This window comes from Neopararhizobium haloflavum, from assembly GCF_002750855.1.
Classification (GTDB): domain Bacteria; phylum Pseudomonadota; class Alphaproteobacteria; order Rhizobiales; family Rhizobiaceae; genus Georhizobium; species Georhizobium haloflavum.
Window position 1 is genome coordinate 778345 of sequence record NZ_NWUC01000001.1, and the last position, 54468, is coordinate 832812.

A 54468-nucleotide genomic window follows, 5' to 3' on the forward strand; every position below is an offset into this window, starting at 1 on the left:
AGAAGAATTCCGATGAAGATCGTGGTGGTGTCTCCGTATAGTGTCAGACGGGTGCGCCTCCACCACCACCATGGCGCGACTACAAGGTTAGCAGAAAGCCCGCCGTCTTGGGAGCGGAAACGCCCCGCGCCCGCCGCTTTGCGCGATTTTGTTAGGCTCTATGATGCAAAGGGGTCGATTTCGCTGACGATGTCGGCTTCGTCGCCGTCATATTCAGCCGCTGGTGTGACTGAGAGCGTGTCGTCGCCGGCGCGGAAGATGACGATGGCGGTCATCAGGGTGGTGGCGAGGCTGAAGGCAAAGGCGTGTGCGGTTTTGAAGGACATCGACCCGGCTCCTGCTTGAGCGGAGGTCCATCCCCCGCTGACAGGCGCCCGAAGGGTCCGGCCGTTGGCTGCAATCACCGCGTGAGGCGAAGCCGCAGCGGCGGCATGCGCATGCGTAGTCCGACCCTTTACGGGTTGATGGCGTCAGGCCATCGGCCGGACCAAGGATCAGCGTCTCGAGCGGAGGTGGTCGTCCGGTCAGGAGACTGTGATGTCAGTTCACCGCAAATGCTGTTTGCCGCGTATTGGCCCACGCTGTTGGCCGTTGCGGGATCGTCAGCGTTCCGTTCCCACGGATCGACGACCTCGACGCTGGCGATTGTGAACTCGACGGATTGCGCGTTTCATCGGCCCGTTCGAGCCGGGTCCCACGGCAACATCTGGCGCTGGCTCCATCGCCTGGGGCACGACGTCGGTGTCGAGAAGTGTCATTCAAAGCTCATCGGCCTGATCGGAACCTTGTTGCGGGGCCGGTTGAGGGCGTCGATGTCCTCATTGGTCGGCCGAGGCGGCGGCTGCGTCTGTAAGCGCGCTGCCAGGCCGGAGGCGTGTGTCAGGGCGGACGGCGACTTCGATGATGTCGCGCAGCTCAGCCTCGGCGCTACAACCGCGCCGCGCCGCGCGGCGCTTGATGGCGCGGAGGCTCGCGTCGGACAGGTTCCGGATTGTGACTACAGGCATGGCAGCTCCTCCATCGACGTTGCTGGCGGTGATAGCAGAATGGGAATTTGCCATCATCTTGAAGGTGGATAGTTTTGGCGCTTACGCGCCGCCCGAGCCGAACCGATAGACCGGGATGCCCAGCTTGCGGGCCTTGTCGGCCAAATTCTCCTGGATGCCGGTGCCGGGAAAGATCACCACGCCGATCGGCACGACGGTGAGCATCTGGTCGTTGCGTTTGAAGGGGGCGGCCTTGGCGTCTTTCGTCCAGTTGGGCTTGAAGGCGACCTGCGGCACCTTGCGGCTGTCGGCCCAGCGGGAGGCGATCTTTTCGGCGCCTTTCGGCGAGCCGCCGTGCAACAGCACCATGTCCGAGTGCTTGGCGTGGATCTGATCGAGCTTGGCCCATATCTGCTTGTGGTCGGCGGTGTCTCCGCCCGAGAAGGCGATCTTCGGGCCGGCGGGCACGAGCACCTCGGTCTCGGCGCGGCGCTTGGCCGCGAGGAAATCCCGGCTGTCGATCAGCGACGCGGTGAGGTGGCGATGGTTGACCCGTGATCCGGTCCGTTGCGACCAGGGCGAGCCTGCGGCGATGCGGTAGCGTTCGGCGGCGGCTTCGCGGAAGGTTTCCAGGCCATCGCGCCGGTCGATCAGGTTCATGCCGATGTCGAGCAGGCGCTCGAGCTGGAGAGACTTAACCTCCGAGCCATCCTGTTCGCGCTGAAGCTGCTTTTGCGCCTGTTCGTTGTCGTCGAGTTTCCGTTCGATCCGGTCCACGGCGCGGTGGAATATGTTGACGGTCGACCAGAGGAGATCGGGGAGGTCGAAATCGAGACTCGTGTCGGTGATCGTGGCGACGAGGGCGTCGAAGATATCGGCGACGGCGCCTTCGATGAAGCGATCTTCCGGAGGAGGACGTTGGTCCAGTTCGTCTTCGGAGGGACGATAGCCGTGGAGCTGCAATTCCTGGATCAGGTGGTCGGTCGGGGATGACTCGTGGTGCGGCTCGTAGTCGTCATGCGCGTTCATGGGATGCTCCGTCGGTTTGGACCGCGACCGTCGCGGCCTTCATGGCGACGAAGCCGTCAGGCGGGGCGGAGCTGCACCCGGAGCGAAGCGAGAGGGCCGCAGCGCCAGCGGAGGATGGCGAAGGCCGGCGATTTTGTTTCGCGATGGAAAGGCGCGGCTCCGGGGTTCCCACGCGGCCTGCCGCGTGGGGTGGAGATGCGCCGCCGGAAAATCGTCGGTCGCAGCGATTGCCGATCCGGCCTGGCTGATGGCCGATCGCCCTCTCGAAGGCCGAGGCGCGGTCCCCTTCCGATGGGGGGCGCATCCTCGCGGGCATGGCGGCTGCGCGCCGCCCTTCAGTCCGTTCCGCTACGCCCCAGGATCACGAAGCGACAGGCGCCTTTCAGCGAAGACAGGAAACGCATACCCCCGATGCAGGGCTTCATGGAAGGTGGCCGAAGCCCTCGCGCGGGATGAGTCTGCTGGGATTCCGCGCAAGGGTTGATTTCCGATGAGAGATACGAATACGCATCATCCACGCATTACGTGATATGAAAAGGGATCATCTGGCTTGACGCTGTAGGAGAAAATGATATGTTTTCGCGTCGTGCATGACTATGATGATATGTTAAGGTATCTCCATGCGATCTGAATCAGAAACGCTGCATGAGATTGGCAGGCTCTTTAGTCAGGCCCGGACGGCTGCCGGGCTGACGCAGGAGCAGGTCGCCGAACTGGCTGGCATATCCCGGCCGCGCTATCGCGACATCGAGAAGGGGACGGCGGCCGCGCGCGCCACGACGCTCATGAACATCGCGCGTGCGCTTGGGCTGGAGATGATGCTGGTGCCGCAGACCATGGTTCCGGCCATCGAGGCGTTGATGCATCCCCATGACGACGATGATCGCCCCGCCTTCGCCGTGCAGGACGAGGAAGATGACGGCCATGGCTGACAAAGTTTTCACACCCAGAGCCGTCCAGTCGCTGGACGTGTTTCTGAATGCGATAAAGGTCGGCACGATCGTCAGGACGCCGGGCGACTTCAATGCGTTCAGTTTCGACGAGGCGTATCGCGCAACGGGCGGTTCTCCGACCTTGAGCCTTTCGTTCCGGGCAGCCACGGGCGGTTTGCGCAAAGACCCCAAGCCTCTGGCGGGTGCGCTTCCAGCGTTCTTCGCGAATCTGCTGCCGGAGGACAAGCTGCGCGAGGCCATGGAAAAGCACCATGCCGGCGATGTTCATCCGGGAAATGATTTCGACCTGCTGGCGGCGCTCGGCGCGGATCTGCCGGGCGCGGTGCGGGTCGTGCCCGTCGACGGCATGAACAAGGCACCGCGGGCCGCCGCCCGTGAAAAGCCCAAAGCGCGCTTTTCTCTCGCCGGCGTGCAGATGAAGCTGTCGGTGATGAAGAACACCGGCAAGGGCGGTGGGCTAACGCTCCCGCTCGACGACGCTGAGGGGCAATATATTGCCAAGTTCCCGTCTACGGCGTTTCCCGGCGTTTCGGAAAACGAGTTCGCCGCCCTCGCGCTTGCGTCTGCGATTGGCATGGATGTCCCGGCAAGCGAATTGGTCGCCAAATCGGATTTTGAGGGAATCCCCGAAGAGTTCGACACGCTGGCCGAAGGCCGGGTGCTCCTCATCAGGCGTTTCGACCGCGGGGCCGACGGGACGCGCATCCACATCGAGGATTTCGCCCAGGTCTTCGGCGTCTATCCGGCCCGTAAATATGAAGGCGCTGCCTATCATGACATTGCCGCGGCATTGACCGCCGCGATCTCGCCTGCCGCCGCGCTGGAGTTTGTTTGCCGTCTCGCGCTGGCGGTCGTGACGGGCAATGGCGACATGCACCTGAAGAACTGGTCGCTGATCTATCCGGGCGACGGGGGAACGCCGGCGCTGGCGCCGGTCTATGATCTGCTGTCGACCGTTCCCTATATTCCTGCCGACAACCTGGCACTGTCGCTGGGCGGAGAGCGATCGTTCAAGGCGCTGTCGGCGCCGCGCTGGAAGGCCTTTGCCAATCGCGCCAGGTTGCCCGAGCCCGCGGTCATGAAGGCGGTGGTAGAAATCGTCGCCCGCGTCAATCACCATTGGTGGACACTTTCCGAGCGCGATGCCGTGCCCATGCCCGTGCTCGAGCGGATCGACGCGCATGTGAGGGCGATGACGCCGATCTTGAACAGTTGCGCCGAATAGGCGCAGACCAATTCAGCGCCTGCGGGGATTTCCGCCAACCGTCTCGTGGCATCGAAGGAACCTGGCAACGTCCTCGGGTGCGAGTTGCACCCGAACGCCCGCCCGAAGCGCATCGATGCCGAGCCGCCGAAGATCCTCGTTGAAGTCCCCGAGCGCCGGCGACAGCGGGATGGCCTCTATCCCTTCGGCGTTCGCCCTTTCGGTCAGCATGTTCTGCGCGCCGTCGCCTGCCTGATCGTTGTCGCGGACGATGTACAGCCGCCGCAGAGCCGGCGGGAACCGGATGGCGGCGAGATGCGCCGCGGAGAGAGCGGGCGCCATTGCCATATCGGGTAAGATCTGCCGGAGCGACAGCATGGTCTCGATGCCTTCGCCTGCGGCCATCACGCTGCCGGGCACGCCGATGCGGACGGCATGACCGAGCAGATCGCCCATCGCCTTGCGCTGCGTGTCGATCGGGGCCTTGTCCGCGCCGTCCGGCGCGAGCCAGGTGCGGTGCGCGCCCGTGATCCTGGCATCGAGATCGGTGACGGCGGCGATCATCGCGGGCCATGTTTCGGTCGGGCCATCGTCGGGCCTGTAATAGCAGCGTGGATGGAAACGCAGGCTGCCGGTTCCGTGCAGAAGCGTAATGCCGCGTCCACCAAGATACGTCTCCACGACGGTGCCGGCGATCGGCAGCGCCATCGCGAAGAGCCGTCGTGCGGCCTCGGCCGATCCCGATGGGGCTTGAGCAAAACCGCGCCGTGATGCTGCCTGTTCAGGCTCGGGATGCGGCAGGCTGAGAAAGGCGCGTGCCTCTTCGGCGACATCGGTGAAGTCGAGGAGACCGAGTGATTCACGGATGACGTCGAGAAGATCGCCATGTTCGCCGGTGGCGGCGTCGGTCCATTTGCCAGCGCGCCCTTTGGGACTGTCCTTGAGCCGGATGAACATCGAGCGGCCCTTGGTGTTGCGGACATCGCCGACCTGCCAGTAATTGCCTTGGCGCCGACCGTTCGAGAGATAGAGGCGGCAAACCGCCTCGGCCTGTCGGCCGAGACGATGCGCCAGATCGGATGCGCTGAGACGCGCCATCACGCGGCCTCGCGTTCGCTGATGCGCTCGACCGGATAGGCGTCGAGCAGCTTGCCGAGGATGGCCGGACCGGAGGCGTCGACCGGCACGAAGAAGCGCAGCTTCCACGAGATGATCTCACCGAACAGGCCATAGGCACGCAGCCGGTCGCGCATGGCTTCGGTGAAGCCCGACAGCTCGATACGGTTCGCCCCCATGACGCGCGCGCGACGAAGCTGGAGCCCTTCGGCAAGGTCGAGGATGGTGCGGCCGTCTACCAGAGCGGCATAGGCGTCCTCGCTGCCGAGGCTGGTCGTTCCAGTCGAAGTGGCGTTCGCGGCCCAGGCGGGCGAGACGCGGCGGCCAATGACGCGTTCTCCGTCATCGGTCTGAAGCCGATAGACCCGCGTCGACTCGTTCGGCAGCCGCTTCCATACTGGCAGGAGCAATCCGCTTACCATGTGGATCGTGCCCTCGGTGAAGGCGGGCACCTCGTCGACTTCGCGCCGCCAGGCGGCCGCGAACGTATCGTGATCCGCTTCCTGCCAATGGCTGTCCGCCATCATGGCGATGGTCGCGTGATGCTGCTCCATCGGCCGTACCAGTCGAATACGCCGTTCGATCTCGCCATCGTCAAGCATGATGGACGGCGCCGGAGCCTGAACGGCGGCGCGGCCCGAACGTGCGTTGACGAGCAACCGGGCCTGCGCGTCGTTGAGCCAGCCGAGCGCGGCATCGAGCAGCATCGGACGGTTGCGGCGGCGCTCGGTGATGGTGAGCAGGCGGGTCTGCGCGCCGGTTGCCGGGTGCGTGTAGATGGTCGCGCGCTCGGTGACGACGAAGCTCTCCGCCGTTAGCGTCTCCAGCCCGACGTCATAGACGCCGCTGGCAATGGCCCCGGCCACCTTGGCGTCGAGCAGTTGCTCGAAGGCGGTGAAGAGGATGCCTTGCAGCTCGATGGTGAGCGCCAGCAACCTGTTCAGGAAGGTGGTGATCGGCGGCAACTCGTCCTTGATGCCGCCTGCGTCCATCAGCTTCAGACCGGTCGCTGACTCGAAGCGTTGGAGAGAGCAACCCTCCACCTTGCCGCGCACGATCAGGAGATAGAGCTGGCGCAGCGCATCGCGGGCGTAGCTCGATTCCAGGTTGTCCTCGGGCCGGAACAGGCCTTGGCCGCCGGTCTGGCGCTGGCCGCGGGTGATCGCGCCGAGCGTATCGAGCCGGCGTGCGATCGTGGACAGGAAGCGCTTCTCGGCTTTGACGTTCGTGGCGATCGGGCGGAACAGCGGAGGCTGCGCCTGGTTGGTGCGGTTGGTGCGGCCGAGGCCCTGAATGGCGGCGTCGGCCTTCCATCCCGGTTCCAGCAGGTAATGCACTCGCAGGCGCCGGTTCTTCGCCGACAGCTCGGCGTGATAGCTGCGGCCGGTGCCGCCGGCGTCGCTGAACACGAGGATGCGCTTCAGGTCGTCCATGAAGGCGGCGGTTTCGGCGAGGTTGGCAGACGGCGTCCGGTTCTCGACGGCGAAGCGTTCGCCCTTGCGGACGATCCGCCGGGAGCGGCCCGTCACCTCGGCCACCATGTCGGTGCCGAAGCGCTGCACGACCTGGTCGAGCGCGCCCGGAACCGGCGGCAGGGACGCGAGACGTTCGATCAACTCGTCACGACGCGCGACGGCTTCGCGGCTCTCGACGGGCTGGCCATCACGATAGACGGGACTCGACGACAGATTGCCCTCGCCATCCGTGAACGGCTCGTAGAGCTGGACAGGGAAGGAATGGGCCAGATAGTCCAGAACATATTCGCGCGGCGTGATGTCGACACGAACGTCGTTCCAGTCCTCGGTGGGGATCTCGGCCAGACGACGTTCCATCAGAGCCTCGCCCGTCGAGACGATCTGCACGACGGCGGCGTGGCCATCCTCGAGATCGCGCTCGATCGAACGGATCAGCGTCGGGGTCTTCATCGAGGTGAGCAGATGGCCAAAGAAGCGCTGCTTGGCGCTCTCGAAGGCCGAACGGGCAGCGGACTTGGCCTGCCTGTTCAACGTGCCGTCGTTGCCGGTGATGTTGGCGGCTTGCATCGCCGCGTCGAGATGATTGTGGATGACGGCGAACGCGCCGGCATAGGCATCGTAGATATCTCGCTGATTATCGGTCAGCGCGTGCTCGATCAGTTCATATTCCACGCCATCGTAGGACAGCGAACGGGCGGTGTAGAGCCCGAGCGAACGCAGGTCGCGGGCGAGCACCTCCATGGCGGCGACGCCGCCTTCCTCGATCGCCTCCACGAATTCCGCACGAGTGGCGAAGGGGAAATCCTCGCCGCCCCACATGCCGAGCCGCTGGGCATAGGCGAGATTGTGGACGGTGGTCGCGCCGGTCGCGGAGACATAGATGACGCGCGCGCTCGGCAGGGCGTGCTGGAGCCGCAGGCCGGCGCGTCCCTGCTGCGAGGCGGCCGCGTCGCCGCGTTCTCCCTTGCCGCCTGCGGCGTTGGCCATGGCGTGGCTTTCGTCGAAAATGATCACTCCGTCGAAATCGGCGCCCAACCAATCGACGATCTGGCGGACGCGCGAAACCTTCTCACCACGATCGTCGGAGCGCAGCGTGGCGTAGGTTGCAAATAGCACGCCTTCGGACAGCGTGATCGGCTTGCCCTGCGGGAAGCGCGACAGCGGCGTGACCAGCAGGCGCTCCATGCCAAGCGCAGACCAATCGCGCTGCGCATCCTCGATCAGCTTGTCGGACTTGCTGATCCAGACCGCTTTGCGGCGCCCACGCAGCCAGTTGTCGAGGATAATGCCGGCGGACTGACGGCCTTTCCCGGCGCCGGTGCCGTCGCCGAGCATGAAGCCGCGCCGGAAGCGCACGGTGTTCTCGGCGTCGGCCGGGGCCGCCTGCACGAGATCGAAGGTGGCATCGACCGTCCACGATCCAGCGAGAAAGTCGCAATGGGCTTCGCCCGCGTAGATGACGGTTTCGAGCTGGGCGTCCGATAGCACGCCGACGATGTTTGTCGGCAGCATCGGCCGATAGGTGGGCCTGGGCGGCGCGATGCTCGCCATGGCCGCCGATTGTACAAGCTTGGTCGGGTGCGCTTGCGCGCCGGAAATGCGGATCGACTGCAATCCGTATTCTTCATAGATCGCGTCGGTCAGATGCGCGCCCTCGGGCGGCGTCCAGTCCATGGTGTCGTAGGCGAGTTCGACGCCCGCCGGGTCGATGGACGAAGGCGCGGCCGGACGCGCGGTTGCCGCCCGCGCGAGATAGCCGCGCACGGTGCGGGGCGCTGAGCGCGAAACAAGTGGCGTGATGTCGGGCAGAGATACCGGCAGGCGCGGTGGAACCTGAGCCTCGATCCATGCGAGCAGCGTGGCGACGTCGGGCGCGAGGCCGCCGGATGCCGGGAACATGGCCGGGTCTTCGGCCGGCAGCTTGTCGATAACGGTGAGCCGCGTCTCGATGGTCGTGCCGTGCCTGGCATAAACCGAGCCGTCGATCGTCGCTGTGAAGACGAGGCGACCGCGCTCCTGAAGCCGGACGAAGGCGTCGCGCCAGGCGGGTTGCTCGGGACCGAAATTCGCCCCGGTGATCGTGACCAGCCGCCCGCCATTGGCGAGCCGCGCCAGAGCCGAGGCGACATGGCGATGGGCGGCGTCGGCCATCCGGCCGGAGACGTGCGCCATTACCGAGAATGGCGGGTTCATCAGGACGACGGAGGGAACGGCGCTGGCGGCGAGGTGATCGTCGATCTGGGCAGCGTCGACGCGCGTGAGGTGACAAGCCGGAAAGAGAGCGGCGAGCAGATCGGCGCGGGTTTCGGCCAGCTCGTTGAGAAGGAGCGAACCGCCGGTGATCTCAGCGAGGATCGCAAGGAGGCCCGTGCCGGCTGAAGGCTCCAGTACGATGTCGCGCGGCGTGATCGAGGCGGCGGCGATGGCGGCAAGGCTGAGTGGGACCGGCGTCGAGAATTGCTGGAGCGCCTGGCTTTCTTCGGAGCGGCGGGAGTGCGTCGGCAGGAGGCCGGTGATTTTCGACAGAGCGGCAAGCCGTGCAGCCGGAGTGTCGGCTTTACGGAAAAGCGCACGTCCGTATTTGCGCAGGAACAGGACGGTCGCACATTCGCAGGCTTCATAAGCCGACTTCCAGTCCCAGACGCCGGTCGCGTCGGAGGTGCCGAAGGTGATCTCCATGGCGGCGCGGAGACTGGCGGCATCGACCCGCTGGCCGCGTTCGAGGAGGGCGAGAAGTCGATGCGCGGCGGCGATGATGGCGGACGCACGAGCGATGGGCGCGGCCGGAACGGCCACGGGAGACAGGATGTTCATGACCTGGAACCTCGGGAGAGCGTGAAGGGGAAGCTCGAACGGCGCTCTCTCTCGACCGCCCGGACACGCCCGTCCCGGCGACCCTCTCACTCTCGAGACGCCGCTTCCCGGTGGCATGAAAAAAGCGCCCCGACCGAGCGGCAGGGGCGCTTTGAGACGTCAGTTTCAGTGTCCGTCCGCGATCTCGCTGGCGATGAGCGCGCGGGCCTTGCGGATCAAGTCATTGCCGCTGGCGTCGATGTGGCCGAAGAACCGGACGCGTGCGCCGTTCGCGGTCCAATCGGCATAGGCGCAATATTCACGGGCCTCGGACCGGACGGCGCGCATGTCGCTCGCCCAATGGGGTTTGGGCTCGATGACGACGGTGATGCCGTCTCTGGTCTCGGGCCAGGGCAGCGACCGTTTGGTTGGCGGCTGGTCGCGATCCGCCGCGTAGATGGCGTCGATATCCATCATGGCGCTTCTCCCGGTGCGTCCGGATGCACGAAGCCGCCAGGATCGTCGGGATCGGGCGGCAGATAGGCGTCATAAGGGTTGCCGTCGGCGAGGTGGCCGAAGGGGGTGAAGACATAATCGCCGGCGTCCCGCCCCACCGCGCAGATGACGTAGCGCGGAATGCCGGTCGCGACGTCGAGGCACTCCATGAGCGCGAGGTTGCCGTCGCCTGCGGCGCGCAGCAGGGTCTGGAAATTGGTCCGGGCGAAAGAGGGGATGCTCATATCCGGTCTCCCTCGTCGGCGGTGGTCTCGGCGAGCCAGCCATCGGTGGAGATCCAATCTACGGTTTCACCGGTGGCGAGATCGACGACGTACGCGCCGCCGCCGAAGCTGTCGAGCCGGGGTTTCGAGCAGGTATTGGCGTATTGGAAACCCCACGGGCCGGTCAGTCCGAATTCGGCGGCGCAGCGCTTCACGAACTGGATCAGTCGTTCGGAGTCTCCAGTCTCATCATCTCGCATCCAGAGCTCGGCGCCGCCATGCTCGGGCTGGATCGAGAGGAGGAAGCCTTCGGAGGGCGATTCCTCCGATACGCCGTCCTCCGACAGGCGATTGTAGAGGTCGAGCGCGCGGGCGGCGTTCTCGGGCGTGCCGACGTTGAGCAGGCACGAGAAATGGGTGAAATAGTCGGCCATGACAGGCTCCTGAAAACGAAAAGCCCGGCGCGGGGCCGGGCTTGCGGTGGATAGAAGGAATCGGTCGGATCAATAGCCAAACCGCCACGATGGCCAGGGCTGACCATCGTCGGCTGCGGCAACGGCTGCGGCGAGATAATCCGCGTCGCCTTCGACGACGGTAGGATCGCGCACGGGCGTCTCGTCGATCACGGTGACACAGGTCACGCGATGATCCTCCACCTCGACGTGAATGGGGACGAGGTATTGGAACACGACGCGCCGACCGGCGGAATGTTGATGGATGGTCATGATGATCTCCGTGGAAAGGTGCGGAGAACAGCCGAAACCGCTCTCCGCCACGTTCGTCACTCGGCAGCGACAAGGGCGTGTTCGTCCCGGTCGGCATCGTCATCGTCTTCGGTGAGGAAGTCCGGCAGGGTGGCGTCTTCGCCAGCGTCGGTCTGGTCATTCGTGATGGGCTGATCCCCATCAAGCGACGCCAGACGCAGCGGTTCGGGGAGCCAGCCGGTTTCCGCCAGGAGGCGCTCGGCTTCCTTGGCCATGTCGCCCTTCTTCAGGTGATCGATGAGCTGGGCGGCACGCTCGCCAGCACCCTCACGGACGGCTTCGAGAATGCGGGGCTTGGTCACGCGGCCGAGATAGTTGCCGACCGTGGGCTTCCAGCCTGCCGATACCATGTCGAGCCCGGTCGCCCGCGCGAGACGATCGGCCTGCGCCAGGCGCACGTCGAGACCGTGATGGCTGACGCCCGAACCGGAATACGGATTCGGCCGCTCGAACAACGCGTTGACGCCGTAGCTGACGCAAAGGGCCAACAGGTCCATGCGCGTGCCGTCATCGAGATCTGTCAGCCAATCCCAGAGCGCCTGATCGTCAGCAGGGACATGATCGCCCCAGCGTTGGTGACGATCGTTGACCGCCTGCGCGGAGGGGCTGTCCTTCAACTCCTCGGACTGGGCCGAGAAGTAGGTGTGGCGGACATTGGCCTCGAGGCAGCCGGTCGGGGCGGTATGCCGGAAGGTGTCGCTGACGAGCTTGTGAAGTAGCATCGTCATGGCGACGTGTGGATTTTCCGCCAGCGCATTGCGCAGCGCCAGGGTGCGATGGGCGGTCAGCTCGATGACGAGACGTTCGGGCAGCGGCTTGATGCCGTCATCCTCGTCGTCCTCCGGCTCTGCGGGTTTGCCGCCGATGGTGATGACCGCACGCTGGACGACCGGCACATCGGCCTCATCGCCCTCGGACGCCTCGGCGTCCGTTTCGGCTGCGTTCTCGTCCTCTGCGCGAACATGGCCACGGTCGATCGATAGCGAGCCGTCTGCGTCGATGCTGACGAAGACGCCGGCGATGGCGATCTCGGCCGGGTTGTAGCTGACCGGGCGCGTATCGAAGGCTTCGAGGGCGTGCTCGATTTCGCCGAGGCGCTGGTCGATCTCGTCGGGCAACTCTTCGGCTTGCGCATATTCGGATTCGATCCGGTCGTATTCCTCGCGCAAAGCCTCGTGGCTCGCGCGTTCATCGTCGGTCATATCGACCGTCGTCCCGCTGAGTTCACGAAGGCCATGGTTGTGGCCATACGGGAAGCTCACGGCGACCTCGATCCACTTCCAGCCTTCCTCGGCGACCTGGTCGGCGACGGTCTTCAGCTTCTCAGCCAACATGCGGTCGAGCAGGGCGGGATCCTGTAACCAGCCGCCATCGTCGGACTGGAACAGGTCGCGCAGCACGATGCCGCCGGCTGCCTCGTAGGTCTCGATGCCGACGAAGACGGCCCGCTTGTCGGAAGCGCGGACTGTGGTCTCGGTCAGCATACGCCGGATCTGGTAGGGTTCCTTCTGCCAGCTATCCCTGATCGCTTCCCAGACCTGTTCCTGACGGGCATGGTCGGGGCCAACAGTGAAGGCCATGAGCTGTTCAAGCGTCATGCCGTCGTCGGCATAGATCTCTAGCAGCGCCGGCGAGACGGAAGCGAGACGCAGGCGCTGCTTTACCACGGTGGTGCTGACGAAGAAGGCGGCGGCGATGGCCTCCTCGGTCATGCCCTTGTCGTACATGGCCTGAAAAGCGCGGAACTGGTCGAGCGGATGGAGCGGCGCGCGTTCCACGTTCTCTGCCAGCGACACCTCATCAATCAGGATGTCGCTCGCAGCATCTCCCACGACGCAGGGAACCATAGCGGTCTTGCCCAAACGCTTCTGCTTCACGAGCAGTTCGAGCGCGCGATAGCGGCGACCGCCGGCGGGTACCTCGAACATGCCGGTCTCGGCGCCGTCGGCATCGAGGACCGGGCGGATATGCAGGCTCTGGATGAGGCCGCGCCGGGTGATGGATTCGGCCATCTCCTCGATTGACACGCCGGCCTTGACCCGCCGGACGTTGGACTGGCTCAGCACCAGCTTGTTGAAGGGGATGTCGCGCGCTGACGACAGGGTGATCTTTTGAACGGCAGTTGCCATGACCTTGACTCCGCGACGGGCGCCAAGAGACTCTCTCTCGACCCTGACCCGTCACGAAGCGAAGCGCCGCCCTCTCACTCTAAGAGGGCAGCGCCACGGAGGCGGAAAGGCGTGAAGCCAGAAACCCTACGTTTTCGGTTTTTGGGAGGATCATGCCGCCTGCCGTTCGTTGTCGGTCATGTCGATGCCACGACCGAGATCGGAGTCAGGCAGAAAACCGAGCAGCCAATCGGCCGCCTTGCTGGCCTGGGAGGCGGCGCGGACGATGGCGCGATTGTCCTCACGCAGCACCTCCAGCCAGGAGCCGATATAGTCCGCATGCCGCACCGTGGGCGCGATACCGAGCGAAGCGCAGCAGAAGGCCGCGTTGATCTCGGCCACGAGTTCCTCGAATGCGTATTTCTTTGTGCCAAAACCGCCGGTCAGGTCGCGGCCGAGCCGGGAGGCATGACCGGTGGCGTGCCCCAGCTCGTGCAGGGCGGTGCGGTGCCAGTCGATCGGCTCGAAATAGGCCTGGGGCGGTGGAACCTGCACATAGTCGTGCGCCGGGACATAGGAGGCGCGATCGCCGCCGATGCGGAAGTCGATGCCCGTCGCCTGGATCAGGGCCTCGACGCGCGGCTCGATCAGGCCGGGAGGAGGGGGCGGGACAATGGCGGTGATGTCCTCCGGCAGACCGTCGCATTGCGCCGTGTTGAAGACGGTGAAGCGCTTGAGGAACGGGATCGCGGCGGCGTCCTCTCCGGTCTCGCCCGCGCGGCGTTTTTCGTCTTCTGGCGTGAAGCGGTCGGCATAGACGACGGTGGTGCCGCGTTCGCTTTTGCGGACACTGCCGCCCAGCGACAGCGCCTGGCGAAAGGTGAGCCAGTTCTGGCCGGGGAAACCATGCTGGATCACCGAGCCCCAAAGGATTAGCACATTGATCCCTGAATAGTGCCGTCCGGTCGCGGCATTTTTTGGCATGGCGAGCGGTGCCTTGACCGAGGCCGATCCCCACGGCTGGACCCAAGGCGCGCAGCCGGCTTCCAGCTCGGCAATGATCTGGTCAGTGATCTCGGTGTACAAGTTCGTCCGGCCGGAGCTGGCGCGCGCATTGTGATTTTTCCTGGACATCGCAGTTCTCCGCGACGGGCGCCGGAGACCTCTTCTCCAGTCCTCAACCCGTCACGGAAGTCCCGCCCGCACTCTCACTCTATGAAAAACGTTGCGGGGATCTCCGCGCCGAATGGGTCTGATGAGTGCCTTCAGATGGCTTACTCAAAAAGAACGTCAAAAATCCGCATATACTTCTGAAAGAAAGAAAAGCCGATGACTCGGCTGACAGATTCTGAAGCCCTGCCGAGAACCCGAAGCGAGGAAACGCTGATCCGACGATGTCGGTCGACGGCTGCCGGAATGGGTCGGGAATATCGTGCAACCGTCGCAGATACACTGGCTGCCGAATGCTTGGCCGTGACGATCGACGGGAAGCGGCTCTTCATCGACTATGAGGCGACCGCCACCGAATCGGGTTATGTCTCGGCGAGCGTCATGCTGGATTTCGGCGCGCATTCGACGGGCGGACCGGCGGGTCTGCCCGATGTGGTCTGCTTTGCGCCCCCATTTCAGTTATTCAGGCGACCAATTTCGTTCGCCAAAACAGACGCTGTCGAGCGCATACTCAAGGCTCTACAGCTCTCTAAAGGACTGCTGTGCGACTTATCGATCGTCTTGGACGTGCAATAAGTCCGGCGGATCAGGCTGATAACAATATGTGGTGGCTTATGAAAGTGTCTTCGGCAGAGGTAGAGTGAGGGCCGCAGTATAGGACCGTCCACGCACCCCGTCGAAATCGAACTCGTAAAGCCGGACCGGCCCGAGCGCCGTATGGCGCTGACCGAGAAAGAAGGTGAAGGCATTAGGCGCCGCGATGAAAAGATGAGCCCGCCCACCGCCGCCAGCCTTCGCGCTTCGCAGCTCATTGCTAGCCGAGTCTGCCAGCTCGAACGCATGTCGCCCACACATCACCGATTGGGCGCCGGGTCCGGTACTCGGTTTGAGGACCAAAAGCCGGCCGACCGTTGGGAGAGCCGCCTCGCAATGGCGGCGGACATCGGCTGATACGTCATGCGTCAGGCCTATCGCCACGGCCAGATCCGGCTCGCCCGGCTGCAGTTCGATCGTCTCGGAAACGAGCGACGGCCAGGTTGGATCGGAGATCGTGTCGTCAGCCGACCATATCATCTGTCCGGTGCCACGCTGCTCGAGTTCCACCTGGCGGCCGGATTTAATGTTGATGACGGATCCCGCCGCGAAAGCGAGCGTCACATGCGCGTCGAGGGCGAGCAGGAGGCGCGGCTGATCTTTCGCCGCCGCGAGGAGAAATGCCTTGAGCTCAGGATAGAGCTTCGCCTCCCAATCCGCGTCGCTGCGGATATAGCGCTCGTCGAACGAAGGCACGAAGTCCAGGACGACGTGACATCGTTCCTCGAGCCGATCGAAAGCATGTTCGAAGGATCTGACTCCATAGACCTTCGGCCCGCCTCGGGCCGATCCGAGGAGGTCCTCGCGGGCGCAGACGGCACGAAAACTGGAGCGGTCGAATTGAAGTCGCCCCTGCGCCATCCATTGGAAAATGACATCGTCGTAGGGGAAGGCGCTCTGATTCGCCGAAATACGACGCAGGCCGACGAGGCCGAACAAGATGTCGAGCTGATCGCGCAGGGCATCCAGCGTATCGGTCGCTTCTCCGAATGCAAGTGTGCGCGCGAGAATGCGGAGCTCCTCTTCGTCGATTCCGAGATGCTCCCGCCACGCCTTGCGCACGGAACCCGCCTTGCTGTTGTCTGTGACCGAGCCATAGAGGCGCTCGAGCCGCATAGCGCCGGAACGCATACCCACCATTTGGCGTAACGGGTCAGCACGATCGAGACGCCAGTTGGTTACCAGCTTGAAGCGTACACCACTGCCGGCTGGAGCGTAGGCGAGCTGGGCCTCACGCGCCCGCTGCAGCAGGGAGCGAGCGTTGGCGTTGATGAATTCCGGATCTATAAGGTGCGAATAGCCGTAATTGTCGGGCGTCACATGCCACTTGCACTGCATGTGCTCGCGCAGCAACGGATCGCCATACTGGTCTGAAGCACCTCGCATGGGGTCGTATTCGACCCAGATGTCATCAAAGCTTTTCGGCCCGCATTCGAATCCGACCCGCACGACCGGGCTTTCCGGGTCCAGAAGGCGAGCGGCGTGCCACCAAAAGAGGCGCGCCTGGAACGTATCGCCGTCGCGCCGGACAGTCACAGCCTGCGTCATCGTTCCACCTCACGCCGTGATTGCGCCATCCCGGAAGGGCGGCGTCGGAACCATAGCCCTGGCGATATCGACAGCGCGGGCGCCATCGATGGGCTTTGACGGATAGGCATCGAGCACGATCGCGGGAAGCAGCCTCTGTGTGAGGTCCGAAAACGTGAAGCCGTAATCGCGGTGCCCGCGCTGCGGCCCAGTTGCCGCGACCACCGCCTCGATATGCTGGCGACTGACGCCGATCGGCTCCAGCCTGCTTGCAAGAACGAAGCGACGCTGCTCGTCGGCGGGACGCTCAAAGCTCAACACGTCAGCAGCGCGGCGGCGCACTGCCGGGTCGAGCGCGCTGATGCGGTTTGTGCACATCAATAATGCTGCTGGCAGCTTCGCATTTGCAAGACGGTCGATGCCGCGAATGAACGCGTTTACCCCTGCCTTGTCCTCATGATGCATTTGCGTTGCCTCGCGAGACTCGGCTAGCGCATCGGCCTCGTCAACAAGCAGGATGATCGCACCACGCGCTTTGCCGGAGGCGGATTTGAGTTTGGTTGCCTCCGCCACGGTGTAGTCAAAGGCAGCCGAAATGAGCTGCGTCATTTCACCGACCCGGCCCTGGCCACGGGTCGAAAGGCTGAGAGGCAAAAGTGTGATGTCTATCTGCTCCTGCCGGGCGACGGCGTCGCCAATGGTTTCGGCCAGTTCGGTCTTGCCGGAGCCGACGTCACCGGCAAGCACAACCAGCGGCGGCCGCCGCAGCACCGTGTCGAGAAGCAGGTTGGCGTCGGGATGATGCTGCCGCGCCCAGACAGCGAGGCCGGCCGGGTTGACGAGAAGAGCCAGTATCTTCGCCAGGCGGCTTTTCTGATCGTCGAGACCGACCAGGCGCGCAAGCCGCGTCTGCGGGTCGAAGTCTGGGTAGGTGATGCGTCGCTCGAAGAGCTCGTCGAGAGTGGGTTTGGTGCTCATCAGAAACTCCTCACAGTGGCGCGGTCGAGGGCCATTCCCCCGGACGAATAGGTCCGATCACTGGCGAGATAGCCGGTGATACCCGGCTCTGGAGCTCCGCCGCGGGAAAAAGGAAGCCTTCCTGCGAAGCCGGCATGCTCGGCCCCGGTCAGTTGGAACCAGGCAGACGTGTAGGTCATGTAGCTGTAGAACGAAGCGCCGGTAATGTTGGCGCCCGGTCGCACACGACCAGGATCGTCGTCATTGGCCGCTGCGCCGGCGAGATCTCGAGCGGTGTAACGCAACGTCGGCTCGATCCAATTGCCGTTTCGCTTGAAGCCGTAGGCGACGGTCTGTAGATAGCCAGCTTTCAGCATTTCTGTGGCCTCGGCTTCAAATTCCGCAATCTCGGTGTCAGAGGGACTGCCGTAAAAGCGCTGCATGCGCTTGAGGTCGGTGGCGACTTTAGCTGCCATCTGACGTGCATGGGTGATGGTGAAGGTCCCACTCTCCGTGTAGCTGTAGCTGGTGGACATGGGTCACCTCATACTTGGAAGGAGGAACCGAAGACCTTCTGCCAGTAGGCGACGGTCAACTGTTTGTTGGGAGCGGCCAGCGCCGCGTCGATGGCATCGCCCGCGTCGAGGGCTGCCTCGACGATCGCATCGGCATTTGACGCGGTGTAGAGCCGCGCCACATTGTTGACGGCGTTCACCGGATCGATGATCTGCACCGTGTCTGTGAATGTGCCTACCGACGACAAGGGGTAGTAGTCGCCGAACACGATGCGCTGTCGAAAGTCGGTCCGGGCGATGTAGGTGAAGAAGTACTGGAGAGCTTCCGGATAGTCGGAAAATTCGAGACCATCGTCGCAGAGCTTGGCGAGGATCATTTCGATCATGAAGGACTTGAAGCGGAAGCCGTCGCGTTCTTGCTTCATGCGACGCGCCCAGAATTTGGCGAGCCGGACGACCTGGGCAAAGTGTTTTTCCTGTGCGCGCTTGCGCTTGGCTGCGAAGTCGAGATGAAGGGGAATGCTCGTTTTCAGGAACGAACCGTCATCCTGGCTGACGAGGTTCCCGTACCACTGCACATCACCCTCATAGAGAATTGGCACCACATCGACGTCGAGTCCGCTCCCCCTGAATGAGACCGTCACGGAATAGGTCTGTGGCTGGACCTGGTCCGGGCTGAAATTCGGGAAAGCCTTGCGAAGCCGCTCCGCGAGATAGTCGAGCAGCGTTTTAATATCCTTCGGCGCATCGGCGCCGCTGATGTAGCATGCCACATCGATATCGTTGAGCGAACGTAGCGCAGTGCCTTTCGCCAAGCTGCCCGACAGCATCATCTTTCTCAGCGTGAAATCCGGGTGTTCGTCGAGGTAGCCTTCCAGCTTCTCGCGCAGGCGCCTCGCCTGGGCTCGGTATTCATCAGCTTTGTCCTTCGGCAGGTTCACCCTTTCCTGCGCGAAGGTGACGATGTCGTTATGTCCGACGTGCTGCCGTCCCATTGTCCTGCTCCTGGTGGTCGACCCAGAGAGCGCCGACTCGTGTTGTAGAGATATAATAGCTAAAATTTGGCTATTCAAGGGGTAATGAAATGGCTAATCGGCATTGACAGATTCAAGGGGATTCTCTATATGCGATCTCAACGACGGAGGATGAGATGATGGCTAAGCGAACCATGACGCTAAACCTCACCGACGCCGAGATGCGGGTTCTGGACGACTTGTCGCTCCGGAAGGACATCACCAAGACCGCCGTGCTCCGGCAGGCCCTGCGCCTTTATCAGACGATCGAGGCGCGTGTCGAAAAGGGCGAAAAGCTCCTGTTCGAAAATGAGGCCACAAAGGAAAAGGCGGAGCTGATGCTCCTATGACGGCCGACGTTTCGACGATCTACCTTCTCGATGTCGCGACCGGAAATAGCGTCGAGGCCGAATTGCGCGATGCGATCGAGCAGGCGCAGATCGATGATTGGCAAACGAAATGGCAGCCTGCCCTGCTTGGCATATTGCAGGACCTCGCGCGCAATGGCGTACCTATGTCGCAGTGGCCGCAAAGTTGGCACTGGAACTGGGCACAGAAGACAGCGCGCGTACAGGGCCTGCTGGCGTTTAGGGGCTTCAGCGTCGTCGCACAGGGTGAGACGCAGGGGCTCGTCCAGGTCGACCTCACGAAAGCGGGCCGAGAGCCTAATCAGGTCCGGAAGCCGCTTGTCTATATCGACTATCTCGAGGTCGCTCCATGGAATCGGCCGGAGTTCGGCGCGGCGCCTCGATTGCGTGGTGTCGGAACGGCGCTGCTTACCGCAGCCGTCGCCTTGAGTGATGACGAGGGCTTCAAGGGTCGCCTCGGGCTCCATTCGCTGCCACAGGCCGATGACTTCTACCGAAAGATCGGAATGACCGACCTAGGACCGGATTCTGCATATCAGAACCTCAGATATTTCGAGATGACTGCCGAGCAGGCTCGCGCGTTTCTCGAATAGGAGCCAAACAATGAAACTCGGACGGAGCAAGGAATGGTGGATGGCTCGGGCGCGCCGCGAAGGTGACGCCGTTATCGGCGCTGGTCTTCTCGCGCTTGATCCGAAGCCAGATGAACGGCCTGCCCCATCGCATTCAGCGGCCGGCGAGGACACGCGGATCGCCTTCGGCAAATTTGTGAAACTCATGCGCCGCAGACGGGGTTTCTCAATGGAGGAGCTCGCGCAAACCGCGGATCTGGACGCTAGCGAACTGTTGGTGATCGAGGATGATGTCCATTACGTTCCCGAGCCGCGGACAGTGTTCAAGCTTGCGCAGACTTTCGAGGTGTCACAACGACGTCTCATGCAGCTTGCGGGTTTGGTCGTGGCGAACGATGCTGACTTTCGACAGGAAGCGGTTCGATTCGCTGCGCGCTCCGAGGCTGTCCATAAGCTGACGCCCGAGGAGAATTCTGCACTTGAAGCGTTTGTTGCCATCCTGAGCGAACAGGAGCCCAAGCGAGTGAAGTGAAGAACGTCAACCTCGGACATCGCACGATCGTCGATATCGACGGCCAGGTTGCTAAGGTCCTGAAGGGTCTCGGCAATCTGGAGCCGCCGCTTGATCTGCGCGTGGTCCGTGAACTCCTCAAGCTCGACCGAGGCTACTACAGCACGACTGACGACCGCCTGTTGCGAGAGACGTTCTCGCGGATGAAGGTTGCGGGCAAGCAGGTTCTGCTGCGACCAACACTTCTCCGAGATGCCGTTCGATCACTCAGCCTTAAGGCCCTTTACCTGCCGGATCAGAAGCGGATTTTGCTCGATAAGAACCTGCCTCCGATCAAACATCGTTGGAACGAAGCGCACGAGATCGGGCACGATCTGATCCCTTGGCACGCTGATATGATGCTCGGCGACACTGAGCATACGTTGACGCCAGTATGCCACGAGTTGATCGAAGCGGAGGCCAACTACGCTGCCGGACGTATCCTGTTCCTCGGCGATCGCTTTGCCGCCGAGGCAACGTCATCCTCGCCGAATTTCGATCTTGTCCGGGGCCTGAGTAAGAGGTTCGGCAACACCATGACGTCAACGCTTTGGCGCTTCGTTGAGCAGGCGCATGCCGGCCGGCCTATGGTGGCTCTGGTCACCGGTCATCCGCATCCAACGCGCAGAAAGCCTGGCTTCGATCCCTCCAATCCCTGTCGTTACTGTGTGGAATCCCCACCATTCCGTGAGCGGTTCGGGATGACCCGAGAGGTCGATCTGTTCTCGGCCATTGCCGGCTATTGCGGGGCTCAGGGTGGAGGTGTGTTGGGTCAATGCGAGTTGGTTCTGTCAGATCTGAACGGCGACCCACACCTGTTCGACTTCGAGACTTTCTTTAACAGCCACGAGGCCTTGACGCTGGGCGTGTGGCTGAAGCCGCACGTAAGAACGGCACCTGTCTCGATTTTCCGGTGACGAAACGATATCGCTCTCTTTCGATTCATTGTTGAGCAGGAGTGGCCATGCCGAAGAACATCGTCATACTGCTCGATGGAACATCGAATGAAATCTCGGCTGACCGAAGCAATATTCTGCGGCTGTACGGAACCCTTGAGAAGAGCGGTCGTCAACTCGTCTATTATGATCCTGGAGTGGGGACCTTTGGAGCCGAGAACGCATGGCTGCGATTTTGGAGAAAGGCCGTCGAGATCCTGGGTCTGGCCACCGGATGGGGCCTCGATCACAACGTCAAGGAGGCTTACCGGTTTCTGGTAGAGAATTACGATGATGGGCGAAGCGGAGACGGGGAGACAGGATCCCGCGACAACGTCTACCTGTTTGGCTTCAGCAGGGGCGCCTATACCGCACGCGTGCTGGCAGGGTTCATCCACGCGGTCGGTCTGATCGAGAAGCGAAATCTGAATCTGCTCGACTACGCCTATCGCGCCTACAAGGGCATCGGAGAGAATGGCGAAGACAAATTTGGTGAAGTCAGGCTTTACGAACGCATCCTCGCCCCTGATCGTCCGCCCATACGCCTTCTAGGCCTTTTCGACACTGTCGCTTCCGTCATCGAGCACGGCCGCTATGGACCCCGTTTGCGATCCCACGCCTATACCAAGCGCAACTGGAGCGTCGAAAGTGTGCGCCACGCCGTTGCGATCGACGAGCGACGTACGATGTTTCGGCCGCAGCTGTGGCCGGAAGATCAGGAGTATTGGGGCAACCCCTTCAATAAAACCGCCGCCAAACCGCAGGACGCCCGCGAAGCGTGGTTTGCCGGTGTCCACGGTGATGTCGGTGGCGGTTATCCCGAGGCGGAAAGCGGTCTGGCCAAAGTGGCGCTGGAATGGATGGTCGAGCAGACTCGCCCCCTGGGACTGTTCTACCGAACCCAAGCCGTCAACGAGCTCGTTTTGGGCCAAAACCCCGACAAGCCGTACATAGCTCCCGATCCACACGCCAAACCGCATGATTCGATGAGTTGGGGTTGGAGTGTATTGGAGTTCCTTCCGCAATGGCGACGTAGGCTCGAGGACGGTTCCAAAGGTAGCAGACTGACTATTCCCCTGTTTGCCCGTCGCAAGATTCCGGCCGGCGCGCGTATTCATCAATCGGTGGCTGATCGCGTCAACGGCGGTGATCATTCACCAAACATGCCAGCGGATTATCTGATAGAGTAGCGACGAACAGCAGGTTGGACCTGCAGGTAACCGCGGCCCATCTTTTCCGGCGATTTTGCCATCCCTGGACGCTACGAAGATCCAGCAATGTTTTTACGCAGATTGACACTGACCAACATCCGCTCAATCGGTTCGCTCTCGATTCATTTTGAAGAGCAATCTGGTAAGTCACGTCCATGGACGTTCTTGCTCGGCGAGAATGGCTCGGGCAAGAGCACTGTCCTGCGTACCATCGCATTGGCGTTGGCAGGAAGCGAGGCCTTACCAGAAATCTTGGGCGATCTTGATTGGTGGATCCGGGAAGGACACGATAGCGCTAGCATCGAGTTGGTACTTGCCACTGCGAACGATGATCTGCGGCGGGTCGAGTTGAAATTCGTGCGTGGGAGCGGCACGTTGCGGTTTCTCACCGACAATCAGAATACCTTGCGCGAGTTGGATGACGCACTTCGGCACGCAGCGAGAAACTACTTTGTCGTCGGCTACGGCGTGAATCGCCGCGTGACGCTTGACAGTCAAAGCATCGCACCAACCAGTTCCGCGTACAGAACTAGTCGGTCTCAAAACGTCGCGACCCTGTTCTCCTCGAACTCGGCGCTTGTTTCGCTTGAGCAATGGGCGATCGACCTCGACTACCGACGCGGCGACAAGGGATTAGACCTTGTTCGCAGTGCCCTGAACAAGCTGCTTCCTGACGTCAAATTTGCCGGCGTTGACAAGGAGCATAGGCGGTTGAGGTTCAAGACACCGGATGGCACCTTGCCACTCGAACTCCTGAGTGATGGATACCAAGCCATGGCCGCTTGGTGCGGAGATTTGCTATTCCGCGTCACCGAGACATTCAAGAATTACAAGGACCCACTCAACACCCGAGGGCTACTGCTGATCGATGAACTGGATCTGCATCTCCATCCAGTCTGGCAAAGGCAGCTTGTGTCCTTTTTGCGAGCTACGTTGCCACGGTTCCAGATTATCGCGACAACACATTCACCTCTGACCGTTCACCAGGCCGGCACCGAGGAACTGTTTGTATTGAAGCGGGGAGCATCGCCGGACGCCGGAGTGATTGTCGAGAAATTCGCTGGCGCACCTAATAAGCTCACACTCAGTCAACTGATCCAAAGCCCAATATTCGGTCTCGACACGCTCGACTCGCCCCAAGTAGCCGAAGTTCGCCGAAATCTAAGGGCGCTGAAAGGCCTTCCCGTAAGTGACCAGAAGGGGAGGGCTGCGACCGTCAAGCCCGCTTCCACCACAGCTGGCCGTGCCCGGCAGATTCGAGCGCTGGAGGCGAAGCTGGAAGGCGTCCCTGACCGGGATCGTGTCCCTGCCTACCTGAGGCCTACCAATCTCTTGCTCGAACGGATCGCCCAGGAACTGCAGGGAAAGCAAAGTAGTGGTGCGGGGGCCTCGGTCCAAAAAGCTGTAAAGGCTGTGGCCCGAACGAAGGCTCAGCCCTCGACCGGCAAGCTGAAATGATACGGCTGATCCGGAAGCGCCAGGCCTCCGCATTCCCAAATGATTTCCGAGGCGAGAGGCTGAAGGAAAAGCATCTCGATTTGGTAGCGCGCTACTACACGAGCATAGAAAGCGGCAAGCCGATCGCATTTGCCTCTGGCAAATGGAAATCAGCCAAAACCAAGGTCCGTGCCGACAGTGCGAAGAAATGCGCGTACTGTGAAGCCTCGACTTCCGTTGTTGCGCATGGTGACGTCGAGCATTTTAGACCAAAGTCGCTCTATTGGTGGCTAGCTTATGACTTCGACAACTATCTTTTCTCGTGCCAAATTTGCAATCAGATCTACAAAAAGGACTTCTTTCCCGTAACGCCTGAAAACCAGCGCTTGCCGGCCCCAGTGATGCCCGCGGCCAGACCCGTGAATCTCGCTGATCTTGCAGCTTTGTCTGAGGCGCTCGCGATCGACGGCTCTCTGTCCGATGACGGCGTAGTCAGACAAAGATGGGCAGCGGAGGACGCCAATCTGGTACATCCCTACCTTGAAGATCCGACAACAATTTTTGACTATGAGGCAGACGATAGCAACGCAGAGGTGTGGGTCCGCCCTGGGGGGCATCCCAAATCGGCTCGCGCCTATGCCGCTGCCGAGAGTTATCTCGGGCTTAATCGTGAAGAGCTACGAAGGGATCGATATCATCACTACAGTCTTCTCGCGATTATGAAGCTTGCAATGCTGGAGACGGAAATCTCGCAGAACACCCATATCCGCATCCTCAAGGAATTCGAACGATTGGCAGACGTGCGGGCACCGTATGCCGGAATGAACCGGTTCTTTCTAAGGATGTGGGATATTATGGGCTAGCTCACGATTAAATGAGAAGCCTTCGAGGTTTTTCGAGGATGCTGCAGGGAATTAGTGCAGTTGATCTGAAAGCCAGAGGGATTTTACATTGTTTTTCCATGTTTTGTGCTTCGTCTTTGCCTAGAAAGCAATATGAATTTGAATGACTGCTTGGTCACAGGGTATCCCAAAATCGGACAGTCCGCTTCTGATGCGGTGGACGGCTCTCCTCCCATCCTGCGGTATGGTCGCAGGATCAGAGCTGGAGAAGTGCTACGATGGGAATCATTGCGACGATCGGTTTGGATATTGCGAAGTCCGTGTTTCAGGTTCACGCAGTGGATGCGGCCGGCGAGGTTGTGGTTCGTCGGAAGCTGACGCGAGGGCGTGTCCTCGCCTTCTTCGCGGGCCTGCCACGATGCCTGGTCGGGATCGAGGCCTGCAGCTCCTCGCACTTTTGGGCTCGGGAGCTTACCGCACTTGGACATGATGTGCGGCTGCTGCCAGCTCAGTATGTGAAGCCCTACCTGAAGCGACAGAAGAACGATGCGGCTGACGCAGAAGCGATCTGCGAGGCCGTGACCCGACCGGCCATGCGCTTCGTGCCGGTGAAGTCGCCCGAACAGCAGAGCGTGATGATGCTGCACCGGGTCCGGTTGATGCTCAACCGCCAGCGCACTCAGATATCGAATGCTTTGCGATCCCACTTGTCTGAGTTCGGAGTCGTGGCGCCGATCGGGCGGAATGGAATTGAGCAACTGCTCGTGGTCATCAACGACGAGAACGATACCCGGATACCGGCTGACGCACGGCTTTGCCTGCGCATGCCGGAGGCCCAGCTCAAGGTCGTGAAGGAACAGATTCTCGAGAACGATCGCCGGGTCCGGGCGAGTGCGCGAGAGACCGAGTTGGGTCGCAGGTTGATGGAAATCCCGGGCGTCGGCCCGCTGTTGGCGAGTGCGTTCGTTGCGACCGTTGCCGATCCGCACGCATTCAAGTCGGGGCGATGCCTCTCGGCTTGGATCGGACTTGTTCCCAAGCAGAACTCGAGCGGCGGCAAGGAGAGGCTCGGCAGTATCTCCAAGGCCGGCAATCGCTACCTGCGACAGCTGCTCGTGGTCGGAGCGATGGCGGTCATCCGCTATGCCGAGCGACATGGAACCAGGCGGCCATGGCTCGTGCAACTCATAGCACGACGAACGACCAAGGTGGCAGCCGTGGCACTCGCCAATAAGACCGCCCGGATGGTCTGGGCATTGATGACAGGTGGCGAGCGCTACAGGGAGCCGACCATCACATAGAACGAGATAAGGCGAGCGATCGCCGACGAGGTTGGAAAGGGCGGACAGGAGCTAATGCACAAAGCCGGTTGATACCGCCGGATCAGGAGAACCCACTGGGGCCGTGCACCTCGAGTGCGAGCTTACGATCGGGACCTGAGACGCGCGAATGGCATTATGGCCAGCGGCACATGAAAGGCCGCACCTACAGGTCGGATACATGGTCGCACCAACCAGCACCTGCAAAAGCGAAAGAAACCCCTTGCCAACGGAGAGCCGTCCATACACGGCCCCAAGCTGACGCGTTGGAGCGCGCGGTAGCACAGCCGCTCTCATCCAGTTTTGAAAGCGCAACAGTGGGCCGACTTTTTCACTCGGCCATTGCTGCCCTCACAGCGAATTTGCAGAACTCCCTGTACACTACCTCTCGATAGCCTGCTTGCGACGATCTGGTTCTCGACTTCATTGAGTGGCGGGACTACGATTTCTTGATGGCCAAGCTCGTCCGCCTACTGGCAGTCGTGTTTCTCGCGGTTTTCGTCGCGAGCACGGCGGCGCATGCGGCCGCTGCCACCGACATGTCCATGAAGATGTCGATGGCCGCCGCGAATGACGGCGGCTTGGCCGATTGCCAGGACTGTCCCGGCGACGAAGCTCAGGCATCGATGTGCGACCAGTTCTGCGCGACCACACTGGTCGCGATCTGCCCGCCTAGTGCGGCCGAGCTTCGACATGTTGCGGGCATTGTTTCTTCACCGCCCGCGGAACCGTCGGATGGCCATACGGGACCACCTGAGCCTGATCCTCCCCGAACTGCCTTCATGAGCTGAAGCGGTCGCGACGGCATCCGCCCGTGGCCGCTCGCCATTGATGCGCCCTCTATGGTCGCGCGTCACACAAGGCTATTTCAGGATAGTTGCTCCCATGTCCAATTTACGCATCCCGACGCTGACGCGTCGTGCCTTCATCGCATCCGCAACCGCAGTTTCCGCGGGCGCGATGTTTACTTTGGAATCCAATGCTCGCGCTGCAAGCGTTCGGGAATTCCGACTGCGGGCAGGATTCGGCCGTGCTCAGATCACGCCAGAGCCGCATGGCGACACGGCGGTCTGGTGCTACGATGGAAGCCTTCCCGGTCCAGAAATCCGCGTCCGCCAAAAAGAACGCCTGCGGATCGTGGTCGAGAACGCGCTCGACGAGGAAACCACGGCGCACTGGCACGGCGTGCGCGTGCCAAACGCCATGGACGGCGTGCCGCATCTAACGCAGGCGCCGATCCCGCCTGGCGAGACCTTCACCTACGCTTTCGAGGCCGTCGATGCGGGCACCTTCTGGTACCATCCGCATCAACGCAGCTTCGAGCAGGTCGGGCGCGGCCTCTACGGACCCTTGGTCGTCGAGGAAGCCGAACCGATCCGGGTGGACCGCGACGTCACCTGGATGCTTTCTGATTGGCGGCTGACCGAAACGGCCGAGATGCGGGAAGACTTCGGCAATCTCCACGACGCGATGCACAATGGCCGCGTCGGCAATACGGTGACAATCAACGGCCGCGTGCCGGATTACTTCCCGGTGCGGAAGGGCGAACGTATCCGCCTGAGACTTATCAACGCCGCCAACGCCCGCATCTTCGGTCTCGATTTCGCGGACCTTGACCCCGTCGTGATCGCGTTTGACGGACAGCCCGTTGAGCCGCATGTACCGGAGGGCGGGCTGGTGGTGCTCGGACCCGCCATGCGCGCCGACATTATCCTGGACATGACGGCCGATGCTGGAAACCGCACATCTGTGGTCGACCGTTTCTACGAAGGGCTGGCGTACCGCTTGGTCGATTTCGTCTATGACGACCAGCCGCTTCGGAAAACTGTCCCGGACTGGCCACTCGTCCTGGCAGCGAATCCGCTGCCCGAGCCGGACGTCGCATCGGCCATCCGCCACGAGGTCACTTTCAACGGCGGCATGATGGGCGCGATGGTCATGCAGGAGATGGGCGACATGGACGAGGGGTCATCCGGCGCCATGGGCAACATGACAGGCGGCATGGGCTCAATGACGGACATGATGCATTCGGGCAAGATCTGGTTCATCAACGGCGTCGCCGCCGAAGGCCATATCATGGATCCGATGCTGACGCTGACGCGGGGCAAGAGCCATGTGGTCGCGATGACGAATGCCACCGCCTGGCACCATCCGATGCACCTGCACGGCCATTCCTTCCGGGTGATCTCACGGAACGGCCAGCCGACGCGCTATCGCGAATGGCAGGACACGGTGCTGATGGCGCCGCGTGAACGCGTGGAGATCGCCTTCGTCGCTGACAATCCCGGCAACTGGATGTTCCACTGTCACATCCTCGAACACCAGGCCGCCGGAATGATGGGCGTCTTCCGCGTCGCCCGACCTCATCCGCTGAAAGGAGAACCGAAATGCGAACGATCCTGAACATTCTCGCCGTCGTTTCCTTCGTCTGGGCCGCCGGTCCGGCGCTTGCGGGCGACAAGGACGTCACCCTTTACAAGAACCCGCAATGCGACTGCTGCGAAGGCTATGCCGACTACCTGCGGGAGAACGGCTTCGAGGTCGCGGTGAAGCCCACCCACGACCTCGCGCAGATGGGCCGCGAGGCAGGCATTCCCGACAAATTCCAGGGCTGTCACCTCTCCATGATCGACGGATATGTCGTCAGCGGCCATGTCCCGATCGCCACGGTCGAGAAGATGCTGACCGAACGTCCCGATATCGCCGGCGTGACCCTACCCGGCATGCCGATGGGTTCGCCAGGCATGGGCGGGACGAAGGAGGGGCCGTTCGAGATGCTCGAAATCACCAAATCGGGCACGATCGGCGGCGTCTATGCGCGCGAATAGCACGCCTGATATTCCCGAACTCGGGAGGATCCGTCCATGATGGATGGCGTAGTGATGGAAGGGATGGGCGCGATGATGCTCGGCATGGGGCTGGCATGGCTCCTGTTCATCGTCGTGCTGGTCCTCGTGGCCGCGGCCCTGGTGAAGTATCTCTTCTTCAGCGGCCGCAAATGAGAGGCGTCGTGATCGCCGCCGTGGCCGCCGCGCTCGGGGGAGCCGCTGTTCTCGCCTGGGCGTGGCCTTTCGGAGCGAACTCAGGCGAGGCCGCACTCATTGCCGAGGGGCGGCAGATCTACGCCGGGAACTGCGCCTCCTGCCATGGCGCCGAACTCCAAGGCCAGCCGGACTGGAAGATGCCGCTCCCCTCGGGACGCCTGCCGGCCCCGCCGCATGGCGCTTCCGGGCATACTTGGCATCATCCCGACGGCGTCCTTTTTCGGATCATCAAGGAAGGCCCCGCTGCCGTGGTCGGCGGCGGCTACGAGAGCGACATGCCTGGATTCGCAGAGGTGCTGAGCGACGGCGAGATCCGCGCCGTCCTCACCTTCATCAAGAGTACATGGCCGGAGCGGGAGCGTGCCTACCATGAAGATATGAGCCGACGCGAGAGGGACAAGAAGGAGTGAGGACGTGCCGCGAGCGCCGGCGGTTGCTCGTTTCGGACGCGAGCGCCTCGCAACGCGGCGGATACGATCAACCCAACCGTTCCGTTGGAAGCCCAGAGGGGTGGAGAGATCATGTGATCATGTTTGCAAAGGACGCGTCGTCACGTAGTCACCACAAACGAGATGGAACAGACAGGTTCAAAAACCCCAGATTGCATACGACATCAGCGCGACGCCGGCCACGCCCAGCACCACATATAGATGTACATCGACGTCCTCCTTCGTGAAGAGATGGAGCCATCTAGATTTTCACCGCCGCGGCCGTGGCCAGCATGAACGCCAGGCCCGCGAAGAACCCGCCAAGAGCCGCGGGCGAGAGCAGCGCCGATCGCCGGCCCTCGTTCGACCTGACCAGATAGGCTGAAACTTCGACGATCACTTGCATTATCGCACCCGCGCCGATGCCCAGGAACAGCGCGCCCCATTGCGGCGAGAAGGCGAGGCTGCCGATCCACATGCCGAGCACGGCCGGACCGCCGGCCAGAAGCGCGAGGGCCACGAAGGTTGAAAGCGGCGGCCGAACCTTGAGGATCGGCGCGGCGATGCCGATGCCCTCGGTGATGTTGTGGACCGCGAAACCGACCACAAGGAACGTGCCGAGCCCTGCAAGGCCGGCCGCGAATGCGGCTCCGATCGCCAGGCCCTCACCGAGATTGTGAAGACCGATGCCGAGGGCGATGTAGAACGCCAGCGCTGTGCCCTTCGGCGTTCCGGAGCGGCGACCGACTGCGGTCAGACAGAGAAAACCGACTGCGGCGGCCGACAGGACGAGAACCGGCCCCTGGAATATTGCCGCTGCGGCTCCGGCGAGTTCGAAGGCGTCTTCCAGTGTGTCGACGAAGAGGAACGCCAACAGACCGACGGTCAGCGCGAGCAGGAAATTCATGCCCTCGCGGCCGACATTGCGCAGAACGGGATAGAACATGAGGCCGATGGTGACGGGCAAGATGCCGACGACGGCTCCGATCAGTGCCTGCGAACGGAGCTGGGACGCCGTCGCCTTCGGCGTCGGCACCGCGACGGCGATGACCTCCTCGAAGGTCGCTCCGGTGTCGGTAACGAAATTGACGGTATGGCTTTCGCCGAGTACCCAGGGATACGGGATGCTGATCCACGCCGACGCTCCGCGTTCGAGAGACCCGGCGGGATCCTGGGCGAACTGCCAATAGGCGGCGTCGACCTGCACCTGCGCGATCGTCATCGCTTCGGAGCCGCCGGCCCGGACGAGGAAGCGAATCCCCTGGTCGTCGAGAATGGTGCGCTCGACGGTGAGGTTCTCCACCGGCGGCGCGCCGCGGGAGAGGTTGGCGAACTGGTCGGTCGCGAACAACCATCCTACGACGGCGGCGAGAAGCAGGAAGGGAGGCAGCAACCATATCAAATTGCCGCGTTTGCCGCGGCTCCAGGCGATCTTCGCGGTGTTTTCGATTCCGGTCATGCCACGTCCTCCACGACGTCGAACATTCCCATCCAACCGAGTTCGGCGAGTTCGGACTGGTGGGCATGAAACATGTAAAGGCCCGGCTCGTGCTCCCGGAAATGGAACTCAAGGATGCCGCGTTGGGCTTGGCACTGCATGATCAGATCGACCGTTTTCAGCGTCGGCGTAAGGGTCGTTCCCTGATCGAAATAGTCGAAGAAGTTCGCGTGCAGATGGAACGAGTTAATCGGGTCGAACTCGGTCACGTTGACGAGGTAGAGCCGGACCGGCCTGTTGCGAGCGACACGAATAGGCCTCTTGGCGTAGCAATGGGCGATGGTGTTTGCCGCGTAGAACTCGTTCTCCCCGTCGAAATTGGTGTCGAAGCCGTTCATCACCATCATCATTTCCTGCCATTCGGCATTCTCCGGCGTACCGAGCAGCCTGGATCGTGCGACGTCCGCGTGCTCCGGATGAAGGTCTGGATCGGGGTCGATGACGAAGGCTCCGTACATGCCTTTGTGCATGTGGCGGGTCAGAGGAAAGGCGTGGCAGTGGTAGAGGTGGCAGCCGAAGGGCTTCGCGTCGAACTCGTAGATGAACTCGCCGCCCGGTTCCACCATGCCCGCTCCGGGAACGCCGTCCATTCGGGCGGCATGGATGCCATGGAAATGCATCGAGTGCTGGTGCGAACCGAAGTTGCGGAACACGATGCGGAGGCGCTCGCCTTCCTTTGCCCGCAGTGACGGTCCGGGGACGCGACCGTTATATGTCCAGGCCGGAAAGAACACGCCGGGCGCGATCTCGATTTCCTTGTCTTCGACCTCCACTTCAAACGTCCGGAGCATTCGGCCGTCCGCCATGCGCTCGACCGAACCGGTTTCCCAATCGGTGAGCAGGGCCGTTGGATCGAAGCCGTTTCGATCATTATCGACCTCTCCGACCGTGATCATCCCGCCATGGGCGACCTCATGGTCCGCCTTCGGCGTCGCCGCATCTTTCGCAGTCGGAACAGCCGGCTGGCCGTGTTGCCCGTGTGAGGGTTGGCCGGGTGCCTGACCGGCTGTACGCCCGGCTGCCCATGCCAAGCCACCGGCTGCCGCTGCCGCGACACCGAAGAACTGGCGTCGTCCGGGATCGAACCTAAACCACGAGCGCAACATACGGGACCTTTCCTTAGCTTAGGCGACATATATGAGCACAGGCGCATTAATATAGCAATTGCTATGTTAGGACTATCTGGTTCTCGTTCCCGGAATGATTTATAGCTGCGGCTAAACCTGGTGTCGGAGGATGATATGGCGCGGAAGGCGAAGTTGCCGAAACCGTTGGTGGATCCCGAGATTCATGTCGAAAGTTTTCGCCAAACGCGCAACAATCGACGGGCCGAGATTGTCGAGGACTACGTCGAATTAGTCGACGACCTGCTCACCGACGCTGGTGAGGCCCGCCAGATCGATATTGCTAAGCGGTTGGGCGTGGCACAGCCGACCGTTGCCAAGATGCTCAAGCGACTTGCATCGGATGGCCTGGTCGTTCAGCGTCCGTACAGGGGAATTTTCCTGACGGAGGAAGGCAAGGCCTTGGCGTCACGCGTCCGGGAGAGGCACCGCATCGTGGAAAGCTTCCTCCGGGCACTCGGCATCGGGGAAGAGAGCGCGAGGATCGACTCCGAAGGCATCGAGCACCACGTTTCCGACGAGACGCTGGAGGCATTCAGGAAGTTCGTGGAAGCACGCAATCAGTGATCTGTGTCACATAGGCGATGGTCGCTCAGCGAGTGAAGGACATAGCAGTCCCTGATGCATTTCGCCTCGCATTGGGTAGACATGCGATGGAGTTCGCGTTCGAGCTGATTGAGACGGGCGATCTTGTTGCGCACGGCCTCCAACTGCTCAGCGACGATCCGGTCGGCGTCGCGACAGGGCTTCTCGGGATGGCCGCCCAAGTCAATCAGTTCGCGAATCGCCTCGATGTTGAAACCGAGGTCCCGCGCGTGGCGGATGAACGACAGCCGCTGCAGGCCGTCGCGGCTGTAGCGTCGCTGGTTTCCTTCCGACCGGTCCGGCGGGTCGAGCAACCCCATCTGCTCGTAATAGCGGATGGTGGGGATTTTCACGCCAGTCCGCCGTGACAAATCGCCGATTGAAAACATGTCGCAAGCCTTCGCATTGAAGAATGCCGCAAATATGGGGCAGCCAGCGCAGGGACGCAATTGATCGTGAAGCCGCAGGCCTTGAACCTCAACCGACTAGAGGTGTTACTGCGATCGAAACTTGGATGGAAAGCATGACAATAATCCGTTCCGACAGAGCGCAGCTTTGGCTCTATGTCGTCTGCGCCTTGGCGGCGCCGCTGCAGGCTTCAGCCCAGGAAGAGACGACCCATAGCGCTGAAGGACGCGGCGCTGTGACGGTCGAGCATGCGGAGATCGTGTTGTCACCTTCGCCGTCCGGAATGGCCGCAGGCTACCTAACGGTGTCGAACAATACCGAGCAGCAAGTCGCGCTGACGTCAGTGGCGACGCCCTCATTCGGACAAGTCTCGCTGCATCGCAGCGAAATGAAAGAAGGCATCGCCCGGATGAGGCCGGTGCTGGGGCCGCTTCGTATCCCACAAAACACGGAATTGGTCATGCGACCCGGCGGAATCCACTTGATGCTCATGCAACCGGCCCCAGATACGAAGCCGGGCGCGAGGGTTGCACTGGAAGTCGCCTTCGCCGACGGATCGACAAAAACGGTGAGCGCCACGGTCCTTGGCTTCGGCGAAAAGCCGACCGATCATCATCACGGTGAGAAAGACGATGTCCCGCGATGACACTTTCCGGCGTTCGAAAGATACTTTGGGCCATGGTCGCAGCCACCTCCGTGCTCCTTGCGGCAGGATACGCGGCTCAATGGGAACTGGAGAGGCGAAGCGGTGGGGTTGAGGCCGTGGCCGAAAAGGAAATTGCGATCGGTGGTCCGTTTGCGATGAAGGACGTTTCGGGTCGCGAGGTGACCGAGGAAACCTATGCCGGCAAAGGCTGGATGATGTTCATGGGGTTCACCAACTGTCCCGACATCTGTCCGACAACCCTTGCCGAGATGTCCGGCTGGCTGCAGGAGCTCGGGTCCGGCGAAGACGACGTCCGCGGTTTCCTGGTGACGGTTGATCCGGAGCGAGACACACCTGAAATCCTCGGTCAGTACATGTCGAGTTTTGACGACCGGATCGTCGCGCTTGTCCCAACGCCGGCACAACTCGCGGCTTTCGCCGACAGCTACAAGGTTTATTACAACAAAGTGCCTTTGGAAGGCGGCGGATACACTATGGACCATACCGCAGGCGTTCTCCTCTTCGACCGAGCGGGACGATTCAGCGGAACGATCGACCTGCACGAGGACCGTGAGACCGCGCTCGCAAAGATCAGGAACCTCTTGAATAAGGAAACAGATATATGAGACGCGAAATCGTTCTGCTCGTTTTCCTGGCGGCCGCGACTTCGGCCAGCGCCGACGATGGCGAGGATCGCAAGATCGAGGTCTTCAAGACCCAAACTTGTGCCTGCTGCGTCGCCTGGGTTGCACGTCTGGAGGAGGCAGGCTTCGTCGTCGAATCAAGCGATCTGCCGATGTCGGACCTTATGGCGATGAAATTGGAACTCGGCGTGCCTTCAGACCGCGTGAGCTGTCATACAGCCGTTGTTGCGGACTATGTGATTGAGGGCCATGTCCCGGCAAAGGACATTGAACGGCTCGTCGATTCCGGCAAAGAAGCCGTAGGGCTCGTTGTGGCCGGGATGCCGGTCGGCTCGCCAGGGATGGAGTACGGCACGCGCCGAGACGCCTTTGACGTTGAACTCATCGGGCGGCATGGCGAAATCTCCGTTTTTGCTTCCTACGACGATAAGGAGTAGCCCGCCTAGTGATGAGTTGCGCCGACGGCGTGCTCTTCATCCTCATTGCTGCCAGTCTGATCAGGCGCATGGTGGTCTTGCTGTTCGACGGCCTCTTGCCGCGCTTTCGTTATCTCGTCCGTCTGCTGCTTCAAGTATGACACGAGGTCGGCGGCGTCGTTGTCCGAAAGGCCCAATGTCGGCATTTGGACACGTCCATAACGCAGTCCCAGTTCAATCGCCGCGAGGTCGTTGGATCTGCGTACCTCGGCAGGATCGCGAATATACCGCTTGATCCATTCCTCGTCCCTGCGCTCCGTGACGCCGAGAAGATCGGGACCAACGCGGTCTCCCACCCCGACAGTGTGGCAACCGGAGCAGAGCTTGCGAAAGAGCACCTGGCCGGGCTCGGCCTGCAGTTGATAACGCCTGAGATCATCGAGCGTCAGAAACTGGTCGGCGGGGATTGCTTCGGACAAGCGCCATTCGGGATCCATTTCGCGGATGATCGTCGCCAGCCTATCCGGTTCGTTGAACGGCGTGTTGCGCGCCCATTCACCCGTCCGATCATTGCCGAGTATGATTTCGTTGATATGTTTTGAGCGTTCTTCAGTCCGGTTTCCAAGACGAGCGCCAATCGTCCTTAAGTTCTCTGGACTTCCCGTGATGAACGTCCATCCAGGACCGTCATAGAAAGCCTCGCCAAAGTTTTTCATATCCTCGGGGGTGTCGTTTTCCGGATCGACCGATATGGACACGAAGAAGACGTCGCGTCCGAGCGCGTCGCCGAGGACGTCGGCGACCTGAGTCATGCGCGCCGTGTTGATCGGGCAGAAATCTTTGCAGGCGGTGAAGACAAAACTAATGACAACGAGCTTGTCCTTGATCAGGTCGTCGTAAAACCGGACGGTCCTGCCGTCCTGCGTGACCACTTCCAGATTTGTGAAGTAGTCGGCGCCTCGGTTGGGCGCGGCCGCAACGGCTCCCTGTTGCCAGGCTATCAACGCCATCGCAAGAACCGCAATTCGGAAGAGATGGCACGGATTCATGGAGGCGCTCCCGCTACGCGCGATATCGGCATGGAGATCGTACGACGCAGCCCGTCGCTCCGGAATTGACGAACGTCGGACCTTTGGCGGGGACCTAGGTCGCAACACTTGCCGAGCAGCGACAACAAGGTTTCCCAACCCTTGCGGAGACCGTTCGAATCCAACGACCTGTTTTCGCGTGGGATTCAGCCGGTGTTGGTAGCGTTCCGGAAAATAAAAACCGGGAGCTGTCATGCTGAAAATTCTCGCCTTAGCGGCCGTGGCGCTGATGCCGTTGACGGCGGCGGCATTCGCCGACGCCCTTCATCTCAATCCCTCGCAACAGTCGAGCAGTCGAAACATGCAGGAGTTTGGCGAGACTTCGATGCCGATCGGCTATTATGAGTATTGCCAGCGATATCGCTCGCAGTGCGAACGGCCCGCGGGCGGCAACAAGGTCAAACTGACCGAACAGCGCTGGCAGGCGATGCTGAAGGCCAACTGGCTCGCCAACAGCTCGATCGCGCCGATGACCGATGCGGAGATTTTCGGCGTCGAGGAGCGCTGGGAATATCCGGAGTTGGTGGGGGATTGCGAAGATTACGTTCTTCTCAAACGGAAGCTCCTGGCGGACCAGGGTTTTCCGCTTGGCGCCCTGCGTATCACGGTCGGGCTCGATGCAGACGGCGGCGGACATGCCGTGTTGACAGTTGTCACTGATCTGGGCGACTTCGTACTGGACAATGTCGAGCAAGAGATCAAATCCTGGGACCAGGCCGAGATACAGTACCTCAAGTGGCAATCCGGGGACGATTCCAACGTCTGGATTAGTCTCGTCGATCCGGTCGTCGCCTCACGCATGGAAGGAAGCGGTCGCAACACCGCGCGGCCGCAATAGCAAACCGCGTCTTTCAGCCTTCGTGTTGCGATTCGATGGGGACTGGGTCCGCCTCTTCGCCGATATGCGTGAAGCTTGTGTAGTAAACGGCCGCGACGAAGACCATGAGTAAGATGAGCAAGAGCAGATTGCGTCTTCGGCGGGGCTTCTCCAGCGAGGAGGCACTGATGCTCTGTTCTTTTTCATCGTCTAGTGGCGTCATGTTAAATCTTTGTCCCGTCTGACTGGTTTCGGCCTTGGAAGCTGGGCAAGACCGCGGCGAAAACGAAGAGGGCCGCGCCTGTCACGATCGCAATGTCAGCGGTGTTGAATGCAGGCCAATGATAGCCTGCCGCATGGAAATCGAGGAAATCCACCACCGCGCCGCGGTGCAGCCTATCCATGACGTTGCCTGCGGCTCCACCCGCTATTAGAGCGAGGGCGGTGGCTTCGGAGCGCTGCCGGACAAGTATGGCGGCCCCCAAAATCAAGACGGTGAGAACAGCCTGGACGATGCCGAGCGCCGTTGCGCTATCCCCCAAGGCGTCCGCGAACATTCCGAAACTCACGCCAGTGTTGAAACTCAGGACGAGATTGAGGAACCCGGCGAGAGCGATTTCGCGAGGCGGTTGCATGATGAATTCGGTGATCACCGTTTTAAAAATCTGGTCGGTAGCTAAGACTGCAAGCGCGATGACAATTACGGGGATGGCGCGATGGTGTTTGGCGGAACGCATGAGAAAACTCCTCGTGGCCAGCCGGGTATTGCACCTCTAGCTACTAGAGGTGCAATACCGTCATCGTTAAATTTGCCTTAAGCCCTCTGGCGGATAGTGTGGTGTCGCCGCGACGGCGATTTTTGTCCTCGATTTGGATCCGATTTCATGACGCTTCGTCTTTCCGCCGTCATAGCGGCCCTTGCGATGTTCCTTTCCGGCTGTGTCTCGGTGATGGACGAATTCGCCGAGCGCGGGAACGATCCGATCCCTGCGGCGCTGGTTGCGGACATGAACGATAAGGGAATGTCGGTCTCCAGTCCCGTCCTGGTCCGCATCTTCAAGGAAGAGAGCGAACTTGAGGTGTGGAAACGCGACCGGTCAGGCAAGTTTGCGCTCCTGAAGACATACCCGATGTGCCGTTGGTCGGGGAAGCTGGGGCCGAAGACCGCCGCCGGTGATCGCCAGGCCCCGGAAGGCTTCTATCATGTGACAGCGGCGATGCTTAACCCGCAGTCCCAATACCACCTCTCCTTCAATCTCGGCTACCCGAACCGGCTCGAAGCGGCGTTGGGCTACACCGGCGACTCGCTGATGGTGCACGGAGCTTGCTCGTCGTCCGGATGCTTCGCGATGACGGACGCAGGCGTCGCCGAAATCTACGCCGTTGTCAGGGACGCGCTCCACGCCGGGCAACCGAGCGTCCAAGTCCAGTCCTTGCCGTTCCGCATGACCGCGCGGAACATGGCCAGGCACCGCGGCGATCCCAACACGGCGTTTTGGGCCAACCTGAAGGAAGGCTACGATATCTTCGAAGCCAAGCGCACGCCGCCACAGGTTTCCGCGTGCGGAAGACGGTACGTGTTCGATACGATTTTCCCGGACGGCGCGCCGCTCGACCCTCTGGCCGCCTGTCCCGCAGGACAACAGCTAGCTGATCCTCTTGTCGCATCGCGGCGGGCCGCCGAGGACAACGCCTATCAGACGGCGATCAGCGTAGGAAACCTCGCTCCCGTGCACGCCTACGCCGATGGCGGCATGCACGAGACTTTCCGCACGCTCTTGGAGAAGCGCGGACCCGAACGCCTTTCGAAACTCTCGTCAAACACGGAAGTACCGGTAAGCCGGCCGGAAGCGGCGCTTGCCGATCCGCACAGCAGCGCCCGCGAGCGGCGCTGACGAACTTACGGTTCAGGTGAGCGAATATAGGATCGCGAGAAGCGCCGGCTGGTGGAGGAGGTAGATCGCCAGACTATGGCGACCCAGCCACGCCAAGCCGCCGATGACCGGGTTTCCCGAAGACGCGCCGAACCTGCGCGAAAGCCAATGCCGGTCTGCCGCCTGCGCCGTCGCCATGCCGATCAAAAAGACGCCGAGCCAAGGAAACACGGGCACAAAGTCATTGGACGGCGGCGTGTTCGCGGAGAAGCCGATCCACGCGATCCACCTTGGATCGAACAAGGCGGAACTGAAGAAGCGGGGAACGACAAGGAAAACGATCCCGATCAGCGCGGTCAGTCGAGCCGGCGCGCGCAACAGAAGGACGCCCGCCGCGCTTGCGACGGCGATGGCATGCAGGATGCCGAAATAAACGAACGAACGTGGAAACGCGAGCCACGTTGCGGTAGTTACGGCGAACGCGGCCGCGACGATCTTCGACAACCTTCTGAAATATTTATCGCGGCGAAAGCCGCCTCCATTGGCCAGCACGAGGCTGAATCCCGCAAGGAAAAGGAACGATCCGGCCAGCGTCCTGCCGAACGCGATCCACAGCGGATGCGATGCCAGTTCCGGTCCCGTCAGGCGGAGAAAAGCGAGATCCCATACGACATGGTAGACGACCACGCCTGCGATCGCCGCGCCCCGCATGGCATCAACCGCAGCCAGCCTGGGCAGCAAGCGCCTCGTGCCTGCGTCGATGGTCGTGTCCATGATCTTTCGCTCCTTGTCCGGCCCGGGACTTTAGAACCTCGAGCGACTGGAGGGACAAGAGCGCCTATGACCGGCAAGCTTTCGCCCTTGTGGAGATTCGCAAGTCGCTGGGCCTGTCGCAGCAAGAGGTCGCAAATTTGCTGCGGATGAACAGGCGACAGATTGCCTAAATCGAGCAGGGCAGCGCCGATCCCACCGTAGAAACCATGGAGCGGATCGGCAAGGTCTTCAACTTCACCATCGGCTTCGTCCCGAGAAGGCTGCAAGAAGAGGAGCCGGAATCCCCTCCAAACCTAAAAGCATTCGTAACTGCCGATCCCCGATATAGCCGGAAGGACGGCTTGAACCTCTAGCTGCTTGAGGTCGTAGAACTTCCGACAGCAGCCAATCGGAGAGATCATGTTACGCAGACACCTCATGCTGGGCGTACCGGCCCTGTTCTTTGCAACCACCTTTCACACCGTCGCTCAGGATGTCGGCGACCGGCTTTTCGAGGCTGGACCTCTGCCGGAACAGGCTTTCGGCGAGGAAGACGCGCCGATAACCGTGATCGAGTACGCGTCTCTGACATGCGGTCATTGCCGCAACTTCCATCTGACCACCTGGCCCGAGTTGAAGGAAAAATACGTGGACACGGGGAAGGTTCGCTTCGTCATCCGCGAATTCCCGCTCGATCCACGTGCTTCCGCCGGCTTCATGCTGGCGCGGTGCGCCGGGGAGGACAAATGGTACCCGACCGTCGACCTTCTCTATCGGTCGGCCGAGAGCTGGACACAGGTCGCCGATGCCGCCACGGGTCTGAAGCAGGTGATGGGAATGGCGGGAATGTCCGGCGAAGACGTCGAAGCGTGTCTCGTGGACCAGGAACTTCTCGACAACGTCAATGCCGTCGCAGCAAAGGGGTCGGCGATGGGGGTTACCTCTACCCCGACCTTCTTCGTGAACGGCGAGAAACATGAAGGCGCGCTCACGATCCAGCAATTCAGCGAAATCCTCGATCCGCTTCTGGCCGATGCGCAAGCGAAGGGAGATTCCGATGAGGAGTAAGCGGGTCATTCCGGGATTGGCCGTACTCGCCATCGCTGCCGTTCTCGGCCTTCCAGTTCCGGTCGCCTCGGCGCAAAACGAGGGCGTCGTCGCCCGGGTCGGCGATACGGAGATAACCGAAAGCGACCTTGCTATCGCCGAAACGATGTTCGCGAGCCAGACAGCCGACATGTCGCCGGAAGCGCGCCGTTCGCTTCTCGTCGACAATTTGATCGACCTCGAACTTATCGTTCAGGCGGCTTCGGCCGAGGGACTCCGTGACGATACCGCTTATCGGCAGCGCGTCGAATTCCTTGCCGACCAGACCCTGAGATCGATGTACCTCGAACGCCGGCTAGCGGATGCGGTGTCGGACGATGCCGTGCAGCGAGAATACGACCGTTTCGTTTCCCAAATGCCCGCGCTGGAGGAGATCCGGCCGCGGCACATCCTCCTGGCTGATCGTCCTGGAGCGCAAGAAGTCATCGCACGGCTCGACGCCGGAGAAGCGTTCGAGGATGTCGCGGCGGAACTTTCGCTGGACGAGGCGACGAAGGAGAACGGAGGCGATTTGGGGTTCGTCGATCCCGAAACGATCCTTAAGGAGATCAGTGAGGCCGCGGCTTCCCTCGACGAAGGCGAATACCTCGCAGAGCCGGTGGAAAGTGCGTTCGGATTTCACGTCGTGCTTCTCGAAGAAAAGCGGCAAAGACCTGCTCCGGACCTACAATCGGTGGCTCCGCAGATCCGGCAAGGACTTCAAGCCGCAGCCATGCAGCGTATCGGTCTTGACCTGCGTCAGGGAGTGGGGGTGGAAAAGCTGGTTCCGGACGTCGAAGACGAGGTCGGAGAGGACGGCCACCAACACTGAGACTAGGCCAACGCAAACAGTGCTGACCGCCTTTCTTCTTGCCGCCTTCGTCCGCGACGGCGGGAGCATAAATTGCCCGGTGAGAGACCTGACGATCGGCTTTGGTTCGCAACACGAAAAAGGAGACTTCTGTGCGCTACGTGACAACTGCCGCTGCACTTGCTCTTTGCGCTGCCTTCACCGCGTCCGCTGTCTCTGCTCACACGACACTTGTCACATCAATTCCCAAGGAAGGAGAGACGCTCAACGCCTCTCCTTTAGAAATTCGCCTCACTTTCAGCGAACCGATCGAACCGCTGCTTTCGGCAATGGAGGTCGTCGGTGCGAAAGGCGAGGGGTTGGATATCGGCAAGCCCATGGTTCAAGGCGCCGAGATGGCCATACCGCTCGAAGGTTTGCTTGATGCTGGCATCTACAAGGTCAACTGGCATCTCGTCTCCATGGACGGCCATCGGGTCGAAGGTGCTTTTGCGTTCGAGGTCGCCCGATAGGAATGGACATCGATCCGGTCATTGTGCTTGCGCGCTTCTTTTACTACGGAGCCACGTCAGTCCTATTTGGATCGTCCCTTTTCTCTTTGTACGCCGCAGGTATCGGACAAGCGGACACACGCTTCTGGCTGCCTAGAGATGCGGCGGCTACACTGGCAACTATGGCGCTTCTATCCGCGTTGATATGGCTGGCCGCGTTCACCATCTCGATCGGGAACCTGGACGGGTTCATAGCGACCCTGCAAACGATCCTGTTCGGCAGCAGTCTCGGGACAGCTTGGATCCTGAGGCTCTTTTTTCTGGCGCTCCTTTTCCTAGCGGTCCTCTCGCAACACCCTCTGCTCGTCGCGACCGCCGCTTTCGCGGTTCTTTTCAGTGAAGGATGGAGCGGCCACGGCGCGTCCGCCGGTTGGCTCGGGCCGACGTTGCACGCCGTGCATGCGGTCTGCGCCGCCGCTTGGGTCGGCGGGCTCGTCGCCTTGGCGCGGGTGATCGCGGCCGCACGGACAGGTACGATGGAGCGGCGCGTCGCCGAAGCGATCCTCGGACGATTTTCCCGCATCGGTCTCGTCGTCGTTCTCCTTCTCGCCACAACGGGGAGCGCGATGGCCTGGTTGATTATCGGCGGCATGCCGCAGCTTTCGACCGGCTATGGCCGGTTGCTCCTGCTCAAGGTTGCGTTGTTCGCTGCGATGGCCGGTCTCGCCGCGATAAACCGGCTTTTTCTCGTGCCGAAGGTAGCTTCGCACCACAGCGGCGGCGCGCTGAACGCGATGTCCGCGACGATCCTACTCGAACAACTGGCGGGAGCAGCCGTTTTGTTCGACGTCGCGGTCCTGGGTTTGATAGATCCGCACGCCCGGTAGAGACGGCATAGATCAGTGAGTTGCTACTTCTTGGAGCTGTTGCTTCCTTGCAATTAACCCCGCCCGGGGAGCTCGATTAACGTTCGATTAAGATCGGACATAGTCGGTGATGGGGCGGGGAATGAAGAGACGGTTCAGACGTTGCGTGATCGCCGGCCTTTGCGGAGCGGCGCTAGCCGCGGCGGCCACGGGGAACGCGAATGCTGGCGCGACCGTCATCAAAACGTTCGGTCAGACATCCCAGCCGATTGGGCATTTCAATTTTTGCAGGCTGAACGTCGCCGAGTGTTCGGTGAAGTCATTGGCCACGCCACCGGAGGCATTTTCCGAGGCGCTGCTCTCAAGTCTTAAGGAAGTCAACGCCGTCGTGAACGAGGCCATCAAGCCAATGGAAGACATCGACCTGTTCGGCAGAGAAGAGGTCTGGTCCTATCCAAGCGGCGCGGGCGACTGCGAGGATTACGTGCTTGAGAAACGACGGACGCTGGCAAAGGGCGGGATCGCGATCGCCAACCTGCTCATAACCGTGGTCCGCCAGAAAAACGGAGCGGGCCATGCCGTCCTGACGGTGCGAACCGATGCGGGCGACTACGTCCTAGACAACCTCAGCCAGGAGGTCTTGCCTTGGGACCATACGGGCTACCATTACGTCAAAAGGCAGTCGGTCGCCGATACCGGAAAGTGGGTTTCGATCCGGCACGGCGAAACCCCGCTCGTCGGCTCGGTGCATTAGCCGGATTTCGTCATCACGATGTCTCTGGCCGGCGCTCGCTGTGCCCAATCGTTGGCGCGTTTTCGCACGCAGCATCGGCGGTCTCGAACTGCAGGTTGGCATGAACGACGTCGAAGCGTTCCGTCAGCACCGCGCGGATACCGTTCAGGATTTCGCCATCGGGACCGCCGCCCGTGACTACATGCGCTTCGAACGCATTTGTCGTCTCCGTCACAGCCCACAAATGAACGTGGTGTAGATTTTCCACGCCTTCGACGGATCTGACGGCTGCAAGAAGCGCATCCATGTCAATGTTTTCGGGCGTGCCCATCATCAAAAGTCGTATGGAGCCGCCGATCTCGACGAACGACTGCCACAGGATGTAGGCCGCGATCAGAAGCGTCACGATCGGATCGACGATTCGCCAGTCGTAGAGGATGATCAGCGTTCCCGCGACGATGACGCCGATCGATCCGAGGGCGTCGGCGACGTTGTGCAGGAATGCCGCCCGGATGTTCATGCTCTTCTTGGAAAGCGCATAGGTGAGAAGCGCGGTGGCCGTATCCACCGCCAAGGCGATCCCGGCGACGACGACGACGATCCAGCCGCCAACCGGCTGCGGCTCGATGAGCCGCATCACGCCCTCATAGACCAGGTACGCCCCGATCACGATCAGCGTGGTGTAGTTGATCAAGGCGGCCACGGCCTCGGCTCGACCGTAACCCCAGGTCATCGTCCGGTCGGCCGGCCGCCTGGCGATGCGTCTCGCTCCGAAGGCAATCACCAGCGCCATTGCGTCGCTCAGATTGTGGATCGCGTCGGCGAGGAGGGAGAGGCTGCCGGAAACGAGACCTCCGATAATCTGAGCGGTGGTCAATACCAGATTGACGACGATCGCCCAGAAGACCCGACGGTCTCCTGCCTCGGCAGCGCCATGATCGTGATGGTGTCCCGCCATCTTGGCTCTCCTTGATCGGGTTGCATCCGATCGGCTGAGAATTTGCGTTTCGTAGCCTCGGTCAGCCGATCCCAGCAGGCTACACCCAGCGCCGGACTGCAGCCCGATAGCTGTCGTATTCGTCGCCGAAGGCTGCGGCGAGAAAGCGCTCCTCGTCGGTCACCTGCATGTTGCAGGCGAACACGAACGCTGCAGCCGCAAGCAGCGCTGACGGGGAGGGCACCGCCGTAGCGAGGCCCAAAGCGACGGCGATCATGCCAACGAAAACAGGATTGCGCGAATAGGCGAACAGGCCTTGCGTAACGAGGCCGTCCGGCGCTTCACCAGGAACGCCGATCCGCCACCGTCGCCCCATCTCCGAGCGAGCGAACAGCGTCAGCGCTGCTCCCGCCGAAGCGAACATCAAGAGGAGTATCCTGATCGTTGGATCGATTTCGATCATCGGCACGACGGCCGCTATGGCGGGGTCAAGGGCATGAAGAAAGAGAGCGACGACCACCACGACGGTCGAAACCCGAAAAAGGATTTGCGTTGCTCGTTGCCGCAAATTTCCGCCGAACCCGTACGCGTTCCGGCCGATTTCAGAAGATGTACGGCGCGTCGCCACGAACAGCCAGATGGCAAGGCTCGACAGCAACACAACTCCGCAGGCTGCGGCCGCTTGGCTGCTCATCGCGGCCTCCAGCGGAGCAGACGCATTGCGTTTGCCGTCACCAGCACTGTTGCCCCGGTATCTGCCAGGATTGCGGGCCAAAGCCCGGTAACGCCGATAACAGTGGTGACCAAGAAAATCGCCTTCAACCCGAGCGCAATCGTGATGTTCTGACGGATATTGAACATTGTCGTCCGCGAAAGATCGATCATGTCCGGAACGTCAACGACGCGTCCGTGAAGAGCCGCGGCGTCGCCCGTTTCGAGGGCAACGTCGGTGCCGCCGCCCATCGCAATGCCAATGTCGGCGGCGGCGAGCGCTGGGGCGTCGTTGATGCCGTCGCCGACCTTGGCGACGACGAGCCCGGCGGCTTGCAATTCTCGTATCACCTTCTGCTTGTCCTCGGGCATCATCTCGGCCCGCACCTCTATGCCGAGCCCGGCTGCAACGGCTGCCGCCGTCGTGCGGTTGTCACCCGTCAGCATGATGGTCCTGATCCCCTCATCACGCAGACGGGCCAGAGCCTCCTTAGCGTCCGTGCGGGGTTCGTCGCGGAGCGCGACATAACCGGCGACCTCGCCGTCGACGAGCGCTACGGAAACAGTCTTACCTTGCGCGTTGAGCTCTGCGATTTGGGACACGATACTGTCGGACAAATTCGCCCGGCGGCTTGCGGCTTTCGGCGCGCCGACGAAGATTTCGTTGCCACCGACATTGCCTCCCACACCTTCTCCCGGGAACGCGCTGGCGGCGAACGCCGGGGGAACCGGCGCCTGGACGGCGCGTGCATGGTCGACAAGCGCCACGGCGAGCGGATGGCTGGAACCCTGTTCGAGTGCGGCCACCATGGAGACAAGGCGATGCTCGCGGCCGTCGGCGGCGAACACGTCGGTCACGCGAGGACGTCCTTCCGTCAGGGTACCGGTCTTGTCGAATGCCACGGCAGTGACCCTACCCATGCTTTCGAGTACGGCCCCGCCCTTGATCAGGAGGCCGCGCCGTGCTCCGGCCGACAGCCCTGCGGCGATTGCAGCGGGCGTGGAAATGACGAGCGCGCACGGGCAGCCGATCAGGAGGACCGCAAGTCCCTTGTATATCCATTCCTGCCATGGCTCGCCGGCCGTAAGAGGCGGCACGACGGCGACCAGCGCCGCGAAGAGGACGACAGCAGGCGTGTAGTAGCTTGAAAAGCGGTCGATGAAGCGTTGCGTCGGAGCTTTGCTTTCCTGCGCCTCCTCAACAAGCTTCACGACGCGCGCGATCGTGTTGTCCTCTGCCGCCGCGGTGACCCGCACTCGCAAGACGCCGATCGCGTTGATCGTGCCGGCGAAGACGTCGTCGCCGACCGTTTTCGCCTTGGCGACGCTTTCGCCCGTGACCGGCGCTTCGTCGATCTCGCTCGTACCCTCGACGACGACGCCATCCGCCGGCACCCGGTCCCCGGGGCGGACGATGACGACGTTCCCGACCTTCAAGCTGGCCGCATCGACACTCCAGGAGGAACCGTCCACCTCCAGAATTGCCGACTTAGGGACGAGCGAGGCGAGGCCGCGAATGCTGCGACGTGCGCGTGCGGCTGCGATTCCTTCCAGCGCTTCCCCCACGAGAAACAGGAAGACGACCGCCGCGGCTTCCTCCTCCGCTCCGATTACAACAGCTCCAACGGCGGCGATGGTCATCAGCATCTCGATAGAGAACGGCGTGCCGAAACGCGCCGCGTTAATCGCACGAAAGGCGACCGGCAATAGCCCGACAGCGAGCGCGGCGAGAAAGGCGGGACCCTCCATGGCGGGGAACAAGCGTCCCGCGACGAAGGCCGACGCCAGCGCAAGGCCGCAGAAGACCGTCAAGAGTGTCCTTCTATTGCGCCACCATTCAGCGTCGCCATGTGCGTTTTCGGTGCTTATTCGCTCAGAATGCATCGATGCCGCGCCATCTTCGGTGATGCCATAGCCGAGGCCCCTGACTTGGCGCTCTACCTTGTCAACGGAAAACCTCTCGCCGTGGCCGACCGTCAGCGTTCCGTTCGTCACCGAGACAGCGACCTCTCCGATGCCGTCTATCCGCTTGAGCGCCGTCTCGATCTTGGCGGCGCACGAGGCGCAATCCATTCCCGTGATCTTGTATCGGGACGTATGAGCCATTGCTTGCATGACGGTCTCCTGCGGTTGCAGGCCAAGCTATAAGACCTCTAGTCGCTAGAGAGGCAAGAAGGTTTGCCGCAGAATCGCAAAGTCGTTTGTTCAAGCTGGAAGGTTGTCAGTCGATTACTCGCCATGTCCTGTCCGACGTCAATATCGAGCATCTGCTGCGGCGCGCGCTTCTCCCGCCGGTGACAGCTCGGCCGTAGTTGCAGAATCTATCGTGTGCGGCAATGATATCGGCGGCCGGAAGCCCTTGAGCCGGAGCGCGTTGGCGAGGACGAAGACGCTCGAGAGCGCCATCGCGCCGGCGGCGAAGACGGGCGAGAGCAGGATGCCGTTGACCGGATAGAGCATGCCGGCCGCCACCGGGATTAGGGCCGCGTTGTAGGCGAAGGCCCAGAACAGGTTCTGCCGGATGTTGCCGATCGTCGCCTTCGACAGCGCGATCGCGTTCGGCACGCCCTGGAGGCTGCCGGACATCAGGACCACGTCGGCGGCCTCGATCGCGACGTCCGTACCGGTGCCGATCGCCAGGCCGACATCGGCTTCGGCGAGCGCCGGGGCGTCGTTGATCCCGTCGCCGACGAAGGCCAGCCGGCCGTGCTCGGCCTTCAGGCGACGCACGGCGTCCACCTTGCCGTCGGGCAGGACTTCGGCGACGACCTCGTCGATGCCGAGGCGGCGGGCGATGGCCTCGGCCGTCCGGCGATTGTCGCCGGTGATCATCGCGACCTTGAGGCCGAGCCGATGCATCGCGTCGATCGCCGCGGGAGTGGTCGGCTTGACCGGGTCGGCGACCGCGAGAACGGCCGCGATCCGACCGTCGATCGCCGCGTAGATCGGAGACTTGCCTTCATCCGCCAGCCGGTTTGCATCCTGCCGGAACCGGTCGGTCGGGAAGCCAAGTTCGTCCATGTACCTGTCCGCGCCGATTTCGACGCGCTTCCCGTCCACCACGGAGGTGACGCCAAAGCCCGTCACGGATTCGAAGTTGGTAACGCCGGGGAGCGGCAGCAACGCTGCCTCGGCGGCGTCGACGATCGCCCTCGCGATGGGATGTTCCGACTTGGCTTCGACGGCGGCAATGGTCGCCAATACCGAGTCCCGGACAAAACCGTCGGCGGTCTCGAAATCGGTCAGGGCAGGTCTGCCTTCGGTCAGCGTGCCGGTCTTGTCGAGCGCGACGACGCGTGCTTCGCGCAGGAGCTGGAGCGCTTCGCCCTTCCGGAACAGGACGCCCATCTCGGCCCCCCGGCCGGTGCCGACCATGATCGACGTCGGCGTGGCGAGGCCCATGGCGCACGGGCAGGCGATGATCAGGACGGCGACCGCGTTGACGAGGGCGAATGTCAGCGCCGGGTCCGGGCCGAACAGGAACCAGACGCCGAACGTCGCGGCGGCGACAGCCATGACGGCCGGTACAAACCACATCGTCACCTTGTCGACCATCGCCTGTATCGGAAGCTTGGAGCCCTGCGCCTCCTGAACCATCCGGATGATCTGGGCGAGCACCGTCTCGCCGCCGACCGCGGTCGCTCTAACCGACAGCGCGCCCTTGTGGTTCACCGTGCCGCCGACGACTTCGCTGCCGGCGGATTTGGAAACCGGGATAGGCTCCCCGGTGATCATCGACTCGTCGACGTAGCTTTGGCCGTCCGCGACTTCGCCGTCGACCGGCACTCGCTCGCCCGGGCGGACTTCGACGATGTCGCCGGGCACGACCTCGGAGACGTCGAGCTCGATCACGCGTCCGTCTCGCCGCACGCGCGCGGTCTTCGCCTGCAGGCCGACCAGGCGTTTGATCGCTTCGGAGGTGCGGCCTTTCGCGCGCGCCTCGAGGAACCTGCCGAGCAGTATGAGCGTCACGATGACCGCGGCGGCTTCGTAGTAGACGTTCACCGTCCCCGCGGGCAGCAGGCCGGGGGCGAAAGTGGCGACCAGCGAATAGCCGTAGGCCGCTGCCGTGCCGACGGCGACGAGCGAGTTCATGTCCGGCGCCGCCCGGAACAGCGCCGGCAGACCCTTCCTGTAGAACCGCAAGCCGGGGCCGAAGAGCACGAGCGACGTCAGCGCGAATTGCGCGTACCAGGCGCGGTCCATGCCGATGGTGCCCATGACGAAGTTGTGGAGCGCCGGCACCAGATGCGAGCCCATTTCGAGCACGAAGACGGGCAGCGTCAGAATAGCCGCAATGACCAGGTCCCGCTTGAGCGCGGCCAGCTCGGCGTCCTTGCGCGCCTGGGCGTCGTCATCGGCCGGCAGTCCGTGGCCGAGGACCCGCGCTTCGTAGCCGGCGTCGACCACGGCCGAGACGAGTGCGGCCGGGTCGGCGGTTCCGTGGACGACGGCGCGCTCGGCCGCGAGGTTTACCGCCGCGGATGTGACTCCCGGAACCGCAGCGAGCTTACGCTCGACGCGGCCGACGCAGGATGCGCAGGTCATGCCTTGGATGGCGAGTTCGACGGAACCCTCCGGCACCGAGTAGCCGACTTTTTCGATCGCACCCACAAGGAAGTGCCGATCCACCGGACGGTCGAGACGAATCTCGGCTTTCTCGGTGGCGAGGTTCACCACTGCCGCGGCGACCCCGGGCACGGCCGACAGCGCCTTTTCGACGCGCCCGACGCAGGACGCGCAGCTCATGCCTTCGATCGGCAAGGTGAGCGTTGCGGTCGCCGGCCGGATTTCTCTGAGCGGGGCATTCATGCCTGTTCGTCCTTCCACATTCAAAATGGTGTCGGAGGGAAATTCGTCTTTCCAGTAACTGGAAAGTCAACAGTCCGTCTGAAACTTTTTTGCTCTTGACCTTCCCGCCGCTGGAAGCTGGACAACGGGGCATCGAAGAACGAGAGACAGGAGACTCGATCGTGCAATTCCAAATCGAAAACATGACCTGCGGCGGCTGCGCCAACAGCGTGACCAAGGCTATCCACTCCGTCGACGGCCAGGCGAAGGTCGACGCGGATCCGGTAAGGCGGACCGTCATGGTGTCGTCGGCAAAGCCGCGCGAGGCGTTCGTCGCGGTGCTCGAGGAAGCGGGCTATCCCGCTTCCTAGCAAGCCGGAGCAATGGCCCGCGCTTCCTGCGCGGCAGCAGCACGTGCGGCAGACGGCAGCGATCGATTTCGCTTCGGAACTTCACTAGGTGTCGGCGGTTCTTCCTAACACCGAGAAAGATGGAACAACCGAAAGTTGTCGATCGCCTCGAAATTGCTTGGCCTCGTTCTGGCTGTCACCGTAGCGCTGCTCGTCGCATCGCTATCGGAGCGGCCGTTTGCTCACGCCCCTGAACACGGCCACTCCCATGTCCATGCCGCAGGTCCGGGCGGCGGGGCGCCCTGCAACGCGGGCGATCGGCACTGCTGCCAGCCGGCCCACTGCCTGGCGCTATTCTCGCCGGCTATCCAGCAGGCCGGGCTTGCGCCGGTCCACGGCGTGCGTCCCGCGTCGGTCTCGTTGCCGCTGATATCCATCGACGTCTCCGGAATCGATCCGCCGCCGAAGGTCGCGTAGGCGGCCCGACTTTCAATCCAATATCGATTTAGGAGAAATGCCATGAATATCATCAAGATCCTCGTCTGCTCCGCCGCCCTCGTCACCGCGACTGCAGGCCTTGCAGTCGCGCAGGACGGAGAAAGCGGTTTCCAGCTACCTGAGCAGTGCACGTCCGGCACTGCAATGCAGGGCGGCGCCCATGCCGGCATGTCCGGCGACAACGACTCGTCGGCCGGCGGCGACACGGACATGCAAGGCATGATGGGCATGGACATGGAGTCGATGACCGAAGCCCAGCGCGCCAACATGGAGAGGATGATGGGAACCATGCCTGCGATGCATCAGGGCATGATGAACGAAGATCCGGACGTCGCCTTCGCCTGCGGCATGATCGCTCACCACCGGGGAGCGATCGACATGGCCGAAGTCCAGTTGGAGTACGGCGAGGATGAATGGCTGCTCGAACTTGCCCAGACCATCATCGACGCCCAGGAAAAGGAGATAGAGGAGATGACGCAGTGGCTGGCTGACAACGCCAACTGACCTTGCGCCGGGCCGTGCGCTTTTCGCGCGGCCCGAGCCGTTCGAGAAAGGAAAGTCCCCCATGACCCACCACCTCAGCGCCGAAATGAAGGCCTGCATCGATGCCTGCCTCGACTGTTACAAGGCCTGCCTCGGTACGGCGATGCACCACTGTATCGAAACGGGCGGCAAGCATACCGAACCCAAACATTTCAGGCTGATGTCGGCCTGCGCCGAAATATGCAGGACGTCGGCCCACTTCATGCTCATCGGCAGCGACCACCATCGGCACGTCTGCCGCGAGTGCGCGGAGATCTGCACCGAATGCGCCGATGACTGCGAACGCATCGGCGGGATGGAGGATTGCGTGGCGGCCTGCCGGCGGTGCGCCGAGTCGTGCCGCAAGATGGCCGCGTAGCCAGCACCGTTCTATCGAGTGAGAAAAGAGGAACCGCCTCCGGGCGGCTCCTCGGCTTTGAAAGCAATCGTTAGCCTGCGCGGCCTATCCTTGGGCCATGACAATCCACCGAACCGAATCTGCGACGAGCCATTCGATTGCTCCGGCTCCTGCAATCGAACCGAAGGCACGGCTGCGCACAGAGATATCGTGGGCACGCTGGTGGGCGATGGCTGCCGCGCTGGTTGTCCTTGCAACCAGCAGCTACTGGTTCCTGGCCGACCGGCACGCCGTCGACCGGGCCTTGCTGCTGGGGCTCGCCGATCCGTCCGGATCGCCGGAGTTCGAGGGGGCGTTCGTATCGGTAGCCTGGAGCTTCACGGCGCTCGGCAGTCCTGAAGTCGTGTTCGTCTTCGCGGCGGCCATGACCCTGTTTTTCGCGTTGTCCAGCCGTTGGATCGAAACCGTTCACACCGTCGCTTCGATCGCCGGCGGGGCTGCCGCAGGCTACGCGGCCAAAGCCGTCACAGGCTTGGTGCGGCCGCACCATGCGCCGGGCTCGTCCGAGCTTCTCCACACCAGCTTTCCGAGCGGCCATGCCCTGCTCGCCACACTTCTCTTCGGGACCGCGGCTGTTTTGGCGGCGCGCCGCTGCAAGCGCCTTCATCTTCAATCGTATCTCGTCGCCACGGCTGCCGGCATCTCGCTGGCCGTCGGCGTGAGCCGGGTCTATCTCGGAACCCACTGGCCGAGCGACGTGCTCGCCGGCTGGTCGTTCGGGCTGATATGGATCCTCCTGGTCGATGCAGGTCGTGCCCGGCTACGCGTTCGGCCGAACTCCGTCTAAAGCGCGTCGCGATCTTTCAGATTCGCTTCCTGCGCTTTAGGTTCTTGATTCTTGCGCATGTCTTCATCTCGAAACCGGTGCCCACTTTCGGGAGACATGCTTTAAACGCCCCTCCGGGCCGGCATCATCGCCGCGCCTGCCGCGAGAGCCAGCTTCACCGGCGCCCGCCGAAAATGTACTTGCCGAGGGCGACGGCCGCGAGAACCAGGACGACGATAACGAGCAGCCACAAGATGCCCATGCCCCACATCATCCCGCCCATGCCTTCCATCATTCCGTTCGATCCATCCATCATCAACTCGATCCTCTTCAGGTGAACGGTCGGCAGGCTCAGGAGAGCCTCTTCAGGCCACCCGGACCACCCCCATCATGCCTGCGGCCTGGTGCTCGAGGACATGGCAATGGAACATCCAGTCGCCCGGATTGTCCGCGACGAAGGCGATTTCGACCTTTTCGCGCGGGGCCATCAATACCGTGTCGCGCCACTCTGTTATCGGGGCTGCGACGCCGTTGCGGGAAACCACCCGGAACGAATGGCCGTGCAGGTGCATAGGATGGTGGAATGCGGTGGCGTTCGTCATCTCGACCACGTGGGAGCGATCGCGCTCGAATATTAGCATCGGGTCCATGACGTGGCCCGCCGCGGCCTTGCCGTTGATGAACCAGATGCCGCGGCCGCGCATCATCTCCATCATTCCCATCATGCCGCCCGCGGATTGTTCGCCCATGCTGCCGCCCATCTCGGCCATGACCATCGCGCCCATCATGCCGCCGTTGAGGATCACCTCATGGCGGATGGCGGACGCCATGTCGGGCTCGGGCAGGGGATTGGCGGCAAGATCCATCGGCCAGTCGGGCGGGTTCTTCCGCAACGGCACGTCGTCATAGGCGAAGCCCATCAGTTCATAGGCAAAGTCCCGGTAGAACCGGTCCACGACGACGGCGCGCGTGCCGGGCGTCCCGGTCATGTCGAGGACCACGTCGGCGCGCCCGGCCGGCCCGATGACGACGGTGTCGTCCGCCGGACGGTGCGGCGCCGTCGGCTGTCCGTCGAGCGCGACGACCCACGGCTCGTGCCCGCCGAACTCAAGGCCGAGGATGCGCGCGTTCGCGGCGTTGACGATGCGCAGGCGCACCCGTTCCCCGGCGCGGACGGGAAGGTCCTCCGGAACGCGCCCGTTCACCGTCACGGTGTTGCCCAGCCTTCCGGCGTGGCTCATGTCGTGGGGATTGTCGAAATCGGCGCTGATCGCCGCCGACCGGTCCAGGCGCCAGTCATCGACCACCCAAATCAGTTCCCGGTCGACGCGGATCGGCTCCGGCTCCTCGACGACCAGCGCGCCGGATAGGCCGCGCTCCACCTGGACGTTGCTGCGCGTGTGAGGATGGTACCAGAACGTGCCGGCGTCCGGCACCTCGAACTCGTAGACGAAGCGCTCGCCGGGCCGGATCGGCGGCTGGTTCAGGTGCGGAACGCCGTCCATGGCGTTGGGAACGCGCAGACCGTGCCAGTGGACGGTGGTCTCTTCGGGCAGTTCGTTGTCGACGACGATCCGCAGGCGATCGCCCTGGCGCACCCGCATCTCGGGGCCGGGCACCGTGCCGTTATAGCTCCATGTCTCCGTCTTGCCGTAAGGCGCAGGAACCAGACTGCTGCGTCCCGGCGCGGCCTTCAGCCGGAATGTTCTCGTCGCTCCGGCCGTGGCGCTTGCAGCAGGGTGCGGCAGCATAAGCCCCGCGGCCGCGGCGGACGCTCCAGACAGGAGCGACCGGCGCGTCAGAAGGGGCGGTCGCTTCTTCGGTCCGGCTTGAGGCAAGTCGATCACTCCCCGACAATCATGAAGATCGTCGGCTCGGCGGCTGCGTCGTCGGCGACGGCATAGACGTCGTAATCGGTATCCGGGTCCTCGCCCATGCCGAGCGATCCGGCCGGCATTCCGGGGACGGCGAGGCCGGCGATGTCGGGTCGTTCGGTCAGAAGACGC

The 54468-nt window shown here is 62.2% G+C and carries 62 protein-coding genes (2 of these 62 cut by a window edge); 32 read left to right on the top strand and 30 right to left on the bottom strand.

Translation table 11 applies throughout. The features are described 5' to 3' along the window. The 4 genes from CN673_RS04035 to CN673_RS04045 all read right to left on the bottom strand — a co-directional run. Positions 1–47, bottom strand: the beginning of a protein-coding gene (locus CN673_RS04035; protein ID WP_370853004.1) for a hypothetical protein. It extends 448 nt beyond the left edge of the window; 47 of the gene's 495 nt are visible here — the first part of the coding sequence; its start codon is at positions 45–47; the stop codon falls past the left edge of the window. 111 nt (positions 48–158) lie between these two features. After that, entirely contained in the window at positions 159–326 is a 168-nt protein-coding gene (locus tag CN673_RS21060; protein ID WP_198585877.1) for a hypothetical protein, read from the bottom strand. A 492-nt stretch (positions 327–818) separates the two neighbouring features. After that, positions 819–1007, bottom strand: a complete 189-nt coding sequence (locus CN673_RS04040) for a FitA-like ribbon-helix-helix domain-containing protein (RefSeq protein WP_245409760.1) — start codon at positions 1005–1007, stop codon at positions 819–821. Between the two features lie 81 nt (positions 1008–1088). Then, entirely contained in the window at positions 1089–2015 is a 927-nt protein-coding gene (locus tag CN673_RS04045; protein ID WP_099864895.1) for a DUF2493 domain-containing protein, read from the bottom strand. A gap of 620 nt (positions 2016–2635) precedes the next feature. Between CN673_RS04045 and CN673_RS04050 the strand changes: the two genes are divergently transcribed. Continuing rightward, positions 2636–2947 carry a helix-turn-helix domain-containing protein gene (locus tag CN673_RS04050; RefSeq protein ID WP_099864896.1) on the top strand — a complete coding sequence of 104 codons (312 nt, stop codon included), beginning with the start codon at positions 2636–2638 and terminating at the stop codon, positions 2945–2947. After that, a complete protein-coding gene (locus CN673_RS04055; RefSeq protein WP_099865071.1) occupies positions 2940–4193 on the top strand; it encodes a type II toxin-antitoxin system HipA family toxin in 1254 nt (417 codons plus the stop codon). The genes CN673_RS04050 and CN673_RS04055 overlap by 8 nt, the downstream gene beginning before the upstream one ends. Positions 4194–4205: 12 nt before the next feature. On the opposite strand, the gene CN673_RS04060 is transcribed toward CN673_RS04055, so the two are convergent. The 8 genes from CN673_RS04060 to CN673_RS04095 form a co-directional block, all read right to left on the bottom strand. Further along, positions 4206–5270 (bottom strand): DUF7146 domain-containing protein, encoded by a 1065-nt coding sequence (locus CN673_RS04060; RefSeq protein WP_099864897.1) that lies wholly within the window; start codon positions 5268–5270, stop codon positions 4206–4208. After that, complete coding sequence (locus tag CN673_RS04065; RefSeq protein WP_099864898.1) at positions 5270–9577, bottom strand: strawberry notch family protein; 4308 nt, start codon at positions 9575–9577, stop codon at positions 5270–5272. Before CN673_RS04065 ends, CN673_RS04060 begins: the two co-directional genes overlap by 1 nt. Positions 9578–9742: 165 nt before the next feature. After that, on the bottom strand, positions 9743–10033 hold the full coding sequence (locus CN673_RS04070; protein WP_099864899.1) for a hypothetical protein: 291 nt from the start codon (positions 10031–10033) through the stop codon (positions 9743–9745). Next, positions 10030–10296, bottom strand: coding sequence for a DUF6117 family protein (locus tag CN673_RS04075; protein ID WP_099864900.1), 267 nt, complete (start codon positions 10294–10296; stop codon positions 10030–10032). The genes CN673_RS04070 and CN673_RS04075 overlap by 4 nt, the downstream gene beginning before the upstream one ends. Next, on the bottom strand, positions 10293–10709 hold the full coding sequence (locus CN673_RS04080) for a hypothetical protein (protein ID WP_099864901.1): 417 nt from the start codon (positions 10707–10709) through the stop codon (positions 10293–10295). Before CN673_RS04080 ends, CN673_RS04075 begins: the two co-directional genes overlap by 4 nt. Positions 10710–10778: 69 nt before the next feature. Next, on the bottom strand, positions 10779–11000 hold the full coding sequence (locus tag CN673_RS04085; RefSeq protein WP_099865072.1) for a hypothetical protein: 222 nt from the start codon (positions 10998–11000) through the stop codon (positions 10779–10781). 56 nt (positions 11001–11056) lie between these two features. After that, on the bottom strand, positions 11057–13168 hold the full coding sequence (locus tag CN673_RS04090) for a ParB/RepB/Spo0J family partition protein (protein ID WP_099864902.1): 2112 nt from the start codon (positions 13166–13168) through the stop codon (positions 11057–11059). Positions 13169–13318: 150 nt separating this feature from the next. Continuing rightward, a complete protein-coding gene (locus CN673_RS04095) occupies positions 13319–14281 on the bottom strand; it encodes an ArdC family protein (protein ID WP_099864903.1) in 963 nt (320 codons plus the stop codon). Positions 14282–14476: 195 nt separating this feature from the next. Here CN673_RS04095 and CN673_RS04100 point away from each other — a divergent pair, with 195 nt between their 5' ends. Then, positions 14477–14893, top strand: coding sequence for a hypothetical protein (locus CN673_RS04100; RefSeq protein WP_157928797.1), 417 nt, complete (start codon positions 14477–14479; stop codon positions 14891–14893). Between the two features lie 36 nt (positions 14894–14929). Here the strand turns inward: CN673_RS04100 and CN673_RS04105 are convergent, their stop codons facing one another. From CN673_RS04105 to CN673_RS04120, 4 genes are read right to left on the bottom strand one after another with little or no spacing between them, the layout of a single operon-like run. Beyond that, on the bottom strand, positions 14930–16459 hold the full coding sequence (locus tag CN673_RS04105; RefSeq protein ID WP_099864905.1) for an SAVED domain-containing protein: 1530 nt from the start codon (positions 16457–16459) through the stop codon (positions 14930–14932). A 9-nt stretch (positions 16460–16468) separates the two neighbouring features. Continuing rightward, positions 16469–17416 carry an AAA family ATPase gene (locus CN673_RS04110; protein ID WP_099864906.1) on the bottom strand — a complete coding sequence of 316 codons (948 nt, stop codon included), beginning with the start codon at positions 17414–17416 and terminating at the stop codon, positions 16469–16471. Further along, positions 17416–17931 carry an HORMA-1 domain-containing protein gene (locus CN673_RS04115; RefSeq protein WP_099864907.1) on the bottom strand — a complete coding sequence of 172 codons (516 nt, stop codon included), beginning with the start codon at positions 17929–17931 and terminating at the stop codon, positions 17416–17418. Before CN673_RS04115 ends, CN673_RS04110 begins: the two co-directional genes overlap by 1 nt. 8 nt (positions 17932–17939) lie before the next feature. After that, positions 17940–18905, bottom strand: coding sequence for a CBASS oligonucleotide cyclase (locus tag CN673_RS04120; RefSeq protein WP_099864908.1), 966 nt, complete (start codon positions 18903–18905; stop codon positions 17940–17942). A gap of 155 nt (positions 18906–19060) precedes the next feature. Between CN673_RS04120 and CN673_RS04125 the strand changes: the two genes are divergently transcribed. The 13 genes from CN673_RS04125 to CN673_RS04180 all read left to right on the top strand — a co-directional run bounded on the left by CN673_RS04125 (position 19061) and on the right by CN673_RS04180 (position 29611). Next, the gene (locus CN673_RS04125; protein ID WP_099864909.1) at positions 19061–19273 is read left to right on the top strand and encodes a transcriptional regulator; all 213 of its coding nucleotides are present in this window, start codon (positions 19061–19063) and stop codon (positions 19271–19273) included. After that, positions 19270–19884: a GNAT family protein gene (locus CN673_RS04130; protein ID WP_099864910.1), complete on the top strand. Its 615-nt coding sequence runs from the start codon at positions 19270–19272 to the stop codon at positions 19882–19884. The genes CN673_RS04125 and CN673_RS04130 overlap by 4 nt, the downstream gene beginning before the upstream one ends. A 40-nt stretch (positions 19885–19924) precedes the next feature. Next, the gene (locus CN673_RS04135) at positions 19925–20395 is read left to right on the top strand and encodes a helix-turn-helix domain-containing protein (protein ID WP_099865073.1); all 471 of its coding nucleotides are present in this window, start codon (positions 19925–19927) and stop codon (positions 20393–20395) included. After that, complete coding sequence (locus CN673_RS04140) at positions 20392–21330, top strand: ImmA/IrrE family metallo-endopeptidase (RefSeq protein WP_099864911.1); 939 nt, start codon at positions 20392–20394, stop codon at positions 21328–21330. The genes CN673_RS04135 and CN673_RS04140 overlap by 4 nt, the downstream gene beginning before the upstream one ends. A gap of 47 nt (positions 21331–21377) precedes the next feature. Then, on the top strand, positions 21378–22538 hold the full coding sequence (locus tag CN673_RS04145; RefSeq protein ID WP_099864912.1) for a T6SS phospholipase effector Tle1-like catalytic domain-containing protein: 1161 nt from the start codon (positions 21378–21380) through the stop codon (positions 22536–22538). 87 nt (positions 22539–22625) lie between these two features. Then, on the top strand, positions 22626–24017 hold the full coding sequence (locus CN673_RS04150; RefSeq protein ID WP_099864913.1) for an AAA family ATPase: 1392 nt from the start codon (positions 22626–22628) through the stop codon (positions 24015–24017). Beyond that, positions 24014–24859, top strand: coding sequence for an HNH endonuclease family protein (locus tag CN673_RS04155; RefSeq protein WP_099864914.1), 846 nt, complete (start codon positions 24014–24016; stop codon positions 24857–24859). The genes CN673_RS04150 and CN673_RS04155 overlap by 4 nt, the downstream gene beginning before the upstream one ends. A gap of 257 nt (positions 24860–25116) precedes the next feature. Beyond that, on the top strand, positions 25117–26139 hold the full coding sequence (locus tag CN673_RS04160; RefSeq protein WP_099864915.1) for an IS110 family RNA-guided transposase: 1023 nt from the start codon (positions 25117–25119) through the stop codon (positions 26137–26139). A 470-nt stretch (positions 26140–26609) separates the two neighbouring features. Beyond that, a complete protein-coding gene (locus CN673_RS04165) occupies positions 26610–26948 on the top strand; it encodes a hypothetical protein (RefSeq protein ID WP_099864916.1) in 339 nt (112 codons plus the stop codon). A 94-nt stretch (positions 26949–27042) separates the two neighbouring features. Then, entirely contained in the window at positions 27043–28560 is a 1518-nt protein-coding gene (locus CN673_RS04170; RefSeq protein WP_099864917.1) for a multicopper oxidase family protein, read from the top strand. Further along, positions 28545–28985 carry a DUF411 domain-containing protein gene (locus CN673_RS04175; protein ID WP_099864918.1) on the top strand — a complete coding sequence of 147 codons (441 nt, stop codon included), beginning with the start codon at positions 28545–28547 and terminating at the stop codon, positions 28983–28985. The genes CN673_RS04170 and CN673_RS04175 overlap by 16 nt, the downstream gene beginning before the upstream one ends. 36 nt (positions 28986–29021) lie before the next feature. Then, complete coding sequence (locus CN673_RS21065; protein WP_198585892.1) at positions 29022–29159, top strand: hypothetical protein; 138 nt, start codon at positions 29022–29024, stop codon at positions 29157–29159. Further along, positions 29156–29611 (top strand): c-type cytochrome, encoded by a 456-nt coding sequence (locus CN673_RS04180; protein ID WP_099864919.1) that lies wholly within the window; start codon positions 29156–29158, stop codon positions 29609–29611. Before CN673_RS21065 ends, CN673_RS04180 begins: the two co-directional genes overlap by 4 nt. Before the next feature lie 280 nt (positions 29612–29891). On the opposite strand, the gene CN673_RS04185 is transcribed toward CN673_RS04180, so the two are convergent. Both CN673_RS04185 and CN673_RS04190 read right to left on the bottom strand, forming a co-directional pair. After that, positions 29892–31088 (bottom strand): ZIP family metal transporter, encoded by a 1197-nt coding sequence (locus CN673_RS04185; protein ID WP_099864920.1) that lies wholly within the window; start codon positions 31086–31088, stop codon positions 29892–29894. Beyond that, positions 31085–32233, bottom strand: a complete 1149-nt coding sequence (locus CN673_RS04190; RefSeq protein WP_099864921.1) for a multicopper oxidase domain-containing protein — start codon at positions 32231–32233, stop codon at positions 31085–31087. Before CN673_RS04190 ends, CN673_RS04185 begins: the two co-directional genes overlap by 4 nt. 135 nt (positions 32234–32368) lie before the next feature. Here CN673_RS04190 and mntR point away from each other — a divergent pair, with 135 nt between their 5' ends. Beyond that, positions 32369–32818, top strand: a complete 450-nt coding sequence (gene mntR, locus CN673_RS04195) for a manganese-binding transcriptional regulator MntR (RefSeq protein WP_099864922.1) — start codon at positions 32369–32371, stop codon at positions 32816–32818. On the opposite strand, the gene CN673_RS04200 is transcribed toward mntR, so the two are convergent. Continuing rightward, on the bottom strand, positions 32812–33225 hold the full coding sequence (locus tag CN673_RS04200) for a MerR family transcriptional regulator (RefSeq protein ID WP_099864923.1): 414 nt from the start codon (positions 33223–33225) through the stop codon (positions 32812–32814). The two genes, mntR and CN673_RS04200, sit on opposite strands and share 7 nt — an antisense overlap. Positions 33226–33350: 125 nt before the next feature. Here CN673_RS04200 and CN673_RS04205 point away from each other — a divergent pair, with 125 nt between their 5' ends. From CN673_RS04205 to CN673_RS04215, 3 genes are read left to right on the top strand one after another with little or no spacing between them, the layout of a single operon-like run. Beyond that, positions 33351–33890 carry a copper chaperone PCu(A)C gene (locus CN673_RS04205; RefSeq protein WP_157928798.1) on the top strand — a complete coding sequence of 180 codons (540 nt, stop codon included), beginning with the start codon at positions 33351–33353 and terminating at the stop codon, positions 33888–33890. A 32-nt stretch (positions 33891–33922) separates the two neighbouring features. Beyond that, positions 33923–34516, top strand: coding sequence for an SCO family protein (locus tag CN673_RS04210; protein WP_245409763.1), 594 nt, complete (start codon positions 33923–33925; stop codon positions 34514–34516). Next, positions 34513–34971: a DUF411 domain-containing protein gene (locus CN673_RS04215; protein WP_099864926.1), complete on the top strand. Its 459-nt coding sequence runs from the start codon at positions 34513–34515 to the stop codon at positions 34969–34971. The genes CN673_RS04210 and CN673_RS04215 overlap by 4 nt, the downstream gene beginning before the upstream one ends. A 5-nt stretch (positions 34972–34976) precedes the next feature. On the opposite strand, the gene CN673_RS04220 is transcribed toward CN673_RS04215, so the two are convergent. Next, positions 34977–35960, bottom strand: coding sequence for an SCO family protein (locus CN673_RS04220; RefSeq protein ID WP_198585878.1), 984 nt, complete (start codon positions 35958–35960; stop codon positions 34977–34979). Between the two features lie 271 nt (positions 35961–36231). On the opposite strand from CN673_RS04220, the gene CN673_RS04225 reads away from it, so the two are divergent. After that, positions 36232–36876, top strand: a complete 645-nt coding sequence (locus CN673_RS04225) for a transglutaminase-like cysteine peptidase (protein ID WP_245409764.1) — start codon at positions 36232–36234, stop codon at positions 36874–36876. 13 nt (positions 36877–36889) lie between these two features. Here CN673_RS04225 and CN673_RS04230 read toward each other — a convergent pair whose 3' ends face one another. Together CN673_RS04230 and lspA are read right to left on the bottom strand one after the other, a co-directional pair. Then, positions 36890–37078: a hypothetical protein gene (locus CN673_RS04230; protein WP_099864928.1), complete on the bottom strand. Its 189-nt coding sequence runs from the start codon at positions 37076–37078 to the stop codon at positions 36890–36892. 1 nt (position 37079) lies between these two features. Beyond that, on the bottom strand, positions 37080–37592 hold the full coding sequence (lspA, locus tag CN673_RS04235; protein ID WP_099864929.1) for a signal peptidase II: 513 nt from the start codon (positions 37590–37592) through the stop codon (positions 37080–37082). 147 nt (positions 37593–37739) lie between these two features. Between lspA and CN673_RS04240 the strand changes: the two genes are divergently transcribed. Next, positions 37740–38750: a L,D-transpeptidase family protein gene (locus CN673_RS04240; RefSeq protein ID WP_099864930.1), complete on the top strand. Its 1011-nt coding sequence runs from the start codon at positions 37740–37742 to the stop codon at positions 38748–38750. A gap of 12 nt (positions 38751–38762) precedes the next feature. On the opposite strand, the gene CN673_RS04245 is transcribed toward CN673_RS04240, so the two are convergent. Continuing rightward, positions 38763–39503 carry a heparan-alpha-glucosaminide N-acetyltransferase gene (locus CN673_RS04245; RefSeq protein ID WP_099864931.1) on the bottom strand — a complete coding sequence of 247 codons (741 nt, stop codon included), beginning with the start codon at positions 39501–39503 and terminating at the stop codon, positions 38763–38765. A gap of 399 nt (positions 39504–39902) precedes the next feature. Between CN673_RS04245 and CN673_RS04250 the strand changes: the two genes are divergently transcribed. The 5 genes from CN673_RS04250 (at position 39903) to CN673_RS04270 (ending at position 43490) form a co-directional block, all read left to right on the top strand. Then, positions 39903–40550, top strand: coding sequence for a DsbA family protein (locus CN673_RS04250; RefSeq protein WP_099864932.1), 648 nt, complete (start codon positions 39903–39905; stop codon positions 40548–40550). Beyond that, positions 40540–41400, top strand: coding sequence for a peptidylprolyl isomerase (locus tag CN673_RS04255; RefSeq protein WP_157928799.1), 861 nt, complete (start codon positions 40540–40542; stop codon positions 41398–41400). The genes CN673_RS04250 and CN673_RS04255 overlap by 11 nt, the downstream gene beginning before the upstream one ends. Before the next feature lie 131 nt (positions 41401–41531). Continuing rightward, positions 41532–41891 (top strand): copper resistance CopC family protein, encoded by a 360-nt coding sequence (locus CN673_RS04260; protein WP_157928800.1) that lies wholly within the window; start codon positions 41532–41534, stop codon positions 41889–41891. Between the two features lie 2 nt (positions 41892–41893). Next, positions 41894–42757, top strand: coding sequence for a CopD family protein (locus tag CN673_RS04265; protein ID WP_099864935.1), 864 nt, complete (start codon positions 41894–41896; stop codon positions 42755–42757). A gap of 145 nt (positions 42758–42902) precedes the next feature. Then, positions 42903–43490 carry a transglutaminase-like cysteine peptidase gene (locus CN673_RS04270; RefSeq protein WP_245409765.1) on the top strand — a complete coding sequence of 196 codons (588 nt, stop codon included), beginning with the start codon at positions 42903–42905 and terminating at the stop codon, positions 43488–43490. Positions 43491–43503: 13 nt separating this feature from the next. On the opposite strand, the gene CN673_RS04275 is transcribed toward CN673_RS04270, so the two are convergent. From CN673_RS04275 to CN673_RS04290, 4 genes are all read right to left on the bottom strand, one after another. After that, positions 43504–44427 (bottom strand): cation diffusion facilitator family transporter, encoded by a 924-nt coding sequence (locus CN673_RS04275; RefSeq protein ID WP_099864937.1) that lies wholly within the window; start codon positions 44425–44427, stop codon positions 43504–43506. A gap of 79 nt (positions 44428–44506) precedes the next feature. Continuing rightward, positions 44507–45100 (bottom strand): methyltransferase family protein, encoded by a 594-nt coding sequence (locus CN673_RS04280; protein WP_099864938.1) that lies wholly within the window; start codon positions 45098–45100, stop codon positions 44507–44509. Then, entirely contained in the window at positions 45097–47232 is a 2136-nt protein-coding gene (locus CN673_RS04285; protein WP_099864939.1) for a heavy metal translocating P-type ATPase, read from the bottom strand. The genes CN673_RS04280 and CN673_RS04285 overlap by 4 nt, the downstream gene beginning before the upstream one ends. 138 nt (positions 47233–47370) lie before the next feature. After that, positions 47371–49929 carry a heavy metal translocating P-type ATPase gene (locus CN673_RS04290; protein ID WP_099864940.1) on the bottom strand — a complete coding sequence of 853 codons (2559 nt, stop codon included), beginning with the start codon at positions 49927–49929 and terminating at the stop codon, positions 47371–47373. Between the two features lie 161 nt (positions 49930–50090). Here CN673_RS04290 and CN673_RS04295 point away from each other — a divergent pair, with 161 nt between their 5' ends. From CN673_RS04295 to CN673_RS04315, 5 genes are all read left to right on the top strand, one after another. After that, positions 50091–50279: a heavy-metal-associated domain-containing protein gene (locus CN673_RS04295; protein WP_099865075.1), complete on the top strand. Its 189-nt coding sequence runs from the start codon at positions 50091–50093 to the stop codon at positions 50277–50279. Positions 50280–50414: 135 nt separating this feature from the next. Then, positions 50415–50735, top strand: coding sequence for a hypothetical protein (locus CN673_RS04300; protein ID WP_099864941.1), 321 nt, complete (start codon positions 50415–50417; stop codon positions 50733–50735). A 42-nt stretch (positions 50736–50777) separates the two neighbouring features. Further along, complete coding sequence (locus CN673_RS04305; protein WP_099864942.1) at positions 50778–51260, top strand: DUF305 domain-containing protein; 483 nt, start codon at positions 50778–50780, stop codon at positions 51258–51260. 61 nt (positions 51261–51321) lie between these two features. Next, entirely contained in the window at positions 51322–51657 is a 336-nt protein-coding gene (locus CN673_RS04310; RefSeq protein ID WP_099864943.1) for a four-helix bundle copper-binding protein, read from the top strand. Positions 51658–51865: 208 nt separating this feature from the next. After that, positions 51866–52483, top strand: coding sequence for a phosphatase PAP2 family protein (locus CN673_RS04315; RefSeq protein WP_157928801.1), 618 nt, complete (start codon positions 51866–51868; stop codon positions 52481–52483). A gap of 154 nt (positions 52484–52637) precedes the next feature. On the opposite strand, the gene CN673_RS21070 is transcribed toward CN673_RS04315, so the two are convergent. The 3 genes in view from CN673_RS21070 to CN673_RS04325 are tightly spaced (at most 49 nt apart) and all read right to left on the bottom strand, a layout consistent with a single transcriptional unit that may run on beyond the window. Next, positions 52638–52778 (bottom strand): hypothetical protein, encoded by a 141-nt coding sequence (locus CN673_RS21070; RefSeq protein ID WP_198585893.1) that lies wholly within the window; start codon positions 52776–52778, stop codon positions 52638–52640. A 49-nt stretch (positions 52779–52827) separates the two neighbouring features. Next, on the bottom strand, positions 52828–54300 hold the full coding sequence (locus CN673_RS04320; protein ID WP_245409766.1) for a multicopper oxidase family protein: 1473 nt from the start codon (positions 54298–54300) through the stop codon (positions 52828–52830). A gap of 5 nt (positions 54301–54305) precedes the next feature. Further along, on the bottom strand, positions 54306–54468 hold the final stretch of the coding sequence (locus CN673_RS04325; RefSeq protein WP_099864945.1) for a DUF411 domain-containing protein. 287 nt of this gene lie beyond the right edge of the window; 163 of the gene's 450 nt are visible here — the last part of the coding sequence; the start codon falls outside the window, past its right edge; its stop codon occupies positions 54306–54308.

Coding starts and splice junctions, on each gene's coding strand:
- CN673_RS21060 (WP_198585877.1), bottom strand. CDS start 326: ATGTCCTTCAAAACCGCACACGCCTTTGCCTTCAGCCTCGCCACCACC.
- CN673_RS04040 (WP_245409760.1), bottom strand. CDS start 1,007: ATGCCTGTAGTCACAATCCGGAACCTGTCCGACGCGAGCCTCCGCGCC.
- CN673_RS04045 (WP_099864895.1), bottom strand. CDS start 2,015: ATGAACGCGCATGACGACTACGAGCCGCACCACGAGTCATCCCCGACC.
- CN673_RS04050 (WP_099864896.1), top strand. CDS start 2,636: ATGCGATCTGAATCAGAAACGCTGCATGAGATTGGCAGGCTCTTTAGT.
- CN673_RS04055 (WP_099865071.1), top strand. CDS start 2,940: ATGGCTGACAAAGTTTTCACACCCAGAGCCGTCCAGTCGCTGGACGTG.
- CN673_RS04060 (WP_099864897.1), bottom strand. CDS start 5,270: ATGGCGCGTCTCAGCGCATCCGATCTGGCGCATCGTCTCGGCCGACAG.
- CN673_RS04065 (WP_099864898.1), bottom strand. CDS start 9,577: ATGAACATCCTGTCTCCCGTGGCCGTTCCGGCCGCGCCCATCGCTCGT.
- CN673_RS04070 (WP_099864899.1), bottom strand. CDS start 10,033: ATGATGGATATCGACGCCATCTACGCGGCGGATCGCGACCAGCCGCCA.
- CN673_RS04075 (WP_099864900.1), bottom strand. CDS start 10,296: ATGAGCATCCCCTCTTTCGCCCGGACCAATTTCCAGACCCTGCTGCGC.
- CN673_RS04080 (WP_099864901.1), bottom strand. CDS start 10,709: ATGGCCGACTATTTCACCCATTTCTCGTGCCTGCTCAACGTCGGCACG.
- CN673_RS04085 (WP_099865072.1), bottom strand. CDS start 11,000: ATGACCATCCATCAACATTCCGCCGGTCGGCGCGTCGTGTTCCAATAC.
- CN673_RS04090 (WP_099864902.1), bottom strand. CDS start 13,168: ATGGCAACTGCCGTTCAAAAGATCACCCTGTCGTCAGCGCGCGACATC.
- CN673_RS04095 (WP_099864903.1), bottom strand. CDS start 14,281: ATGTCCAGGAAAAATCACAATGCGCGCGCCAGCTCCGGCCGGACGAAC.
- CN673_RS04100 (WP_157928797.1), top strand. CDS start 14,477: ATGACTCGGCTGACAGATTCTGAAGCCCTGCCGAGAACCCGAAGCGAG.
- CN673_RS04105 (WP_099864905.1), bottom strand. CDS start 16,459: ATGACGCAGGCTGTGACTGTCCGGCGCGACGGCGATACGTTCCAGGCG.
- CN673_RS04110 (WP_099864906.1), bottom strand. CDS start 17,416: ATGAGCACCAAACCCACTCTCGACGAGCTCTTCGAGCGACGCATCACC.
- CN673_RS04115 (WP_099864907.1), bottom strand. CDS start 17,931: ATGTCCACCAGCTACAGCTACACGGAGAGTGGGACCTTCACCATCACC.
- CN673_RS04120 (WP_099864908.1), bottom strand. CDS start 18,905: ATGGGACGGCAGCACGTCGGACATAACGACATCGTCACCTTCGCGCAG.
- CN673_RS04125 (WP_099864909.1), top strand. CDS start 19,061: ATGATGGCTAAGCGAACCATGACGCTAAACCTCACCGACGCCGAGATG.
- CN673_RS04130 (WP_099864910.1), top strand. CDS start 19,270: ATGACGGCCGACGTTTCGACGATCTACCTTCTCGATGTCGCGACCGGA.
- CN673_RS04135 (WP_099865073.1), top strand. CDS start 19,925: ATGGCTCGGGCGCGCCGCGAAGGTGACGCCGTTATCGGCGCTGGTCTT.
- CN673_RS04145 (WP_099864912.1), top strand. CDS start 21,378: ATGCCGAAGAACATCGTCATACTGCTCGATGGAACATCGAATGAAATC.
- CN673_RS04150 (WP_099864913.1), top strand. CDS start 22,626: ATGTTTTTACGCAGATTGACACTGACCAACATCCGCTCAATCGGTTCG.
- CN673_RS04155 (WP_099864914.1), top strand. CDS start 24,014: ATGATACGGCTGATCCGGAAGCGCCAGGCCTCCGCATTCCCAAATGAT.
- CN673_RS04160 (WP_099864915.1), top strand. CDS start 25,117: ATGGGAATCATTGCGACGATCGGTTTGGATATTGCGAAGTCCGTGTTT.
- CN673_RS04165 (WP_099864916.1), top strand. CDS start 26,610: ATGGCCAAGCTCGTCCGCCTACTGGCAGTCGTGTTTCTCGCGGTTTTC.
- CN673_RS04170 (WP_099864917.1), top strand. CDS start 27,043: ATGTCCAATTTACGCATCCCGACGCTGACGCGTCGTGCCTTCATCGCA.
- CN673_RS04175 (WP_099864918.1), top strand. CDS start 28,545: ATGCGAACGATCCTGAACATTCTCGCCGTCGTTTCCTTCGTCTGGGCC.
- CN673_RS21065 (WP_198585892.1), top strand. CDS start 29,022: ATGATGGATGGCGTAGTGATGGAAGGGATGGGCGCGATGATGCTCGGC.
- CN673_RS04180 (WP_099864919.1), top strand. CDS start 29,156: ATGAGAGGCGTCGTGATCGCCGCCGTGGCCGCCGCGCTCGGGGGAGCC.
- CN673_RS04185 (WP_099864920.1), bottom strand. CDS start 31,088: ATGACCGGAATCGAAAACACCGCGAAGATCGCCTGGAGCCGCGGCAAA.
- CN673_RS04190 (WP_099864921.1), bottom strand. CDS start 32,233: ATGTTGCGCTCGTGGTTTAGGTTCGATCCCGGACGACGCCAGTTCTTC.
- mntR (WP_099864922.1), top strand. CDS start 32,369: ATGGCGCGGAAGGCGAAGTTGCCGAAACCGTTGGTGGATCCCGAGATT.
- CN673_RS04200 (WP_099864923.1), bottom strand. CDS start 33,225: ATGTTTTCAATCGGCGATTTGTCACGGCGGACTGGCGTGAAAATCCCC.
- CN673_RS04205 (WP_157928798.1), top strand. CDS start 33,351: ATGGAAAGCATGACAATAATCCGTTCCGACAGAGCGCAGCTTTGGCTC.
- CN673_RS04210 (WP_245409763.1), top strand. CDS start 33,923: ATGGTCGCAGCCACCTCCGTGCTCCTTGCGGCAGGATACGCGGCTCAA.
- CN673_RS04215 (WP_099864926.1), top strand. CDS start 34,513: ATGAGACGCGAAATCGTTCTGCTCGTTTTCCTGGCGGCCGCGACTTCG.
- CN673_RS04220 (WP_198585878.1), bottom strand. CDS start 35,960: ATGGCGTTGATAGCCTGGCAACAGGGAGCCGTTGCGGCCGCGCCCAAC.
- CN673_RS04225 (WP_245409764.1), top strand. CDS start 36,232: ATGCTGAAAATTCTCGCCTTAGCGGCCGTGGCGCTGATGCCGTTGACG.
- CN673_RS04230 (WP_099864928.1), bottom strand. CDS start 37,078: ATGACGCCACTAGACGATGAAAAAGAACAGAGCATCAGTGCCTCCTCG.
- lspA (WP_099864929.1), bottom strand. CDS start 37,592: ATGCGTTCCGCCAAACACCATCGCGCCATCCCCGTAATTGTCATCGCG.
- CN673_RS04240 (WP_099864930.1), top strand. CDS start 37,740: ATGACGCTTCGTCTTTCCGCCGTCATAGCGGCCCTTGCGATGTTCCTT.
- CN673_RS04245 (WP_099864931.1), bottom strand. CDS start 39,503: ATGGACACGACCATCGACGCAGGCACGAGGCGCTTGCTGCCCAGGCTG.
- CN673_RS04250 (WP_099864932.1), top strand. CDS start 39,903: ATGTTACGCAGACACCTCATGCTGGGCGTACCGGCCCTGTTCTTTGCA.
- CN673_RS04255 (WP_157928799.1), top strand. CDS start 40,540: ATGAGGAGTAAGCGGGTCATTCCGGGATTGGCCGTACTCGCCATCGCT.
- CN673_RS04265 (WP_099864935.1), top strand. CDS start 41,894: ATGGACATCGATCCGGTCATTGTGCTTGCGCGCTTCTTTTACTACGGA.
- CN673_RS04275 (WP_099864937.1), bottom strand. CDS start 44,427: ATGGCGGGACACCATCACGATCATGGCGCTGCCGAGGCAGGAGACCGT.
- CN673_RS04280 (WP_099864938.1), bottom strand. CDS start 45,100: ATGAGCAGCCAAGCGGCCGCAGCCTGCGGAGTTGTGTTGCTGTCGAGC.
- CN673_RS04285 (WP_099864939.1), bottom strand. CDS start 47,232: ATGCAAGCAATGGCTCATACGTCCCGATACAAGATCACGGGAATGGAT.
- CN673_RS04290 (WP_099864940.1), bottom strand. CDS start 49,929: ATGAATGCCCCGCTCAGAGAAATCCGGCCGGCGACCGCAACGCTCACC.
- CN673_RS04305 (WP_099864942.1), top strand. CDS start 50,778: ATGAATATCATCAAGATCCTCGTCTGCTCCGCCGCCCTCGTCACCGCG.
- CN673_RS04310 (WP_099864943.1), top strand. CDS start 51,322: ATGACCCACCACCTCAGCGCCGAAATGAAGGCCTGCATCGATGCCTGC.
- CN673_RS04315 (WP_157928801.1), top strand. CDS start 51,866: ATGGCTGCCGCGCTGGTTGTCCTTGCAACCAGCAGCTACTGGTTCCTG.
- CN673_RS21070 (WP_198585893.1), bottom strand. CDS start 52,778: ATGATGGATGGATCGAACGGAATGATGGAAGGCATGGGCGGGATGATG.